Source organism: Niastella yeongjuensis (assembly GCF_900110245.1).
Classification (GTDB): Bacteria; Bacteroidota; Bacteroidia; order Chitinophagales; family Chitinophagaceae; genus Niastella; species Niastella yeongjuensis.
This window is the reverse complement of sequence record NZ_FOCZ01000010.1, coordinates 1-57,671: the sequence shown is the minus strand read 5'-3', so window position 1 is coordinate 57,671 and position 57,671 is coordinate 1. Positions and strand designations below refer to the sequence as shown.

The window sequence follows — 57,671 nt, the reverse complement described above, 5'->3', positions numbered from 1 at the left end:
TTCACCTTTGCTTTAAAAGGAGGCAATACTACATTTCTTACTCTTTTATTCAACGCTTCTGAAATATTATTCAGGTCAGCGGTGTTTACAAAATCTTTGATATCAACCAGGCGGGAGGCGTCTCTGATCGCATTGCCATACACGTACTCCGTAATCACTTTTACAGTTAGCGGTTCATTGCTGTTGCCCGCCAGCACCGTGATATCATCATCACTTACCGACAACACCTTACCGGTTAATTTCACCAGGCCATAGCGAAGGTTACCTATGCTCATGGAATTGAAATAGGTATTGAAAGCAGCACCCCTATTTGACTTCAGTGCTGCCTGCAACGCATCGAGCGTAATGGCACTGTCGAGCCGGGCGGGTAATTTACCATCCCACAGTTTTTGTACAAAAGCGGGGGCATCGAAGGCTTTTGGCTCTACTGTCTGCAACTCGCTGAGTTTTACTATGAAGACAGATTTATAGGCAAGCAAACCTATAACAATCGTGATCAGCCCGTATTTTACTATTTTCCTGGCCATACTTTATTTTTTTCCGTAGGCAATATAATCGTTGATGTTTTTGGGTGTCACCAGCTCTACAGCTACCGGTATCTTCTGTGGGAAATCCCTTCTACCCTTTACGTATTCATCGGCAAACTGTGCGGCTGTTTCCGCCATTACTTTGGGAAACTGCATGCCCGTGCCGTATACTTTATTTTCTTTAATGGCAGTGATCACGTCTTCTGCGCCATCAAACCCAAACACTTTTACTTTTGTGGCTTTGCCTGCGGCTACCAGTGCCTGATAGGCGCCCATGGCCATGCCATCATTTCCGCAGAACACGGCATCGATATCAGGGTGTGCCTGCAGAATGCTTTCCATAACTTCCATCGCTTTGTTGCGATCGAAGTCGGCGCTTTGCTGGGCCACCATTTTCAAATCAGGGTAATTATCGGTAACGCTGTGAAAGCCTTTTGAACGGGCCCAGGTATTGTTATCGCCTACCAGGCCAAGCAACTCAACATAGTTGCCTTTCTTATGCAATTGCTGGGTAAAGTCTACTCCAATGGCTACAGCGCCGGAGTAACTGTCGGATAGTATTTGCGAGGTGGCCGCATTGGTGGCATTTATTTCGCGGTCCATACAAAAGACCGGAATGCGTGCTGCCTTTGCTTTCATTACATTGGCCACCGAGCCATTGGCATCGGTTGAGTTAAAGAGGATGGCATCGTAACCGGCTACAATGATGTTATCGAAGTTATCGCCTTCGGTAGCCGTGTTATTTTGAGAATCGAAGATCTTGGCATCATAGCCAAGGGCCGTGGCTTTGGCGGCAGCCGTTTCGGCCAGAAAAACAAACCAGGGATTGTTAAGCGTTGATACTACAACGGCCATTTTCTTTTTCCCGGTTTTAGCCTGCTTTTGTTTACACTGTGTAAACACCAACAGCAGACCAAGCAACGTTACTAATATCGGCAAGCTTCGCTTCATCTGTGGAAATTAATCGTTAATGAAATACAGGACCTCCCCCATATTATAATAAGCCTTTCACTACCTCAGCAATCCCTTCTTTCGTAATATGGTAGTGATTGAAAATATCCTGTTGTGAACCAGTGACGGTGTATTCATCGGGAATACCCACAATACGGAAAGGTTTGTGCAAACCATGTTGCATCAGGTATGAAGCACAGGCTTCTCCCAATCCGCCGTACACACTATGTTCTTCTACGGTAACGATGGCTTGGCAGGCGGCAGCCAGTTTCGCCAGCAGGTCAGTATCCAGCGGCTTAATGGTATGCATACTTACCACGGTAACGTTGATGCCCTGTTCGGCCAGCAGTTTCGCTGCCTGTACGGCAGGATACACCGTTTCACCGCAGGCAATGATGGCAGCATCGTTCCCTTCGGTGATTACGCGACCTTTACCAAAGGCAAAAGTATCGTCGTTCACTTCTTTCAGGCTGTTCATAACCCGTTTGCCAAAACGCAGGTACACCGGACTGTTGGTCGTTGCCGCCAGTGCAGTAGCCTGTGCCGTTTCAAAATTATCGGCGGGTACCACTACGGTAATATTGTTGATGCAGCGCAGTGCGGCAAAGTCGTGCAGACTATGGTGGGTAGAACCGAGGGCGCCATAACTTACGCCGGCGCTGATGCCTACTACCGTTACGGGATTGTCGCTATATGCCACATCGTTTTTGATCTGTTCCAACGCCCGCGCGGTTAAAAAGCAGGCGGGGGAAACCGCAAATACTTTTTTACCGGCAGCAGCCAAACCAGCGGCTACGCCTACCAGGTTTTGTTCGGCAATACCTACTTCAACAATCTGCTCAGGGAATTTTTTACCAAAAGGAACAAGTTTGCCCGATCCACGGGAGTCGCTGGTTACAGCAATAATATCCCTGTCTTTTGCTGCTAACGCCTGGAGGATCTCCGAGAAGATCTCCTGGTTGGGTTTGAATCCATTCGGATCTGTTGCTTCTATATGCGCCATTCTTTCTAGTTACAGGTTTCAAGTTTCAGGTTGCAGGTTTCACCTACTTCATACTTCCTGCATGCTGTTTCATTTAAATTGCAGCCTGCTGCAGGCTATTGTCCAGCTCACTCAGTGCCAATGCGTATTCATCCTTACTGGGCACGCCATGGTGCCACTTGAGGTTGTTTTCCATAAAGCTCACGCCTTTGCCTTTTACGGTATGGGCAATGATCACATTGGGTTTACCGGGTTCAAAAGGCAAACTGTCAAAAGCGGCTTTCAATGCATCCACATCGTGCCCGTCTACTTCCTTTACCGCCCAGCCAAATGCTTTCCATTTTTCATCCAACGGATCGGTATTACATACTTCAGCCGTAGGCGCGGTGATCTGCAGGGTATTTTTATCTACGATGGCACACAGGTTATCGAGCTTGTAATGAGCTGCGGTTAAAGCCGCTTCCCAGTTAGAACCTTCGGGCAATTCGCCATCACCCATCAGTGTGTATACTTTATAATCACGTTTATCGAGTTTGGCTGCAATGGCGTTCCCAACAGCAATGGGTAATCCATGACCCAGGGCGCCGGTATTCTGCTCCACCCCTTTTACTTTACGCGTAGGGTGACCAATGTAGTGCGATTTATACTGACAAAGGGTTTCCAGGTTTTCTTCCGGAAAGAATCCTTTATCTGCCAGCACTACAAACAAGGCTTCCACACAATGGCCCTTACTTTGAATATACCGGTCCCTGTCGGGTGAAGTAAAGGTCTGTGGCGATACGTTCAATGCGTGGTTGTACAGCACATTCAATATATCGGTACACGACAGGCTGCCGCCGGTATGACCGGCATTGGCCTTTACTATATACTTAAGTATCTTTTTGCGATACTCGACAGACTTCTTCTCCAGTTGTTGCTTATTCATATTAATACATTTTGGGCAGAAGGCAGAGGGCAGAAGGCAGAAAGAAATACACCGCGACGCGGTAACTCTATCAACTTTATCAACCCGATCAGGTTTATCAACTAAGCATGTTGATACACCTGCCAGCCTAAATAATTATCAAATGCTTCTTTCAGAATATCAGCCGTTTTGCTGGCATTCATTACCACATGGTGCTCAAAGCCATTTCTGCATACATATTGCATGAGGCCCTGCAGGTTGTTGATCTGGGCAACAGCGCGGTTACCAAAGGTGTTCAGCGCATCGTTGGTCAACTCACCTTCACCTATATAGGCTTTTATAATTCCCTGGCTGTCGTCGGTGCTGATCCGGCCATAAGTAAGCGGTGAGGCGGGGGTACGGCCATCAAGCGCACCATAGGTATTTTCAACCCCTACTGAGGTTCCCAGAATAGGTGCCGTGCTGATCTGAATATCGGGCAGGAATGATTTAGCCCAGTTACCGCAATGGAACAGTACGCACTTGGAATCGTCATCGGCGTAGTTGTTGTTCCAGTCAACCAGGGCGCTGGGGGTGCCGGAAGCTAACTGCATGGCATACATGCTCAGGGTTCCGGTTACATCTACCTCGCAGGCACTGGGTAGCATGTTCTCACTCATCATACTCATGTTGGTACACACATTGCAACCGTAGTTCTGCTGCAGGGAGGTCCAGCATTGAATAGCGGTGGCATCGAGTGCGTTCTCGGCCATAAAATCGGCCAGCACCACATCGAGCTTGGCAATTTGCACCAGCTTATCATTGGGTGTTTTACCGGTTGGGGTATACGCTTTAATGCCTTCCAGCTTTTCTTTAACGCGGGCATGGTCTGCCGTTAATTTGTTGGCGTTGCCTAAGATCTCAGACAGGTCAACAGTAGTTACAGAAATGCCATTGCGTTGCAGGATCTTTTCGCTGTAGCGCACGGTATTGAAGGCACCTGGTCGGGCGCCTACAGCACCAATACGAACATTGCGCATGCCTTTTACAACCCGGCATACAGCAATGAAGTTTTTCAAATCAGCAATAAACGAATCGTCAGAGGGACTTACCACGTGTTTGGTGGTAAGTGAGTATTTTATTCCAAATTGATAGAGGTTGTTACAAACAGAGATCTTTCCGCACCAGGCGTCTCTTCTGTTCACCACATCCATTTTGTTCAGGTCATCGGGATAACCCTGTACTAGTACAGGTACATTGAGGTTAGCCAGTTTGATGGTTTCTGCCACGCCTTTTTCGTCACCGAAGTTGGGCAACACCACCAGGATACCCTGGATGTCGGCAGCGTGTTTTTTAAACAGGTCGGCGCAACGTTGCGCTTCCTTAAAAGTTTCCACGCCACCCAGTTTGGTATCGGCATCAGTTAATAAGATGGGCGTGATATTCAGTTTTTCAAACAGGGCAACAATTTCGGTGCGTGCTTCGGCCACTAATTTATCAGGGAAAAAATCTCTGTTTCCAATGATAACACCGAGCGTTGTGTTGGCAGTCTTCATCTGTAATTATTAATACTGTTTCCCGATGGGCCTGGCCATCGTTGTAATGTGGTTTATTAACTGGCTATTATGAGTTCTATTTCCTGTTCTTCGAACAGTTTTCTGTCTTTATCTTCTATGCCATCATCGGTGATGATGTAATTGATGAGCGACAAGGCACCCAGGCTGGCAAAGGCATTCTTTCCTATTTTGGAAGAATCGGCAACCAGGTAAGTCGTTTCTGCCGCTTCTATCATGGCTTTCTTCACTATGATATCGCTTAAGCTGGGATATGTTAACCCCGATTTCAGCGAGATGCCCGCCGTTGCTAAAAAGAGCTTTGATACGTTGATACCTTTAAAAAAATCGGCTGCTTTTTGACCGGTCAACGACAAGGTGGGTGGTTTAAATTCACCACCTGTCATTACTACCTCGATGCCCGGTTCCGTACCCAGCATCATGGCAATGTTCAGGGCGTTGGTGATCACCGTCAGGTTTCTAAAGCCTTTCAGTTTTTTTGCGATCTCGGTTACGGTTGAACCGGAATCGAGAATAATGGTGTCGCCGCTTTCAATGAACTCCAGGCATTTGGTGGCGATCTTTTCTTTGGCCAGGTTATGCAATTCCTGGTGGGCCACATAGAAATCTTTTACCTGATCTTCGATATTTTTCAGATAGGCGCCGCCATGTTCGCGGATCACCATTTCTTCTTTTTCGAGCTTCTCAAGATCCTGACGTATAGTTACTTCGGTTACTTTAAAGATTCTTGCCAGGTCACCCACTTTTGCTGAACCATCCTCGCGGAGCATTTCCAGTATTTTTTCCCGCCTTAGATTTGGTAACATATAGTTTGTTTTGAGGGCTGTGAATCAAAAATAAGAAAACAATCGAAAAAATAGCAAAACAAACAAAAGAAAAAGAAAAAAATACGGATATAACACACCTTTCCATTTGCCCGTCATAATATTCATCTCACTGATTATCAATAAAAGCACTCCCACTACCTATTTTTGATTATTTACGATCGAAAGAAAAGCGAAAGAGGATCGTAAAAGTGCCGGTGCCCCGGCGTCAGTTTTGCCAGGTGGATGAAGCCGGTATTGTGCCGGGATTGCTGTTGATCTTGTTCGGGATTTGTTCGGATCTGCCCCGGGAATGTTGGGGTGTACCCGGGAGAAACCCGAACAAATCCCGAACAACCTCCACGGCCAAACCGGCTTCATCCCGGAGCAAGCGCGCAGCCATTCCAGACATGAAAACAAGGAAAAACGGACTATATCGTTATAGAAAATTTTAGCAAGCCATTTTGGATGAAAGCACCAGAACAGGGATTGTAATAGAATTTAGAGGATTCTAAATCGATATAGATTTTGAAGCAGGTCGGTTGATTCAATATACCAGAATAAGAAGATTGTTTTTATTGTTTTCTCCTTTCTTTTCAGGCAGAAGTGCCAAAATGAAAACACAAGAAAACGAAAATCCGAAGGTAGCTCCAAACAAAAATGACCCGCCGCGGCGAGCCATTTTGTTTCGATTACTTACTAACTAACTTATTTTATAAAGAAACTTTCTTTCTGCTTAATATCATTTGAAGAAGTACCTACCATTATACTGAACTCACCGGGTTCCAGCACAAACTTCATCTCGCGGTTATACAATTTCAACTCTTCGCGGGGAATGGTAAAGGAAACTGTTTTGGTTTCGCCGGCCTGCAAATGCACCCGTTCAAAACCTTTCAACAGTTTTTCGTACGTAGTTACTGAACTCAATACATCGCGCAGGTAACATTGCACTACCTCATCACCAGCTAACTTACCGGTATTGGTAACATCTACGGTTACGGCAATAGGATCGGTGGTTGTTTTGCCGGTGTTTATCTTCAGGTTGTTGTACCCAAAACTGGTATAGCTTAAGCCAAAACCAAATGGATACAAAAATCCTTTTATTCTTGCATGCTCACCTTCGTCTGATTGCGCACCGGGTTTGCTGGGGAAATTATAAGGTAATTGTCCAACCGATTTAGGCCAGGTTAGCGTGAGTTTACCACCCGGATTGTAATCACCAAACAACACATCGGCAATGGCGGTACCGCCTTTTACTCCGGGATAACCTGCGTAAATGATCCCATCTACGTTCTTATCGATCCAGTTAATGCTCATAGGCTGTGTACCGAGCAATACGACCACCACCGGTTTGCCTGTTGCTTTGATGGCTTTTACCAGTTCCAACTGGTGGCCAGGTAAATCAAGACTGGTGCGGCTTTTGTTCTCACCGGCAGTTTTGGTATTTCCGCCTACAACAACAACTGCCAAATGCGCCTGTTTGGCCATATTTACTGCCGAATCGAGCATAGCCTGTTCACTGGCATCCAGCGGCTCAGGCAGGATCTCACTTTCAGGCCAGCGTTTGTCAACCAGATCGGCGCCTTTTGCATACAACACGTTATCGGCACCCAGTTTTGCCTGAATGCCCTGCAGGATGTTTACGCTCGGAGAACCCAATGGACCGTAATGCGCATGCGCATAATCGTCATCGGTGGCGTTGGGACCAAGCACTGCTACTTTCGTTAATCCTTTTGATATGGGCAGCACATTGTTATTATTTTTCAGCAGTACCACACTTTCGCGGGATGCCTGTAATGCCACTTGCTGACTGGCATCACTATTCACCACGTTCCTGGTTTCTGCGGCACTTTCAACATAGGGATGATCGAATAATCCCAATTTGAATTTCACGCGCAATACATCAGCCACGCGGTGGTTGATGGTATCCATGGGAATGCGGCCTTCTTTTACCAGCTGACGCAGGTAGATAATAATACTATCAGGAGCGCGAAATGTGGTACGCACGTTCATACCGGCCATGAATGCCTGGTAAACGGCCTCTTTTAAATTGGCAGCTACATGGTGTTTGGTAGCCAGGTATTCGAGCGCATCGCTGTCGCTCACCACATAACCGGTAAAGCCCATTTCAACCCGCAGGCGCTGGATCAGCCAGTAATTGCTGCCCGAGACGGGAATGCCATCATAGTCATTGTACGAGCTCATTACACCCATGATGCCCGCTTCTTTTATAACTTTCTTAAAAGGATACAACAGGAGATTCTCCACTTCGCGTGGTGCTACCTGTGGGTCTGTGCGGGCCTGTCCTTCCCGGGCGCCTTTATTGGCACTGTATACCGCAAAATGTTTGGCAGTTGATGCAACCTTACCATCCTGCTGAATACCTTTGGCCATTGCAATACCCATACTGGCTACCAGGTACGGATCTTCCCCATACGTTTCTTCCAGCCTGCCCCAGCGCTGATCCCGCGCTACATCCAGGATAGGTGCATACACGTTGGTGTAACCCAGTGCGCGGGCTTCGCGACCGGTAATAATGCCTTCCTGGTGTACCAGTACCGGGTTCCAGGTCATGCCCATATTAAGTGCGGTAGGGAAACCAGTAGCTTCATAGGCTTCAACACCCCGGATGCCTTCATTGGTAAAATCAGCCGGAATGCCCAGGCGGGTTTGTTCTATAAAAAAACGCTGGGTCTCGTTCATGGCCCATACGTGTTTCTCCATATCTTTTACCAGATCTATCGGGGGTGTTTTGCCCCAACCGGCAAAACCATTCAGGTGTTCATCTATATTGGCAATTCCATCTTTCCAAATGGCATTCTTCCAATCGGCAGTAGGCAGCGAATCTTTCAACACGCGGTGCCAGCCATAGAGCGTTGCCATCTGGCAGGTCTTTTCTTCCAGTGTCATTTTCGACAACAGATCGGCCGTGCGGGTGTTTACCGGTTGTTTAGGATCTTCATAAATGTCTTTTTTACCGTTCTTGTTCAGATCTATCCAACCGTCCTTGTAAATAGCAGTAAGGGGTTTGAATGAGACAATGCCAACCAGGGCAAGCAGGGCAACGTACGGGTATTTTCTTCCTTTCATATTTTGGTAATGTGGAGGTGACAAATATAACCATAATGGCCCCCGAGGCTGGGAGAATGTTACGCTAACGTTTGCGTAAATAAAAAGCCTTGACGGTACCGTCAAGGCTCTTTAAAGTATATACTAACCTATTGCAGTTTAAAGATCCAGGTATCTCTCTTTCCATGATTGCCGCTCACATCACCATCATTTCCGTTTACTAAACTCGTAACCATGATCGATCCATCCGCGCCTGTAGTTACATCCTGAGTGTTATCAGAAAGCGTGCTACCGAATGCCTTTTGCCATACTATTTTACCCCAACTGTTTAGTACTGCCACCCAAACATCTCCTCCCCCATGACTACCGGTTACCACGCCATCAGTGCTCACGATGCTGCCTGCCAATGCTATATTGCCATTAGGCAAACGCTCCATATCAGTTGGCACTTCGACACCTGTACCTCCCAGAATAGATTGCCAGCCTATTTGACCATCTTTGGTGAACTTAACCACCCAGGTATCAATATCGCTTCCGGAACGCATGGCCAGATCACCATCTGTACTCATTGTAGACGCTGTCACGATACAGCCGCCGTCGGTATCGCCAATAACGGCTGCAGGTATCTCGGCCCGGGAACCGCCTAATGTTTTACTCCATATTTTATTCCCACTGGCATCGATCTTTATAACAAGCAGGTCATTAATGCCATGATTAGTCCCAACATCCCCACTATTATTACTTGCGGTCATACCATATACTATAAAGCTACCATCTGAGCACGCTCCTATGGTACCAATGTTTTCATCCTTATCACCACCAAAAGTTTTTTGCCACACAACACCGCCATTTGCATCGATTTTTATTATACAGATGTCTACGCCACCGTGATTGGTACTAAAATCACCATCATTACTATAAGTAGTTCCCGCAAGAACATACCCGCCATCTGCAGTGCTTATTATTTTAACTGGCGTTTCAGCTAATAATCCGCCATATTGTTTATTCCATACCAGATTTCCATTGGCGTCGAATTTAACCACAAAAAAATCGGTGTACCAATATGTCTGACTGGCAGCAGCATATCCTAAACTAACTGTACCACCATCAGGTGAAGTCGTGATCGATCTGTATTGTACACCAATCGGCTCCACTTTTTTTTGCCAAAGCCTGTTGCCATCGCTACCCGCTCCCATTACCCAGCCGGTAGGATAGTATGTAAGTCCCGCTAAGTCGCCATCAGTACTATACGCCATACCAGCAGTAACAAGCTGGCCATTGGGTAACAGGGCCGTTCCAAAACACAGATCATCTTCTGAACCACCATAACATTTTTGCCATACCAGGTTGTATGCTTTTCGTGTTATGTTTATCTGGCGGGGCTGCAGGTCTGAACCGGCAGGCGTAATCGTAATTGTTGCGGTTTGTGAGGAGGAGTTATTAGCGGCAATAACCTTTATTGTTACGATTGTACTATCACCTGCTGTTTTTTTTACCGGATCTACAGATAACCAGGCGCTGGCCTCGTCAGAGACACTTAAGGTCCAATCTATGTTCGACTGAATCACCACCGTATCGGTATAACCGGCATCGTTGCCCACCTGCAGGTCTGTACGGCTGATGTTTAAAGCAGGATCAGCACTATTGGCATCGTCCTTTTTACAGGAATAGCCTAGAATAAATAACAGGAAAATAACCAGGTAAGGATAAAATTTCGTTCTCATGGCAATGGATTCTTTGATTTGCGAACAAATGTAATATCCACCCCTAAAAATATCTGACAAACTTGATCAGTGTGTCATTTTCGCCAATAACCGTGCAGTTTTTGCGGATAACTGTGTAAGCGGCAGGGGCACTAAGGATACTCCACCCTCCAGTTATTGTCCTTTAATTGGTCCAGTGTATACAGATAGCTTTTGTACAAACCCCGGCTGATGATCTCGGCAGCTGGATAAGCCTTTATTGAATCGATATTAAAGATCACGAAGTGCAATTTACCAGAAGGAATACTTACCTCGAACACTGATTCCCAGCAGCTGTTTGTTCTAAATTTTTTTGTACCATTGGGACCTACATTATAAGCCGGGTTGCCATCTATTTGCGGAACGGTTCGAACAAATGTCTGCAAATAACTGGTATCATCGGGATATTCAAAACCGTAAGTAAAAGTTATCCTTTCTGAGGAATTATTTACAATGGTTAACCGGTCATCACCTTTATCTAAAAAAGTAGCCGGACACCCATCTTTATTTCTCCTGCAGGAAGATACCAGAATGAGGCACAATATAGAAAACAAATAAACTATTCGCAAACTGCAAGCATTTAGCGTGATCCTAATATTTGGAATTCCGAAAATAAATAAATTAATGATGCAATGAACCATTTGTATACCAAACTTGATAAACGTGCATTTTTGGGCAATGGCCGTGTTGTTTCGATCGATAGGCGTGTAAAAAATAAGGGCCTACCATATCGGGAAGCCCTTTATAACAACTATCAACGCACGGGTTTATTTTTTATAGCCTTCGTTCTGCTCAAATAATTTTGAAGCATCCCTTGTTGCCTGCGGGATCGGGAACACCCGGCGGAAAGGCTGTGATACGGGTTTGGTTGTATTGGCTGCTTCGAACTTACCAAAACGAATGGCCGCTTTTCTTCTGTACAATTCCCAATACATTTCATACCCGGTTTCATTGTAAAGCGATTGCAAATCAATAGCAGTAAGTGCTTTTCCGGGAGTACTGTTATACAGTTCTTCGCGCGTTCTGCTGGTACGCAGCATATTCACATCTGCCAGCGCCTCAGCACTCAGGCCTTTGCGTAAATAAGCTTCTGCACGCATACAATACATGGCTCCCAAGCGGTAAACCGGAATATCACAATTGCTTTTGCTGTTGGCACCCTCGGGGTCAAACTCATATTTAAATGGACGAACACCCTGATTGATCTGCGTTTGGGTAAATACACCCTGGCTGGGATTATCAAAAGTAAGCGTTGGGGTGAAATCCATAGGGGTTACGGTCGATTTATCGCAATACAACTTACTTACTTTAATACGTCCGTCAATGGTACGATCAAAGTCACCATTCACAATGACTGGTCCATACTGTTGACCAACCTGCATACCCCGGTTGAAGTGGAACCAGGGCGCCTGTATATTGGCAACAAAGTCGCTCGCAGGTACGCTCACATCTGTACCATCGTTATTGAACCAGGTACCATCTTTATATTTGTATTTACGTTGAAAGCGCGGGTCATCATGATTGTTATCCCAGGTATAATAAAACTCAGGGGTAGTACAGGAAGCATTGGTACCCCTGGTGCCGGGTGAACAGTGCTGACCTCTTTCCATAGGCATGTAAGCAAAATTATTACTGCTGGCGCGCAGGGTGGTCACATCCTGGCTTATAACAAAGATCAGCTCTTTTGCATCTCCATTCTCGATATCGAAATTGTGGAAGAAGTTGCTGTCCAGTTTAAAATTCCCATTAATAAGCTGGGTAGTATACGAGATCACCTTATCCATGTCGGTGCCGTTGTTATCAACCGCCGGTTCATCAAATTTAAAAGAGGAAGCATAACGGTCTTTGTACACCGAACGGTTCAGGTACATATCTGCCAACAGGGCATAAGCAGCCTGTTTAGAAAAACGACCGTTTAATTTACTCTTGCTTAAATCTGCCAGATCAGGTATTACTGATTCTACGCTTTTGATCAGGTCATCGATGCCGGTGGCAGCTTTCATTACACGCAGCGAATCACTGTCGTCCCGGTAAGGTGCCTGGCCATACAGGTCCAATGCCTGAAAAGTGTATAATGCAAGCAGGGCTTTGGCTTCTGCCAGCATTTGGGCCTTGTTGGGAAGATCCGATGCCTTGTTAATGCTGTTGATGGCTGCCAGCGATAATTGCATGCCACTGTTCAGGTTGTTCCAGGTGTTGGTGATCATAGAATGATCGGGCGCCCAGGTAAATTCGTGCAGGGCACGATAAATGCCACCGTCGCCCCAGTCGCTGCCGCGTGTTGGTAAGATCGCTTCATCGGTTGTATATTCCTGCAGGGCAAATAACTGGCTATGGTCTACAAAAGTACCATTGTCCAATTGTGAGTATACTGCGCCCAGCGCATTTTCGGGACTTCCACTGGTGCCCTGTACTTCGTCTATTACTTTTTCTTTAAGCTTGGTACAGCCTGTCATGGCCACTAACAGCAAACCGCAGGCTATGGTATGTAGTTTAAATGATTTCTTGTTCATATTCCAGATAATTTAAAATTTGATCGTTGCGCCTACCAGGAAAGTTTTTGTTGAAGGATAAGTGGTATAATCAACACCCAGCGACTGGTTACCGTCCACATTTTTGGTAGTATTCACCAATGGATCGTAACCTGAATATTTAGTGATGGTAAACAGGTTTCCTGCGCTTACATAAACGTTAAGCGATTGCATCCAGGGAATTTGTTTGAAAGTAAAGGTATTGCCCAAACGCAGGTTGCTACAGCGGAAGAAATCCGATTTCTCCAGGTACAGCGACGACATAGCTGGCAGGTTTTTAAGGCTGGCGTTCATATCAACATATTTTTTCAGCAGGTTGCGGTCTGTTGAAAGGTTGTTGATTCCCAGGTCAAGCGCGGTGTTGTTAAACAGGTATCCACCGGTTTGTCCAATGAAGGCAACTGCCAGATCGAGGGTCTTGTAACGTACCTGGCTATTGAGGCCGTAGCTGAATTTAGGAATAGCACCTGGTAAAACCTGTCTGTCACCGGCATCGATAATGCCATCTCCATTATAATCTTCGTATGTCTCTAATCCATTTTTATCATAACCCAGGAACTTGATCATATAGAACGAACCTGCGGCATAGCCATTTCTATAAATGTTGGCATTTACATTGGAAATACCCGTACCGGAAATGCTACCTGACAATAACTGGGAAACAGGCAGGTCTTTCACCGTGTTTTTCACGGTAGCTCCGTTTACATCAACATTCCAGCTCAGGTCTTTTGTGTTGATGAGCTGTGATCCCAGGGTAAATTCAAACCCTTTGTTAACGATTTCGGCATCTACATTCTTCCAGATGCTGGCAGTAGGACTCAACGGTTCAGAAGGCAGGTTCAGGATAGGATCTTTGGTAGTTTTGTTATAGTATTCAATTGAACCGTACAATTTGTTTTTGAACAATTCGAAGTCAGTACCTATGTTGTACTGTTCAACCATCTCCCATTTAAGATTGGGGTTAGCGGTACGGTTTACTGTTACTCCATTTACCAGGGCAGTACCATCCAGGTAATATCCTGTAGTGGCTGAATTGGAGTAGCTGGCCTGGGTAATTTTGTTAGGCACTTCCTGGTTACCGGTTTGTCCCCAGCTGGCACGCAGTTTCAGGCTTTTGATCGCTGAAACATTTTCCAAAAACGATTCGCGGGTAAGGTTCCAACCTCCTGCAAAAGAGGGGAAGTAACCATATTTATTGTTTTCACCAAAACGGGTAGAACCGTCTGCACGAACTGAAGCAGTAAACAGGAACCGGTTGTCGTAATTATAGTTCACACGACCGAAGTAAGATTGTAACTCGTTCTCCTGTGCAAAACCGGTAGGGCTTGCAGGTGTTCCTGAATAACCCGGATTATACATGGGCGGTACACCTGTTCCCATTGCAGCCAGGTTCTCCATTTTATAAGTAGTGCCTGAGAACTGGAACTTTTGATAAGAAAAACCACCCAATACTTCCACCTGGTGCTTTTGAATAGCCAGGTTATAGGTAAGGTAATGCTCCAGCAAAGTAGTCAATGACTTCAGGTTGTTTTGTGCATATACACCATTTTTAGAACGGTCGGTATTGTTCGGGTACATGGTAGTATTGCGCTCTGAAGTTGATTTGTCAACACCCAGATTAAAACGGTAATTCAAACCTGGCAACAAACGCAGGTTGGCTTCCACATTGCCTAACACGCGGAAGGTATTGGTTCTGTCGTCATAAACGCTCAGTACATACAGGGGGTTGAACTCCTGGATCATTTTGAAATTGGTAAAATTGCCTGCTGAGTCACGGACAGGTCTGGTAGGGTTGGCCATCAGGGCATACATAAGCACCTGGCCATCAGACCCTGCAGTATTACCGTTGGGGATACCTGTTTCATCAATGTTACTGGCAGTAAGGTTCATTTTAACTGTTAACCGTTTGTTGTCGAAGAAAGACTCTTCGGCATTCAACCGGCCGGTAGTTCTTTTGAAGCTGCTTTTTTCTACAATACCATTCTGGTCAAGATGAGAAAGCGATGCTGCATAGCTGCCGGTAGAAGTAACTTTTGAAAATGAAACGTTGTGGTTCTGAACAAAACCATTGCGCAGAATGGCATCCTGCCAATCGGTATTGCCGCCATAATCTTTGGTTTTATCTACCAACGCATTCCGGTACTCGTCTGCAGAGAGGATGTCCATTTTTTTGATAACCTTTGACGTACCTACATACATATCATAAGTTAATGAAGGATCTCCTTTTTTACCGTGTTTGGTAGTGATGAGCACCACCCCATTAGAACCTCTGGCACCATAGATGGCGGCAGCAGAAGCGTCTTTTAATACGGTGATGGTTTCAATATCGCTTGTATTCAAAAAGTTCAGCGGATTTTTGGCGTCAGAGCTACCCATACCGAAATCGGCACCGGCGGCGCTCACATTATCATTGGCCAGGGGCACCCCATCTACCACAAAAAGCGGGGTGCTACCACTGCGGATAGAACCCACCCCGCGAATGAATACATCCACACCGGCACCAGGTTCACCGCTCGATTGCGCGATGCGTACACCTGCTACTTTACCTTGCAGCATGTTATCTACAGAGATGTTCACACCCTGTCTTATGTTCTCGGCTTTTAACTGCGTTAATGAACCGGTAACATCGGCCTTGGTACGGCTGCCATACCCTACTACCACCACTTCACTTAACCGGCTATTGTTTACTGTCATCGTTATTTGCAGCGATGTACCGCTAACAGTTAATTCCTGATCGTTGAAACCAACATAAGAGATCAACAGTTTCTCCCCTTCTGCAACCTGCAGGGAAAATTCTCCCTTTTCATTGGTTGTTGTAGTGTGTTTGGATGAAAGTGATCTTACTGTGGCGCCGGCTATCGGGGTACCGTCTGCGCCCACGACTGTTCCTTTAACAGGCTCCCGTGAAACAACCTGGTCGTACTTGTCAGGGGTTGGTATATTAGCCCGGGAATAGCTAATGCACGATAACCATACTCCTACCATAAATAGTAATCGAATGTTCATACGTAAACTCGTATTAAGTGTTGGTTAAAAAAAGATGCGCTTTGGACAAAAGAACCCTCACATCACAAAAACTGCTTTTTTGTAATGCATGAAATCTTTGTAATGACTATCTTTTGAAAATCGGGTTTCTATAGGCGCATACACAGAATAACTTCCCAACCCCTAGTGAGTAACAATTTGGTAATATGGGGGTGCTTTAAAACAAAAAGCCCCCGATGTACCGGGGGCCTTCCTATTACTTTATATGATAATTTATAGATTAAGGATATACTACCTGCCAGCCATTGGCTTTTAATTCATCCAGTGTGTATAGATAGCTTTTATATAAACCCCGGTTGATAATTTCAGCTGCCGGGTAAACTTTTAAGGAATCAATATTAAATATCAATATGCGTAATTTACCAGATGGTATTTGGCTCAGGAATGTCGATTCCCAACAACCGGTTATGGTGTATTTTTTATTACTATTAGGGTCTACGTTTTTTGCAGGGTTTACGCTTGTTATCTGTTCGTTGGGAACATAGCTATCAAGCACCAGAGAGTCGTTGGGGTATTCATGGCTGAGTCGAAATGTTATTCTATCAGAAGAATTATTCACTATGGTTAACCGGTCGTCGCTTTTATTAAAAAAGGTGGCCGGGCATTCCTCTTTATTTCTTTTGCAGGAAGATGCCACCAAAAGGCAAACTATAGAAACTAGAAATAATATTCGCATCCAATATGGCTTTATTGATTCCGATTGAAAATAAATAAAAATGGGGATACATCATAAACGAATAGATAAACGTGCAGTTTTGGGCAATAGCCGTGTAGATTTGGCCGATAACTGTATATTTTGAAAACAATAAAGTATCAGACCCTTTTCTATATTAAGAAAGCTTTGTTTAATCAATTCCCTTCAACAACTCTTCCAACACTGTAGGGTCCATTTTTACTTTTACCATGCCCATGGGATGAAAGCGTTTGTTCGGTTGGTTATAAGCTGCATATACAATGGTGTATACATTGTCGCCTTCAGGGATCAGGCAGAGCGGTGTGCGCATGGTGCTCCACCAGCGTTTTACTTTGGTATGCAGGGGAAGATAGCGGGCTTCACTCCAGTGCAATCCATCTTTTGAAAGCGTGTACCCGATCATGTTGGGAAAATGATGTGCACCGCCATCAGGGCCACCATCGAACACAGTTATATAAGCGCCGTTTTGTAATTTATAAACAAGGGGATTTTCAACAAACTCAGGATTAATACTTTTAACCGGGTTCACCGTAGTGTCCAGGCGTTTCCATGGACCATCCATAGACGCTGATTTTGCCAGTCCGATAAACCAGCCGGTACCAGTATTCTTTGGATAATCGGCCCAGGTTTTAAAAGGATAGGCGCCTGCATAAAAACCCAGCCAGCCATCTTTTACCGGGAAAGGATAAAATGAAGCAACGCCTTGTCTTCCTTCCCAGGGCTGCGCATCCAGACCTGGCTCCATGATCAGCTGCCCCTCATCGTAAGGACCACCAATGCCTTCCATCCCTTTGGTTTTGGATTTTGTGCACCAGATACGGCCAAAGGAATGGTTGGGTTGTATGTTGCGATCGACCGTATACGTAAGGTAATAACCATACCACCGGTCTTCCTTTTCATTAAACACGGCATTGTACGACCAGATAGCCCCCCGGCGATCGTTCATCGGGTTGTCTTCTTCTGCAATGGCATATTTACCACTTGCCTGATATATAGTGCCCACCCGTTTCCAGTGAATGGCATCAGGGCTTTCCCAATGGCCAATGCGGGTTTTCACCCGGTCGTAATAAGCTGCTACGCCCATTTCACCGGCACGTTCGGTTGGAAACATATGATAGGTATTGCCCACCTTCACACAGGTACCGCCTTCAAAACCACCCTGGATCCCTTCCGTACCGGGCATTCCTTCATCGATAACCGGTTGATCGGGTCCACCGATGATCTCAAAAAGCGGGTGGCCATCTGTAAACCCATCGGTAATATAAGGACGCCAGAGCCGGCCATCTGGCTGGTGGCCGCCTTGCGTTAATAATGGTTGATTAACGCCAATAACACCGGCAACAAATCCGTCTTTACTTTGACAGGTCACGGTTTGCCAGCCTTTTTTATAAGCTACCTTGTATATATTATAGGGAGGAAGTCCGGTAATGGTCAATGCACTATCGATTACCAGTTGCGCATTGTTCAATTGCTGGCCTTGTGGAAGGGCAATGAGCACATTTACCGCTGAAGCAAATTTCAGTTGAACGGTATTGGTGCCATCCATACTGCTGGCTCCGGTTAATTCGATAAGCGCCGGCGCTATACGAACGACCGAATTTTTATTGCCGGTAAAAGGATAGCAAGGGTTCGTTAACCGGAAGGTATGGCCTTGTGAAGGCTTAACAGAGAAGACGGCAGGTTTCAGGGCTACCTGCTTTTCCTGGGCAACAACACCAACTGCAGCGAAAACAACAAGAATAGTAAAAAAGAGAGATCTGTAATTCATCATACGGCAATAGATTAGCTATCGCTGTAAAGCTAACCCCTACCTATGAAAAATTGTCCTGTACTATCTGGTAATTTTAACAAAAAGCCCACCTACTCCGCCAACAGGCGGACTCGGCGGGCTAAGGGTAAACACCATTCTCATGTGACCCTCCTTTCTATCGCACTGAACTCAACTCACTTCTCCTGTAACCTTACTGTAAATGCGCTCTTAAGAACCAGGCCATCTTCTCATGTCTTTGCATTAACCCGGTAATGAAATCACTGGTGCCTTCATTGTGGTACTGACTGGCAAAAGAATCGATGAGTTTACGCAGCTTGAAAATAATGTGGTCATGATCTTCGAGCAACTCCTTAATGAAACCTATGCCATCATTCCGTTGCCGGAACACTTCTGTTAATTCTGTCAGCTCCAGGTAGGCGCCCAGTGTAGCCGGTGCATAATGTCCCAGTTGTCGTATCCGTTCCGCTACCTCATCTACCATATCTGCCAACTCATTGTACTGGGTTTCAAAGAACAAATGTTTATTGATAAAATCGGGGCCTTCTACATTCCAGTGGGCATTCCTTGCTTTTGTGTAGAGTACAAATTCATCGGCCAGTAACTTGCTTAACTCGTGGGCAACTTCTGCAGTATTGGCTTCACTGATACCTATATTCGCTTTCATGATTCATTATTTTATTTCGTCGTTGTTGTTGTAAAGCAGGTGCAACTTACTACAGCCTGAAAACCTGCTCAAGAGCCAGTCGTTGAACAAGCCAAATGGATCGTTAATCGGGTCATTTGGCAAGTCGGCCATATTCTTTATCTTTAGAATATGAATGTCCTGATAGTAGACGATAATGAAATAGCCAGAACTACACTGCTCCAGCTTGCCGGCCGGGTAAAGGACATTACCGTTGTTGGGGAATGCGCCGACGCCATGCAGGCATACAATCTACTGCTGGAGGAAGCAGTAGATGTCATTTTGCTTGATATTGAAATGCCGGGCATGACTGGTCTGGAATTGATCCAGCACCTCGGCGCCAAACGACCCCTGATCATTTTCACCACCTCTAAAAAAGAATATGCGGTAGATGCATTTGAATTGAATGTGGCCGATTACATTGTAAAGCCCATCACTACCAGCCGATTTATACAGGCCATCGATAAAGCCCGGGACTTACTGGAAAGCAAGGATGACCAGTTCAATATCAATACGAACGAATTTATATTCATCCGCGATTCGAATGTGGTGCGAAGACTGGAACTGAATGATATTCTTTTTGCGGAAGCCATGGGCGATTATGTAAAACTGCACACCAGCCAGCGGTTCTATGCCATTCACAATTCCCTGAAAGCAGTGGAACATCACCTGCCCGCACAAAAGTTCCTTCGCGTGCACCGATCGTTTATTGTAGCTATCGACAAAATTGACACCATAAAGGACGGAGTGCTCATTGTACATGAGAAAACGGTACCGGTCGCCGATGCCTACAGGGCTACTTTGAACAAGAGAATGAATGTGTTATAGGCCATCGCCCCATATTCCTTTTTTACCGATCGATTTTCCTTTTTTACAGAGTACCCGCATTCCAATTGGCACTGCACAATTAATTTAGCACCATGTCAGGAAAAAGGATCATATTCTATATTCTCGGCGCATTTATTACCGGAACAATTATACTCATCTATGTGGAGTATAATTCAACCAAACACCTGAACTCGCTCATCAAGGCCAATAAAGAGCTCATGGGCGAATTCCAGATCACTGAGAACATGTTGAATGCGGCCAAAAGCAAAGTAGTGATTGAAAGAAAGATCCGGGGATTTCTTGAATCAGGCGATACCACTTATTTAACCGGATTGAATATTGAATTTGATGAGATCCAGCGCTCGCAGCAATTTCTGATGGCCATTCCCGGCGATTCCCACACCGTTGCCCTCATTCACAAACTAGACACCAACATTCAAAAAAAGATCAATCTCTTTCATAGTGTGTTGTACGCCTACCACCGGCACAGCGTAACAGCTGCTGAAGACACCATTAAAGCCAATCTGCCCGAATGGGTTTCCTATAGCATTGAAAGCACTGTACGGGACATTACCGATGCCAGAAGGGACGAACTGTCGTTAATAACCAACTCTGTTCAACGGAGCGGACGAAAAGCCCTTGAATTCAGTTATATTCTTATTGCCATGGTACTACTGGCTGCAGGGGTACTGTTATGGTACATCCTTCATATCATGCAGAAGCTGATCAGGTCTGAAAGAAAAGTACGCGAAACAGCACGCATCAAAGAAAACTTTCTGGCCAACATGAGCCATGAGATTCGCACGCCTATGAACGCCATCCTGGGTTTTACTCAATTGCTTTCGCAGAAAAGAATGGATGGGGACGCCAAACACTTTGTTAATACCATTCAGCGTTCAGGCGAAAACCTGCTGACGATCGTGAACGATATCCTCGATATTTCAAAAATTGAAGCAGGCATGATGCGGATAGAAAAGCTGCCCTTCAGCCTGAGAGGACTGGTAAACTCCATAGAACTGATGGTACAACAAAAAGTGATGTCAAAAAGTATCAGCTTAACAATTGCTATCGATAATTCTTTACCCGATATCCTGGAAGGCGACCCGGTCCGGCTAACACAAATAATCAATAACCTGTTAAGCAATGCAATCAAGTTCACCGATAAGGGGGCTATCGATCTACGAATCACCAAAAAAGAGATCATCAATAATGTTGCGACACTCTCTATCGTGATCAGTGACACCGGTATAGGTATAGAACCGCAAAAACTCAAACAGATCTTTGGCCGTTTTCAACAGGCTGATGACACCATTACCCGTGAATACGGGGGTACAGGCTTGGGACTATCCATTGTAAAAGACCTGGTTGACTTGCTGAAAGGGACCATCCAGGTAGAAAGTGCACCAGGCACAGGCACGGCTTTTTATATTACCCTCCCCTACATTATCTCTACCCAACAGATCTCCAATAACCTCGGCATTTCAGAAGTGCCGTTTGCCAATAACACCAATAATAACCTACACATCCTGATCACGGAGGACAATGAGGCCAATCAAAGCCTGCTCAGCCATATTTTCAAAAACTGGAACATTCCATTCGATATCGCCAACAACGGACAGGAAGCCATCGAGAAGCTAAAGACCAACGACTACAATATGGTACTAATGGATATTCAAATGCCCTTGATGGACGGATACACTGCTGCCAGGAAAATACGCAACGAATTAAAATCAGCGATCCCCATTGTGGCCATGACGGCACACGCCCTGCCCGGTGAAAAAGAAAAGTGTTTGAGTTATGGCATGAACGATTATATTACCAAACCGGTAAAACAGGAACAACTGCGCGAATTGATCAATCGCTTCATCTCCTTTGTACAACCCATATCAAACGATGTAATTATAAAACCCGTAGCGGAATCCAACAATTACAAATACATTCAACTCGATTACCTGAAAGATGTTAGTGCGGGTAATAAGAACTATGAGAAAGATGTAACCCAAAAATTTCTGCAGGCAGTGCCTGTAGCCCTGCAACAACTGGAACAGGCTTTTCAGGAGAACAATGCAGAAGCCATGATGTGGATTGCCCACAATTTAAAAACAACCGTGTCGGTAATGGGGCTGAATGATTCGCTCAATCCGCTGCTCGATGAAATTGAGTTGGGCAACTCCGATCAACAACCGATCAGGAATACCATTAATAAGCTAAAAGATTTTTGTCATAGTGCGATGATAGAAGCAAAGGCGTTTATGACATCGCTCGACTGATCATTCCACCAATTGGCAGCTTACCACCCATCGTCCTTCCAGTTGACCTTGCCATTGCTCACATCGTACATGGCCCCAACCAAAAGCAGATCGTGGTCATCATATTTTCTTTTTACCGTACTGCTGTGTTGTAAAATATCATCCATGGTAAGCTTCACATTATTTTTGGCTGTAGCAGCGTAAGGCGGTTTATCATGAGGCACTATGGCTCTTTTAACATGTGTAACCAATTCATACAATTCCCGGGCCGATGTATCAACGTTGCCAAATGCGGCAGCGATAGCTCCGCAGTTGGTATGTCCCATCACAACTATTAAATTCACTCCCTTTTCAGCCACTGCGTATTCTATACTTCCCAGAATATCATCGTCCTGAATGTTACCGGCAACCCGTAAAACAAACAGGTTCCCGATGCCCTGGTCGAAAATAATTTCAGGAGGGACCCGCGAATCCATGCAGGTAAGCACAGCAGCTATGGGATGCTGTTCATCCCCTGAATGCATAATCTGATCGTAGTAGTTATAGGAACTGTCTGAATGAACGTTGACGAAAGAAAACCTGCTTACAAAGTTGGCATTCCCCGCTTTTAGTTTTGCCAGGATGGCATCTGCTCCCTGGGGATGTGCAGCATAAGTTATCACATGAATGGAATCACTGGAAAGGCCAATGGGTTTTTGCGGTCCGCTTTGGCAAGCCATGCCACACCACATGGAGATAATGACGATACTATTACGCATACAACCTGGTTTTATTCATTCTTTTTAAGCTGTGCCCTGAACTCTCCATACGTTGGTATCTTTTGCATAATTTGAGCCCGCATGTATGTCAACAGGTAAACTTCGGCCTGGTAAAACTCGAATGCAGTAGTAGCATCTGTGGCAGTCTTTATCTTTTTGTAATATTCTTCCAGGCTTTTTTCCATGGCCATCCGGTTTTCAAAGTATTTTTTTGCCAGGGAGTCAGCCATCCCGTCTGTCATTTTGCTGTATGAGTTGGCGGTTGCTTCATATAACTGTAACCTGTTTTTGGCAACCGGTGAATTTTTTTGCTGATACTCGTCATAGATTTTCCAGAAAGCAGCAGAATCTTTTGCAGAAACAGAAACAAGCCGGGCAATTGCCTCCTTTTTTTGAACGCCCAGTAAATTGATGATCGCTTCAGCTTCAACATCGGAAGTCTGGGCATAGCCACTCAATATAAAAGCGGCAAAAAACGCGGTAAGAAAGAGCGGTTTCATCATAACAACTGTTTGATTAAAATAACTCAATTATTACCGGATTAAAATGCGCGGAACGTGTTTCACCGTAAAACACGTTTTTTCGTTACCCGCTGGCTTTAAGCTAAAAACATATTTTAAGTAAAATACTTTACGGTTAAATCAGCTGTCTACCAGAAAAAGAAATCGAAAATGGCCAAATTTGTTGATAGCTGTTTTAATGAAATAGAGATGAGAAGAATATACAGAGTTATCCGCCGTCATATCATTACCGGTTTTATTTTTTTGATGCCGGTGCTTGTTGCGGTGGCATTGATCAATAAATTCTGGGACAAGATAATCACCGTAGCCGCAAAGGTATCAAAGCTGTTATTTATAAATGCATTGATTGGCCCCGGAGGAAATGTGCTGGTGGCACTGGTGTTATTATTGCTGCTCTGTTTGGTTGCCGGCTTTTTGGTGAGGCTTACTTTTTTCAAAAAAATGAGTGACCGGATCGATCAAAAACTGACCATTTTTATTCCGGGCTATACAGACCTGAAAAAAGAAGCGCAGAAAAAGATCGGCGAAGTACCAGTAGAAAAAGCAGCTGTTTTTGAAACCTGCCTGGTTCAAGACCAGGAATGCTGGAAACCAGCCTACCTGATAGACATAGCCGACAACGGTGATACCATTGTATTTTTTCCTGCCGCTCCCACCTTTGAAACCGGACAGGTAGCCATTATTCCCAAAGATTGTTACCGCAAACTGAGCATGGATTCGCAAACACTTAATGCCTGTTTAAAGCAATTTGGTAAAGGGATCGTCATTGTATAACCCGTTTGACAAACTTAACGGCAACAAAAAAGCCCACCCCGAAGAATCGGGAAAGGCCTTTTTGTCTGTTGGGGTGGACTGACTAGTTCTTACTTTCATCTGCTACGGCATCTTCCCAATTGTCCCATTTAGGGGTACCGGGATCGAAGCCATCATAGCCATAATTTTGACTCAACTGGCCTTTGTTATTTGCGGTAATGGCCACATAGGGAATCGGCCAGTACATATTCTTTTTATCCATGGTATAGTTGGGGTTGCTGATACCGGTGCTGTTGATCTGTATAGTCCCTTTGTTATACAGGCTATAATGATTGATACGCTGGTACCAATAGCTGCCACCTGTAGGGCCTGTGCCGGCTTGTTTGTCATAATCTTCCAGGTTATACACATTGCCCCATTCATCTGGTTTGCCACTACGGGCCAAACACAGTGATACGCGTTTCAGTTCTACATTACGCCATTCTTCCCAATACAATTCACGGGCGCGTTCATTCATAATATCGCCAATAGTAACAGTGCCCTGATAAAGCTCCGTGCATTTGGCTCTTTGTCTTATGGCATTCAGATCATCTTTAATAGTTGCATCGGCCGGATTTATATAATATTTAGCTTCGGCCCGCAACAGGTAGGCTTCTGCCAGCCGATAGAGATACCAGTCTGCAATACCGCCATTGGTAGCGCCTCTAAGTCCATCTGAACCGGAGATATTGGCTTCGTTTACGGGATCATCCAAAAAGAATTTATAATGGGGCACATCAAACCAGCGGCGAATGGTATCACTGCACAACAGGGCGCCATTGGTATTGTATAAGGTGATCGGGTTACCAAATTCTTTGGACGCTTTGTTGTTAACCTTGTAATCTTCCATGCGGATCCAATTGCCTACCTGGGAATTATGACGCAGGTCGCCCGCATCCATATTGCCGTTAACACTCCACAATGCATTGGTAGAAAAGTTAGTGGGGCGGAAAGTAGCAATACCCCGGCCGAACGCGCGCATATAATCATACTTCGGATTATAGGCCGCATCATTACGTCTTATATTCAACAAGGCCTGTTTGCCATCCTTTGTCTGGATCCGGGTGTCAAAAACAAAAGGATACAGAATGCGCATAGTAAGCATTTGAACAAATGACTCCTGGTCTGAACCCCTGTTTGGCATACCCATAATCACTTCGCGGTTGGCGGCAATGAGTTTATTTTCCGGGCGGTGCAGGTCCCAGATCACATTCCGGGTAATAGGCCAGGTTTGCGGTTCGCCCCCATCGTTAAAAGTGCCAAAGGTGTTTTGCATCAATGAATAACCCGACTGGTTGATCAGGATATCAGTTTGTTCCTTTGCTTTGGCATACTCGCCTATGGCCAGGTAACATTTGGCCAGCAACATCCGGCAGGCGCCTTTGTTTATCAATCCGGTGGTGGCCATATCTTTTTGCTCGGGCACCCATTGAACCGCCAGTTCCATATCCTTCGTGATCATTTGCAGAATGGCATCCTTCTTTGTGCAACGGTAATTTTGTTTAGGTCCTTCCACAATCGTTGTCACAAGCGGTACATCACCGTATTCGAAAACCAGGGCCATATAACGAAAGGCCCGATGAAAATAGGCCCGGCCCTTGTACATGTTTTTAGTTGGCTGGTCAAGCGTTTCAACACCATCCACATACTTTATAATAGTATTGGCGTACATGATCGCCTTATAGGTCTCGGTCCACAAATACCAGATGCTGTTTGTTCTGTCGAGATTCTGAAGCGTGGAATTATCGCTGGTAGGAGTGAGCGTATTGGCTACATCGCACAACATGCTGCGTTTATCGGTAGCACTGGCTACCATCAGTTCTGAAAAAATATATTCCGTACCCAGCGTAAGCATTTCGTTATTATCGGTAGCCCAGTACGCTTTCAGGTGCCGGTCGCACAAAGCCATAGCCGACATTAGTCCATTTTCAGTATTGAACGTAGTGGCAGGTTCGTAAAAGGACAGGGGATCAGGTTTTAAAAACTCCTTGGAGCAACTGCTTACACATATTGTAGCGGCAATAAATAAGGTCACACAACAAAATACCCGATTTATCTTTTTATTTTTTGGTTGCATATCTTTCTCGCTAATAGGTTAGAAAATTAAATTCAGTCCCAGGTTATATACCCGTGTTGCCCAATTGTTATCTGTTTCAGGATCCCCGTATGTCCAGTCTTTCGCGTGCCACGCACGCACATTGCGCACCGTGCCAAATACTTTTACCTTGTTTAAGGTAATCCTAGAAGTCCATGCTTTTGGCAGGGTATAGCCTACTGAAAAATTGTCGAGGCGAACAAAAGAACGATTATACAACATCTGCGCACCTTGTGCGCCTGTAGGACCTTTAGCTTCTATACGCCCGTACTTGTTGGTGGGATGTTCAGGTGTCCAGTATTCTTTTGCCGGAACGTTCTGCAAAGCATAAGTCATGCGTCCACCGTCATCATCCGTATTTAAATACTCGTCGAGCAAACTTTTATGCCCCAGGTAGGAGTAAACGTTGAAAGAGACACTCAGGTTATTCCATAAGGTAAACTCATTGCGTAACGACCAATGCCAGGGCGGAGAAGTTTCACCCAGGAACTCCTTGTCTTTGTCATTATAGACATGGGTTACGGTTCCATCTGCATTTTTCACATCATCGCCAGTGTAGTTATTCGCCACTTTTGGATCGCCGGGTGCCTGGCCATATTCTTTCGCTTCCGCAGCTTCATTAGCCTGCCAGATGCCGGTAACCCGGTAATCCCAGATGGCGCCGATGGATTTTCCTATAAACCACCTGTTGTTGATATCGTCTCTTTCTTTAGATCCTATCACATTCCCGTTTGCATCCATTACATTTTCCTGGTCATAGTATAAATGCACGATCCTGTTTCTATTATACGATAACCCGAAGGTGGTATTCCATTGAAAGTTTTTATTGCGAATATTAACGGTATTCAAAGCCAGTTCTACCCCATTGTTGTTAACCTGTCCCAGGTTAGTGGTAATGGACGGGAATCCGGTAAAATCCGGGATCTTCTGCACCATGATCATGTCATGCGTTTGCATGGTGTAATATTCTATAGAACCGGTTATGCGATCGTTGAGGAAACCAAAATCGAGCCCTACGTTCCAGGCTGTAGTTTTCTCCCATTGCAAATGTGGATTGGCCAACCGGTCTGCATATAAATACCGGTATAAAAGCAACTGGCCGGCCGAATTCAAATACCCCTGCATTCTACCTGCTCCTTCAGAAAGATTCGACAACGCCACATAAGGGTCTTCCAGCGACCGGTTCCCGTTTTTACCGTAGGAAAGACGCAGCTTACCATTACTCATCACATCATTCCATCTGAAGAATTTTTCATTGGTAAACGTCCAGGCCAATGCCAGCGAGGGAAATACCGCATACGGATTGGAACTTCCGAATGCGGAGTACCCATCCCTGCGGATAGAGGTGGTGATCATATACCGGTTGTCATAAGAATAGAACAGGCGTCCCAGCAGGGCGTCTGCCGACTGGTGCGAATCAGAGCTTGAATAAGTGCTGTTCTCCTTACTTCCATTCTTTGTATTATGGAACCCTAATGCATCTGAGGGCAGAATATTACGCGCCTGGATCTTATCCTGCCAGTATTTACGGTCCTCCGCTTCCTGTACCAGTGTCACTATGAAGTGATGGTCTTTACCGAACTTCTGGTCCCAGGTAATGGTATTGTTAAGCGACCAGTCGAAGCGTTTGTTCTGTTCGCGATTGGTTCCCCGGGTTTTGGGATCGGAGCCCGGCAATTCTGCAGACATAAAATAGCGGTCCTCAAAAAACTGGTAGCGGGGCGCAGCATTGAAAGAGTAAGTAATATTGAAAGGCAGTTTTATTTTTCCATTCAAAATTGTATTCAGCACCGTATACCCTTTTTCGAGTTCAAGGTATTTTTTCTGAAAATCGTAATTGTACCCTCGCTGGCTGTATTCGGAACTCAACGGATACTGCACAGGATTTCCAGCCCCATCATCATAATCTGCAAACGGACTGTTCCGCATCATCTGGCTCGTATCAATATCCAGATTACCATCAGAGCGGTCCTGAAAATTTATATTAGCACCCAATTCAAACCATTTGGTCACCCTGGCATCTACTTTCAAATTGGAACGTACAGCCCGGTAATTATCGCTGGCTATGCCACCCTGGTTCTTCAAATATCCCATGGAGAAATAATAGTTCATCCTGTCGCCTGCACCGCTTACGCTGGCATTAAAGTCAGTATTATAACCAGTTCGCAACGTGTGATCGGCCCAGTCCACTGTTTTTCCATCCAGTAAATTCTGCAGGGCATTACCGGTGAAACCTAATCGCTTGGCCCAAATGCTTCTATCAGATTCGTTTGCCTGGTTGGTGGTATAACCCCGCCATTGGTCAATGGAAACGTTGTCGGGCAGCTGATCTGGTTGCATAAAATAGCCGGGCTTACTGGCAAACACTCCTGTCTGATACGCTTCATATGCACCGGTTTGCGCATTTACGCCATAAGTGTTCTTTGTATACCAGTCCTGCCGGTGTTGCAGGTAAGCTTCGGGCGTGAATCTTTTCCGGTAGGTGGATACTTCTGTAGCGCCCACATTCATAGTGGTGTTAATAACAGGTTTGCCTGGTTTGCCTTTCTTCGTAGCAATAAGAATTACGCCGCTGGCGGCTTTTGCTCCGTACACTGCCGCAGCCGAGGCATCCTTCAGGATATCGATCTGTTCTATATCATCAGGATTGATCTCAGACAATTCTCCATAAAAGATCATCCCGTCTAATACGATCAACGGGTTGTTGTGCCCGCCGGCATCATACACGGAACGACGGCCACGCACCTCCAGGTTACCGCCGCCTTTTGCAGAAGGGTCATATCCCACTCGCAAACCAGGCGTACCACGCAGGATATCCTGAACCGTCTTTGGATTTTCGTTGGCTAATCTGTCAGGACGCACCTGAACAATGGACCCCGTAAGGTCCTTCTTCTTCATGGTACCGTAACCCACCACCACTACGTCGTCGTAAGTGGAAGCGGCAGGTTCTAAAGTAATGCTTAGGGAGGCGTTGCCAGTTACTTTCACTTCCTGGCCAACATAACTGATGTGAGTGATCTTTAAAATGGTGCCCTTACCCATCGGTATACTAAAGGCACCTTTCGCATCGGTCTTTACACTCGTACCTGTGCCCTTTACGGCAACAGTAACATCCGGCAATCCGTTACCCAGTGAGTCGGTAATTGTTCCAGTTACAGTTTTATCCTGCGTAAAGCCATTGAAAGAAAGCAGCAGAAAAAAGGGCAGAAGGCAGAGGGCAGAAGGCAGAAAGAATACACCTCTGCGCGGCAATAAAAAGGCATAACTCCGCCTGATTATTTTTAAATGTTTTTCCATGATGGTCAATCGTTTTGGTTTGAATGCAATCGTTTGAACGCTTCCAATTTCGTTACTGTAAAAAAAAAGAACATCCATCGGATGTTCTGTTCAATTTCTTGTCGATTCATTCCAAAATGTTCCTTATTCGTTCAAAAGCCGGAAAGTTTGAGGCAGCGCAACCAATTCTGCTGCTTTCTTTTTATCTTTTTTAAATTGAAGTTCTACAATGGCCGTTCTTCTTGGCGCCACCTGGGTATCAGATGAATGCACATGAAACACATAGAAGAGCTGACCGTTTTTATCCATCAGCACATCGCCATGCCCCGTACCATTTATGCCGATATTCTTGCGGGAAATGATAGGACTGGTGCTGCTTTTGGTCCAGGGACCTGCAGCACTGGCAGCCGTTGCAAAACCTATGGCATAGTCGGGATTGCGAAAATCATTGGCAGAATAGATCATATAATACAATCCATCGTGCCGTAAAACGGTAGGACCTTCGGTCACTTTCCACCGCACGTTTTGTGTGTCTTCCCAGGGCTGCGAGGCGCTGATACATTCCTGCACCGTAGTGGTATCGATAGCTGACAGGTCTTTTGACAGTTCCGCTACAAAAATGCGATTGCCCTCCTGTAATCGTACATGGTATAAATAGATCTTTCCCGATGTATCAAAATACACATAGGGATCTATCATTCGTACCGGCGCTGCCAACGGCTTTTGTTCTTTTTGCGTAAACGGTCCCAGTGGACTGTTGGCGCTGGCTATTCCAATGTGCTCATTGGCAGTGTAGGCCATGTAAAATTTTCCCTGATAAGTAAAGAGCTGCGGCGCCCAAAAACCTTTGCTTCCATAACTTTCGCCTTTGCGCAATACATACCCTTCATCTTTCCAGGTAATTTTATCAATAGAACTATAGGCTTTAAAACCGCTGTCCGAATTCTTTCCCACTGTTCCGTATAAATAGTATTTGCCCTCATTAAAAAACAGGGTGGGGTCTGCCAGCAACGGATTGTTTGTGGCGGCCAGCTGTTGTTTTCCGGTGGTTGGTCCTTCTACAGATAATACCCCATCCTTTACTTTCATTTTATCTATAAACACTACCCGTTCATCGCCGGTTTTACTGGTGCGGCCATGGTATACGCACAACATGGTTTTGCCATCCGGGGCATAAGTAACACTGTTATGGCCGGTGCCGGTAACAATGCCACCTGTGGCTGTATTCTTTTGCAGTACCGGGTTATTGGCCGCTTTTGTAAATGGCCCCAGCGGACTCTTTGACGTAGCATAGCCGACCGCATAATTTTTCCCACCGAAATAATTGGCCGAGTACATGATGTAATAAGTATCGTCTTTTTTGAAGATGCAGGAACCTTCCGTCCAGCGGCGGTTTACCTCTTTCGATAGAACCGACTGGCTTTCCCAGGCAGCCTGGGGATCGTTCATTTTTACCGGCGGGCGCAATAACAAAACCGGTTCGCCGATAACCCCGCTAAAGTCTGGTTTCATTTCCACGCCATACACCCAGCTTTCTTCCACTTCATTAAACCAGCCTTTATCCCGGGCCCAGGTGGCCACTTCGCTTGCAACAGCATGTTTGTAGCAACACCTGGAATAATACAAATAAGTTTTTCCATTATCTGCAAAGAGCACATTGGCATCTATGATCGGATAACCGGGATCAAAAACCGGTTTATCCTGCAGATCAACAAATGGCCCGGTTGGATTATCAGCCACGGCCACACCGATTTTAAAATTCTCCAGTTCTTTGCCGGGATTCACTTTCCACTGTGCGCTGTAAAACAGGTAATACTTTCCGTTTCGTTCATACACTTCGGGCGCCCAGTAAGAATTTTCACCCCAGCCGTTTTTATTATTCCCATAATATACCTGGCCTTCCCGCTTCCAGTTTATTAAATCGGTTGATGAATAAGCCACAAAACCATTGTCGGCGCCGTTGCCGGTTCCATACATATAATAGTTGCCGGAAGTTGTGCGTAAGATATAAGGATCGCCAAACTGCACATTCAACGGGTTGCTGTAAGTGCCGGCGTCCTGGGCATACACATGCCCAAGCAGGGTACAAAAAATAAATAGTAATACAATCTTGTGCATGGGTTGATTTTACTTTTCAAGAAGTGCCGCTACACACCACAGATAGGGCGCCTGTCCGTGATAATCGCCTTTGCTGCGCGGGCGGTCATAATAATATTGCTTATCGTTCTTTTTATTGGTGCCTACACATACTTCAGATACTGCGCCTTTTTCATCGATGTACGGAACCATCGCCAGCCACGCCTTCCGGGCTACAGGTGCATACTCTTTTGCATCGAGCCATTTTTTCTTTACACCGGTAATCATAGCGTAGGTAAACATGGCCGATCCGGAGGTTTCTACCCAGCAGTCTTTCTCATCAATCAACTGGTTCCACATGCCACCCGGAGATTGAAAGTCTTTTAAACTCTTCATCATCGTTTGGTAGCCCTGCATAATCCGTGCGCGGTATTGATTGTTTTCAGGCAAATTGCGCAACAGTTCTGTCATGCCCGCCGCCATCCAGCCATTGCCCCGTCCCCAATAAAACGGCACATCAGGTGCATGGTAAAAAAGCCCGTTCGGCCGTTGCAACTCCTCTAAATATAACACCATTTCTTTAGCCGCCCGGTCAATATATTTTACATCACCGGTTACTTTAAATGCCTGGGTTTGTACAATAGTGATCATATACATGTCATCTATCCACAGCCGTGTTTCCCAGGAGTACCCTTTGCTGGCCCATTCCTTTTGTTCCGGGTTGCTGTTTTCAGGAACCTCCCATTGCGTGTCTGCATAAGGCATTCCCAGTTCCAGGTACTTTTTGTCCTTTGTAATCTGGTACAGTCCCAGCGGCAGGCTGCCAAACATATTCAGGTCCACATGGTTTTTAATAGGCAGCAAGGCTGATTCCGTTGAGAACAATGGCTGGAATTTTAACTCCAAAGAATCAAGTAGTTTTTTATCGCTGGTCAGTGAAGCATACTTAAGCGATCCATTCCAATAAAATGTTTCGGGATAGCTGATCCATTTGCCTGCATGCAAGGCATGTTTGGCATTTATAAAACGGTAGGCGATCAATTTACCTACCTCCTGCGGCGTTGATCCTTTGGGAAATTTAGTAAGGCTGCTTTCCTGGGCAAGCATTAATTGAAAGGGAAGCAACAACAACATGGTAAATATCTTCTTATACATGCGCATTAATTTTTAAACCGGAAGGCCGATACTTCTGCCAACCCGGGTTGTTTTTGGGTGTCATAACCCGATACGGGAACCAGTTTAAAATACCGGCATTGCATCCGTTGCGGCAAAGCCACGTACTGTTTTAACAGATCGATATTATTGAGCGTAAACATCCCCACACTATCCCAGCTGGTGTTATCATTACTGGTTTGGATTGTCAGTTCCTTTATTTTACGGTCACCCGATTTTTGCGAAATGATAAAGCCATCCACTTTAGCCGTTGCACCCATATCTACAGCAATCCAATGATCGGGATAGTTGGTCGGATTGGTTGAATACCGGGTGATCCAGTAGGTAGTGAGTGTATCATCGATCAACCGGATGGCAAGCCGGCTGTTGTTATTCTCTTCAGAACTAAATCCGGCAATTGACCAGTTGGTTTTAGGATAGATCAACCGCACCGTTTCTCCGGCCGGGCGTTTCAACGGTTGGTTGATGGATACCGGTTCACCGAAATTGGGCGTTCCATCTGTATTCCAGGTAAATTTCTGAATGCGTGGGTTCCGGCTGTTGCCATCTCCCCCATTGGGCAAACTGCGTGCATGATAAATGATCCAGTCTTCGTTGCCATTGGGCGATTTAAAGAACCCGTTGTGCCCCGTGCCGTAAGCACTGCTTGCTGCTTTCATGGAAAAAACCGGTGTGGTGTTTTTCGTCCAGTCAGCTGCATTCATGGGGTCGCCGTTTTCTTTTAGCGACAGCATACCCAAACAGTATCCATCTACCCAATAGCCACTGCCCGAGTAAACAACAAATACCCGGCCCTGCGGATTGATCAGCACTTGCGGTCCTTCGTTGATGGGGTTTCCTTTTTTCTCCCAATCATAGGTTGGGGTGGAGATCATTACCTTTTCACTGGATATTGTCCAGGGGTTACTCATTTTGGCAATGTAAATACTCTGTGGCGGGGCGCCGGCATTTCCTCCAGACCATAACATATACAGCTGACCGTTGTGATTCAGAATGGTGCCGTCTATAGCCCATTGGTTGGTAACATCGGCTACTTTCCCTTTAAACTCCCAGGTACCTTCTACGGGTGTAGGCGAAGTATTTTCCACTACGTACATGCGGTGGTTGGCATTTGATCCATCATCGGCCGCAAAATAAAAATACCATTTACCGTTTATCTCATGTAGTTCGGGTGCCCATACATTTTTTGAATACGCTGTACCAGCAAGTGGTGTCCACACTTCATACCGGCGTGCAGAAGCCAGCTCCGACATATTTTTTGTTTCCAGGATCACCAATTTGCTGCCCTGCGTATAGGTATAATAGTAGGTGCCGTTTTTTTGTACCACCCAGGGATCGGGACCACTGGTTAAAACAGGATTTGTAAAGGTGCTGTCAACGATCAGTCCGGACAGATCATCCCCCGGTCCATCGGGAGCACCGGGAAACCCTATTCTATGGCAGGCGTTCAACAAAAAAACACCACCCAGCAAAAATGCATTAATGATTAACTGTTTCATATATTGGTTTGATTAGTTGCGCTTCTGAACTATATTCTCCCCTGATGAACTTCCCTCATTAACCAGTACAAAGTTTTTGAAAAACGCCGCTTTCTCCAGCGGGCCTTTTGACACCAACCCTATCCGAACGGCCCTGTCCCACGGTGGCAGGTAAGAGATATCGGCGGCGGTATTATTCAGCACATTAAACTGTGCACCATCGGCACTGTACATAAAGGTGACCTGTGTATTATTTTTTACCTGCGCTTTGAGGCTGATATTTGAAGGTTGTTTAATTTTTTCTTCAGCAAGTACCTGTGTTTCTCCCTTCCTTACCTGTACCAATCGGATAGTATTGCTGTCGACTATTGCAGATAAAATATTCTTATCATCCCCTATCAGGGCAAGACCGGCCTGCGAGGTGGTGTTTTTTTGTACCGTAACTTCAGCCGTATAATCGCTGGCGATCACAGACTGGCCAATATAAGCGCCGGCAATGGAAGGAAGTGCCTGTAGTTGTAATGTGTTGTTGGCGATCTTGTATTGCACCTGTTGAAAAATGCTCCAATGCCAGTTGCCGGTGAGGGTTTGATTGGAAAAATCATCCTCATTTTTTTCAGTAGCTTTTACTTTACCATAATTACTTCCATTTAGGAACCGCACCCAACCATCGGCTGTAAACTCGAACTCATTCAGCAGTCCCTGTCTTCCGCCGTATGCACCGGAATTGGTACTGTAAGCATGGTATAGAAAATAATACCTGCCATTCTTTTTCACCGGAGTGCCATGGCCCGGACATTTCCACTCGGCATTGGCCGACAACACCGGGTTCCCCGGATATTTTTCCCAGGGGCCCAACAGGCTTTTAGCTCTTGCAATACCGGTTCCATAAGTGCATGATTTACCACAGCAGGCAGCTGCAGCATAAAAGGCAAAAAAATAATCGTTCTGTTTTATTATCGAAACCCCTTCCACCAGGCCTCTTTCCCAGGGCACATCGCCACGGAAAAGTTCCTTCTTCTCTCCTACCAGGGCCGTTCTGTCTTCCTTTATTTCTGCCGCCCAAATGGGGGTAGGTTTGCCAATACTATTCCCATCCTCTTTCCAGATCAGGTATAACTTTCCATGCTCATCCCGCATAGGAAAAGCATCTATAGAACCATCATCCTGGCACATAAGCGGGCCAAGGTCAGTATAAGGACCTTCGGGTTTATCGGCTACGGCAACTGCCACACAAAGATTTCCTCCCTTTTTGTGCCCAGTATAATACAGGTATACCTTACCATTTTCGTAGGTGATTTCGGGCGCCCACAGGTAATAGTCGGCCCAGGTGGGCATTTTTGTAAACACATGACCAGCTCCTTTCCAGTTTACAAGATCAGTAGAGTGGTATAAGGGAAAAGCGGGAAACCAGTTGGAGGTAGTACCAACCCCCCAGTATTCATTACCGATTTTAACAACTGACGGGTCGGGATGATCACCAGGCAAAACCAATTGCTGGGAATAACTATTGAAAATAAACAGGCATGATAGCAATGACAAAAACAATCGCATGATCGAAATAAATAAACCCCGTCCAAATTCTTTGTTCAACCTTTTGTCGAATTGTACCAAACCGGCAATTTATAACCACCATTTTTTATATATTTGAACGAGGGAATATGCGCTTGCTGTACAACTTCATTACGTCGATACTATCATTGCTGTTGGCCGTATCCTCATCCTTTGGTCAATATTACTTTAAACATTACCAGGTGGATGACGGGCTGGCTCACAATGCCGTCACTTCTATCATACAAGACAATAAGGGACTTATCTGGATTGGTACACGCGATGGGATCAATCGCTTCGACGGCTATACCTTCAAAACCTGTGAATACAAAAAGAATAAGTTTGGCAGGATAGGCAATAACGTAATAAATGCCATTGCAGAAGATAAGAACGGAATGATCTGGGCCGGAACCGGTAAAGGCCTTTTTAAATACGATCCGGGTAAAGAACTCTTTTTTGAATTGGAAGCAGCTCCCAAAGAATATACCAGCAATCTTATTATAGATAAAAATAACGACCTGTGGTGCCTTGTTAATTTCACCCTGTGCAAATACACGGCCGCCGAAAACAAGTTCGAAGACTTAAAAACAACAGCCTCCTATATTGCCCTGGATGCTGACATGAATTTGTGGATGGGCGATAATGATGGAAACATCAGTATATATGATCCGAAAAAAACAACAGCCACCAGGATCAGGATTGTTGACAAAAACCTCCCGGATAATGCCCGCTCTGTAAGCAAAATATACCCCATCAACAGGAACGAACTTTTGATAGGCTGTTTTAAACAGGGATTAAAAAGATACAACACACAAACCGGTACCGTTACAACTGTGCCCCTGCGTACAGACAATAGCGACATTTATATTCGGGACATTGCCATTGACAATGACGGGTTATACTGGATCGCTACGGAATCGGGGATCTATATTTATGACCCCGTACTCCAGGTAAGCAGGAACCTGGTAAAACAGCCCGGATCGCCTTATGCGATCAATGACAATGCTGTTTACACGCTTTGCCGGGATAACCGCGGCGGCATGTGGGCCGGCACTTATTTTGGTGGAGTAAACTATTGTTCCAAAGACAACGCCAGATTTGAAAAGTTCTATCCCATACCAGGTATCAACTCCATATCGGGTGAGGCCGTGCGGGAAATATCTGCAGACAACGATAATAATTTATGGATTGGAACCGAAGATGCTGGCATCAATAAACTGGATTTAAAAACCGGTGCCTTTACAAAATACCGGGCAACGGAAAAAAAAGACTCCATTCCTTATCCTAATATCCATGGCTTACTGGCATGGGACAACCAGTTATTTATTGGTCCGTTCTTTCAGGGCATGGAAGTAATGGATATCCGCACAGGCGCCATTACAGACCGGTTTAAATTTGTAGGCAGTAAAAACGACCTGTTAAGTGATTTTGTAATTTCCATTTACCGAACAAGAGATAACAGTTTGTTGGTAGGAACCGCGTATCATGGCTCCGGTTTATTTGAGTACAACATTCAACATAAAACATTTACCCGCATTCCCCAGATACCCTATAACTCTTATGTGTTTGATATTTTTGAAGATTCCAAGGGGAATATCTGGACAGGAAGCGTAAACCAGGGCGCTTTCTACTATAATCCTAAAACAGGCCAGCATGGCAATTTCCGTTTTGGGGATACCGTGAATGCACAATACACCAATGAATTTGCTGTATATAATATTTTTGAAGACAGCCATCACGCCCTATGGTTCGCCACTACCGGCAGCGGGCTGATAAAATTAAGTGCCGATTGGAAAAGCACCACGCGGTACAATACGGAAAACGGACTGCCCACCAATGTACTGTATGGTATTCTGGAAGATGGGACAGGGCATTTGTGGATCAGTTCTCTCAAAGGCCTTATCCGTTTTAATATCGCCAACGGGGAAGTAAAGGTATATACACAGGCAAACGGACTGATCACCGATCAGTTCAATTATAACTCGGCCTACAAACACACCAATGGGAAGATGTATTTTGGTTCCGTAAAAGGAATGATCGCTTTTGATCCTGCATCTTTCGATCAGAAAGAACCTAGTCCGCCCACGTATATAACCGGTTTTCAACTCAACAATACAGAAGTAATACCCAATGCGGAGAACAGCCCGTTGAATAAATCCATTCTGTACACAGATACGCTGGTGCTTGCATACGATCAGAATAATTTCAGCATTGAATTTGCCGCATTGAATTACTCTGCCCCCGAAGTAACCAGGTATAAATATTTAATGAAAGGGCTCGACAAATCCTGGACCTATCTAAGCACCAACCGCAAAGCTTACTTTACCGATCTCTCGCATGGCAACTATGAATTTATTGTTCAGGCCGAAAGTAATGTCGGAAGCTGGATGGGAAAAGAACGCAAGCTGTTTATCAAAATATTGCCACCCTTTTGGAAAAGCACCACGGCCTATATTTTATATACGCTGTTATTATTTACAGCCATCTATGTAGCCACTCGCTTATACCGGCAATACCTCGATAAAAAGAACCTTCGCAAACTGCAATTGTTCGAACACGAAAAAGAAAAGGAAATCTACCAGGCAAAAATTGAATTCTTCACCAACATTACCCACGAAATACAAACCCCGCTTACATTGATTGCGGGGCCAATAGAATGGTTGAAGAAAAAATTTGGCAAGGACCCTGAAATAAATAAAAGCCTGACGATAGCAGAAAAAAATACCAAACGCCTGGTGGAATTAACCAGCCAGCTGTTGGATTTCAGAAAGACTGAAGCCAGCCAGTTCAGTTTAAACTTTGTAAAAACAGATATTGTAGCAGTGATCACCGACCTGGTAACCGGCTTTAAGGAACAGGCGGCTTCTAAAAATATTCATCTGACTATAGACTTGCCGGCCAGCCATTTTATGGCCTTTGTAGACCGGGAAGCATTTATTAAAATAAGTTCGAACCTGGTATCGAATGCCGTTAAATATGCAGCAACGAGTGCCATTATACGCATCACAACGGTAGAAAGTACAGATGAACATTTTACCATCCGTTTCATCAACGATGGCAAATCTATTCCTGACGAATTCAAAGACCAGATCTTTGAACCATTTGTAAGAGTACGCGGAAATAGTAAACCGGGCACCGGCATTGGCCTGTCGATTGCCAAATCACTCACGGAGCTGCACAATGGATCACTGCAGTTAACCTCAGGCGGAACCGATTCAATTATTTTTGAATTGCGGATGCCTGTACACCAAAAATTTGAATTTCAATTAAGCAGCTGGAAAAAGATCGAGTAATATGACAGACAGTATTCTTATTATTGATGACAACGAAGACATGCTGGAGTTTTTATCAGTAGTTTTAGGCGACACCTACAAACTGCATCTTGCATTGAACGGAGAAATTGCCCAGACCATTTTAGACAGTGAAGTGATCAACCTGATCATTTCTGACATCATGATGCCGGGTATTGACGGGTTTGAATTATGCCGCAAGATCAAATCAAATGTGGAATACTGTCATATTCCTATCATTCTGCTTACCTCCAAAAACACCTATAAAGCGCACATAGAGGGGTTGGAAGTGGGCGCAGATGCTTACATACAAAAACCGTTCTCCTCAGAGTTATTGCAGGTGCAAATTGCCAACCTGTTAAAAAACCGCCGGAAAATAAAAGACCATTTTGCCAGCTCGCCATTTGACGATGTGGGCGTAATGGCGCATTCAAAAACCGATGAAGCCTGGTTAAAAAAACTCGACGACTATATAAGAGCCAATATTAAAGACCCGAACATCGACATAGACACCCTGGCCGAACATATGTTCATGAGCCGGACCTCCTTTTACCGGAAAATAAAATCGCTTTCTTCCTTATCACCAAAAGAACTGATTGATATAACCCGGCTGAAGAAAGCAGCCAGCCTTATTGCCGAAAATGAATTTTCATTATTCGAGATCTCTAAAAAGGTAGGTTATAGTTCACAGAGTCTTTTCAGCCGCAACTTTCAAAAGTATTTCAACATGTCGCCGGGCGAGTATTTTAATTCATTGACCAGGAAGTAAGTATTCTACAGCAAGATTTTTTTAGCTACGCATTTGGGAATACCCGTTCTTAAAGGAGAGGGAATAAAGGTACCAGGATATTTTGGTGTTATCTATAAAATATCTTGTTTGACAGCCTACTCAATTAAACCTTTCCTATATGCGCATAAATGACGGCGATATTCAAATAATTATCCGGGCGGCAGCCATTCTGGAAAAGGAATACAAATACCATTATACGCACCGCGAGCTCGCTTTGAAAGCAGGCACTAATGAATCTAAACTTAGAGTTGGATTTAAGCAGATCTATAAATGTACTATTCATGAATATCTTACAAGGCTCCGCATCACAAAAGTGAAGGAAATGCTTCTCGCCACTGACTGGCCTTTGCAGGCCATCGCAACTTCCTGTGGTTATAAAAATCCCAGCCTGCTGATAAGAAATTTCAAAAAAAGTACCGGTTTGACACCTTTGGAATGGAAAGCAGCCAATAATTCCATAGCAGGCAATTTAAAACGATAATGATCAGCTTATATATTCTATTGATTTTGTAGGGTTTTAAGGAAATACCCCAATAAAAAACCTAAAAAACGGATTAGACAATAGAATAAATGGAAGATACAATTATTAATCTTTACCTTGCAATAGAAGCAATCGTACCCCGTCTGAGTTAAACAATGCATATATTTTCTTTCTGGCCTCTCAGCTTTGTGAATGATATTGACAATACTAACTCCGCTCTACTCAACTGAATGAATTTGCCTTGCTTCTTTGGCTTACTATATCTTAATTGAATGAATGAGCTTGCACTGGTTTTCAATTTTTTTGAGGTCCTGACCTCCTATAATTGAATTAACAGCAGACAGGCAGCACAAGAAAGCTGCACATAAAAAATCTTATCACCATGCAAACACAAACATTTCAAACAAATCTTCTCTTAACGATACTTCTTTTCTATTACTACAGCTCCCGATGTTAATTAGTTATTGATGTTACAAAAAAGACTGGCTTTCCATTAGAACGTAATCGTTTTGAGCTTTCGTTCTTTCAGGAAGCTGGATACTATTTGCATGTCTATACTAAAAGGCAATGCAACGACATACTATTGCTTAACTGGAGAAGTATTAAACCTTATTAACATGAGCAAATCCTCAGAAACAAACTCCCGGAATGTAATACCGGAAGTAAAAAAGGAGCTGGATAAAAATTATGCTGCCGACAGCACCGAAACACTGGCAACAAATTATAACATTAGCCGAAATACATTGCAAGGCGCATTTAAACAGGAGTGCGGTGTGGGTATACGAAAATATAAATTGGATCAGCGAATGGAAGCTGCCCGAAACCTGTTGAATAATGGAATAGGAATTAAGGAGATCGCCTTTACGCTTAAGTATGGAACAATAAGTGCATTCAGTCGCGCATTTAAGAAATACTATCGTGTATCCCCAAAGGAATGGAACAGTGCTGTGCAAAATGTATACTGAAATATTTGGAATGGGGTATTGGGGAGTTGTATCTTGCTTGTAGAAATACAAACAATCCCCCTCGATTATCTGACCGTACACTGTTAAAAACTTCAAGAAAGTGACGATATAGAAACAATAGGTCTTATTGCTTATTCAGAATGGCTTGGTGTTGGCTTTAATCGGCTATTTGGTTTTTTATAGTATATAATTCATCAAATGCATTATTATGGAAGAGACAACTTTAAGCGGAAGATTACCAACTGAAGAACTAACAATTAAAAACAGTAACAAGAAAAATAATCTGTCAGGCTTCTTTCCTGTAAGTAGCAATAAAAACATGGATTCGCTTATTCTCAATACTATTACTATTTTTTTTGCCGGACTCTTTTTCTACCAGGCTATATATAAGTTAGTTGATCTTCAGAATTACGGCAGGTGGCTGTTTTTTTCTCCCTTTATCCACAATCACTGGTCAATATTAAGCGTATTAATACCAATTGTTCAAATTGTTACCACGCTTCTATTATTAATTCCAAGATTTCGAACAGTAATGCTTTACTTCCTTTTTGTTTGTTTTTTGGGATATTTAATTTACCTGGTAACCGGACAACAAAAAGGTTATCTGATCATGCAGCCATATGAAGTATTCTGGTTTCTTCCTAAATGGAATTTAATGATTTTGTTGAATGCATTTTATAGCTTCACTGCATATAAAGCAATCACGATAGATCAAAAATTAAAACTTAGTCTGAGATAGACAAAATAATTCATAGCGCGTGAATCCACTTAGAATATATAAAGTGGAAAGTGACCTCCGCCTTCACTTTAAAAAATTCGTGACGACGAAAGTTTAATGGTGGAAACAACCTGGTTTAACTGGGAAAAGGGGATGCCGAAAACCTTACAGAGTAGGCACAAATTTGACAAACACTCATTTTATGAAAAAAGCAAGATTGATTCTGGTTGCTACAGCTTTGCTGGCAACAGTAGGGGTTTTTGCTAAAGTTTCCAACCATGCTAAGGTTAGAGCAACCACTCCTTTCATTTTTGTTCATGGCGCGTGGACAACAATTGAAAACGCGCTCTCTACAACCGCAACCGGAAGTCAGGCAACCGTATCTGGAAGCGCCGGCAGCGGTATTTTAATTTATAACAGTGGTAGTCTCTCCAGCCCTCTGTATCTTCCTTAATTTATTTTCATTTGGAAGAGTAAAAATTATTAATGGGGGATGTTCCCCCATTAATATTCATAACGCCCGTTAATTAAATCGGCTTCTCATTAACATCACCTTCAATAATTAACGCTGGCTATACCTGCTTTGTTTCCAACTGTCCTATCCAAGTAATAGCACAGTTCGATTCTAGACAAATCCCATGCAATAATTTTTCCATTATCGTCCAACAGAACTACGGTTGTATTAGGCATTGCAGCAAATCCATATTCATGATACACCTTTTCGACAATGCCATTCGCCCCTTTCAAATCAGAAACATTATACCATGGTAAGTCAGCAGATGAAATTTTCCATTTTTTCTCACTCGTATCTGATGAAATGCCAATAATATCTAAGCCTCTGGAATGATATTTTTTATACAAATCCAGAAGTTGCTGTTGGGTATCATCAATTTTATATGAATTATTGGCCCAAAATAAAACTATAACGGCTTTACTTTTTGCTACAATCTCTTTCAATTGAATCGAATTACCTTGAGTTGATTGTAACTTAAAGTCAGGAAACATCTGATTTATTGCTAACGCGGCATCCTCTTTAAGCAGTTTACCGAATTTCGTATTTTTATCATATTCTGTTAACCCTTCGTAAATTTTAGGAAGAATACTCAAATGTTCACTTCTTACATAATCATGTTCCTGCGAAAGCAGACAAGGGAAATTATCAAAATAAGTATAAGGGTCTATTAGCAAAGATTCCCATGCTTTTGTCACTAATTTTTTTGCCTGTATATACCCATCAACGAGATCAGCATTTTTATCATAATCAGTAACAGAATTAATTGCTTTGTCTATCCTTATTTTGCATTGATTGTGAAATTTAAGAGCCGAAAACAGCCTGAAAAAACCATTATTAACCTTACTACCTGTCACCGTAATAAATCCATTGATTCCACCAATTGGCATTTTATCAATACTAGTGTCGCCTTCAATGTTTATTTGATCATCATTGTCTATCACAAGCGCTATAAGTCTGTTTGAATAGGGCCCATCTAAGATATCGATCCAGTGAAAGTGAGGGCCACCAGGTACATTTCCGGTGAAGCTAAACTTCCCATCCGTCACTACACAAGAGTCAACTCTATAAGTATCCCACCCCATTTCGAAACGCCTTATAAGTAATTTAGTGCCATTTGGCAAACCCGCTATATGTCCAGAGACTGTAAACGCAGAAACAAACTGCATGCAGAATATAGTAACAACTATCAACAGGATACTCTTTTTACCACATACTAATTTCATTGTTGTAATTTTTGTTTTTTAAATCAATTAATATCCGGCGTTTTGACCCAAAGCTGGATTGGCTAAAATTTCCGGTAATGGAATTGGATAAAGCCTGGCTGTAGAACTCCACGTTGGTTTTGCAGAAGCAAGGACAGCATCCACCGCTCCTGTTCTTTTCAAATCTAACCAACGATGTCCCCATTCTGCGAATAGCTCAACCTGTCTTTCATGGACAATTGCTTTTAATATTGAATCTTTTTCATTGGGGCCATTGTAAGCGGGAAGACCCGCACGACTGCGAATTTCGTTAACATCAGAAATAGCTCCGCTTAAACCTGTCCCTGCACCATTTGCTCTTGCTTCAGCCCGAATCAGATATTGTTCTGCCAGTCTTAACACCATGTAATATTCATCTGGTTTCACATTGTAATTACCAAACTGTGTTTTATATTTATAAGGATAATAATAGAATGTACCTTGATAATTGGTACTATCCACCCAATTTTTTCTGCGTAAATCACCAGGCTCAAAAGCATTTAATAAACCAGGGGCAATATAATAATTGGGGTTACCTGAACCAGGTGGAAATGGAATAAAATTAAACGCTTCGATAATGGCAAAAGGGAACTGGGTACTGTCTATTTGAAACTGAAGAATTGCTTCCTGGCTACCTTGAAGAAAAACATTATTTAAGTTATCAAGAATGAAATCTGAATTATTGATTACGTTCGTTGCGTAAGACTCAGCATTTGCCCAATCTTTCTTAAATAAATATACTCTGGCAAGTAAGGCCGATACTGCTGCTGAAGTAGCTCGAATTCTTCTTCCTCCATAACTTGAAAAACCAGCAGAAACAAGCCCCTGTGCATCTTTCAGATCGCTTTCTATCTGATTAATGATCGAATTTTGACTTGTGCGATTAAGATTATCTGTAGCATTAAATTGTGTGGTGTTAACCAATGGAATATCACCATAAAGCTGCGTTAGATAAAAGTTCGCAAATGCGCGTAAAAATTTAACCTCTCCTGTCAATTGTTTTTTTGTGTTAACAGGAATTCGATTTGAGGCATTTAACCCCTCCAAAACCGAATTACATTGATATATGCAGAAGTATGCCCCTTTCCAAATGCTGTTTAGAAGATAGTAGTTGTCTGAAGTGAGTTTATTATTCTGAAACTTCAATATATTTTGATCGGTTCCAAAGTATTGCAACTCATCAGCAGATAAACCTACAAAAGTTGTGACAGCTCCATTTCCAAAGCTAAATGTGCTATTCGCGGTGAACGCATTATAAATTGAGGCAACAGACTGTATAGCGGTGCCCTCGGATGAAAACACTTCATTAGTAGTTATCGTAGTAGAAGGTTCCGCAATTTGAACCATTTTCTTACACCCTAAACATAACACTATTAGTAGTAGAATGGATAATGAAGCTTTTATTCTGGTTGAATTTAAATCAATCATAATTTTCGATTTAAAGATTAAGCGAGATGCCTGCGACAATTACTTTCAGAGTAGGTAAAGTACTTGGTGATCTTGTTTCAGGATCTAATCCTTTATACTTTGTAATTGTGAAAAGATTTTGTGCATTTATAAAGAAACCAACGCTTTTAAAGCCGGTGTTCTTAATCATGCCAACTGGAAGGCTATAGGAAAGACTACAGTTAGCTAACCGGATATAAGAAGCATCAGAGTACACTCCGTCAGACCTTGAGTAGTAATTTGCATAACTCTCGTCAATTCCCTGCGCAGAAAATCTGGCTATACCTGAAATATCATCGCTTTTTTTCCAACGACCTAAAAATTCAACAGGCAGATTAGAAAATGCCGCCGAAAATGCTCCCTGGGCATTCGTCAGTGTTAATCCATTGAGTCCGATTTGTTTTATGTAGTTAAAATTGAACCCAAGCTGCCATTGTTTATATTTTAAAGTTGTACCAAAACCACCTGAATATTTTGGGTTTAACTCTAAGGGGTATGCGTCGTTTTCCGGAAGGCTTGCAAAGGGAGTAATTACTCCATCCTGATTTCTGTCATTAAACGTATACAGGCCCGTTTGAGGGTCGACTCCTGTATAATGAAGAATATTTCGTAAATTCAAAGACTTGCCTATAATTAAATCATGCGCGTAAGCAGTTTGCTCAAGATTCGGAAAATCTAATAATTTGTTTCGATTCAGTGCAATATTAAAAAAGAGAGACCACGAAAGATTTTTAGTTTCAAGCACTTTGCCAGAAGTGGTAATTTCTAAGCCAGAATTTTGGACCTTTGCAGGCCAATTTGCTATTACATGATCAAAACCCGTATAAACAGGCAATACTGTGTTTACCAGCTGATTACTGCATCTATTGTCATAATATGCTATTGACAAAGTAATTCGATCTCTAAAAAAACCAAAATCGGATCCTATCTCAAGTTTTCTATTTGCCTGCCATTTAAAATTTGGATTTGCATGTTGGGTTGGAGCCAAGGATGCGTACCCGTTGTATATGGTACTCGAATTATTCCCCCATCTGGTTATATACTGATAATCACCAACAGCGTCGCTTCCAGTTGTGCCGTAACTACCTCTAAGTTTTCCAAAACTCAAAAAACCGATCTTATTCCTGACAAAGTTTTCCTGAGAAAATACCCATCCTAAGCCAACTGAGCCAAAGTTTCCAAATTGATTACCCTCCCCAAATCGGGAAGAGCCATCTCTTCTTCCATTTATATTAATAAAGTATTTATTATCCCAATTGTAACTGATTCTGGAGAACAAGGCAGCATATTTATATTCCCCAAAGTTTTCCGATGCGTATTTGACCGGAGCATTAGAAACACTCTTCAAAAGAGCATCGCTAGTATATCCTGTACCACCAGCATAGTTAGCTTCCGTATTTGAATATTGGTAAGACCCTCCAATTAAGACAGAAAGCCGCCCCCGCCCCATATACAAATTGTAAGCAATTTGCGGTTCAATTATCCACCCTCTATTAAAGTTATTTCCAAATTGAGCCGAACCTGTTTGTGGATAAGATGGGTCCAAAGATGATATTGGTGTCAACTTACTTTGACTATTGGTCGCACTATTGAACCCTGCACTAATTTTGAAATTTAGGCCTTTCAGAATATTATAATTCGCAACAAAATTGCTATTTAAGAAATGGGTTTTTGAGGAATACGGTTGTAATAAAAATGCAAAAGGGAAATAAGGTCTTACAGGCTCCCAGGCAGAATAATTGAGCTTACCACTACTATCATATATAGACGGCGTATTTGGTGCAAGCGCAGCAATATTACTGGGTAAGTTAATCATGTCAGACCGGGTAAAAGAGTAATTCGCTCCAAAAGCAATATGAAAACGAGCACTTGGGCTATGGTTAAAATTAAAGCCGATTGATTCCCTTTGATCTTTACCACTTGCCGTTAGTACGTTTGTAATACCTGTATAATCGAATGACAAACGAAAATTTGTCTGTTGATTCCCCCCTGAAATTGCTGCTTGTGCGCTTGTATTGCTGCCCGTTTTACCCCAAATTTGTTTCTGCCAATCAGTATGTTTTGTTGTATCCCATACTAATAGATCAGGGGCACTTCCAGCATCGGGAATTGTCCCATCGTTCATAAACCCTTCTCTTCGCATTTGCAGATACTGGGGAGTGTTCATGTAATTCCAAAACCTGGCGACTTTGCTTATCCCCTGTGAAAGTCTAATATCTATCGATGTTTTTCCAGCCGCCCCTCGTTTTGTGGTAATTAATATTACGCCATTTGCTCCGCGCGAACCATAGATTGAGGTGGCATCAGCATCTTTCAGCACTTCTATTGATTCAATTTCGTTTGGATTTAAACTGAACAATGGACTTTGACCACCAGCAGGTCCAAGAAGTAATGGATTTTGAATAAATCCAGTTGAACCATTATAATAGTTTGACGCACCGCCAGTTTCGAGAACAGTTAATGGTACTCCATCAATAATGTAAAGCGGTTCACCAGTAAATAGACCACTTATACTATTTCTACCTCTTATTTCAACTTTAAATGGCGCACTGCTAAAACCACTTGTTTGTGATACTGATAACCCGGCGACACGTCCCTGCAAAGCCTGTAATGCATTTGCCACAGGTTGTTGTTGTATTTCTTCGGATGTAACTTTAGAAATATTGCCTGTAGAAAGCCGTTTTGTGGTCGTTCCATAAGCTTGCATAATAACCCTGTCCAATTCATTGCTTGCCTCTTTTAAAATAATAGATAAGGAAACGTTTTCACCGACTTTTATAGTTAGGATTTGATAGCCTATAAAACTTATAATTATTATATCGTCGCTATTAATTGCGGACAAAGTGAAATTCCCATTTGCATCTGTTATTGTTCCTTTGCCTGAACGTTTAACAGTAATATTGGCCCCCTCCAAAGACTCGCCTTTGTCATTTCCTACATGCCCTTTAAGTTCCCCCTGACTTTGCAGTACCATTCTTTGTTGTTCAGCTTTTACCAATTCCCTCCTTTTAACAAAAACCGTATTCTTCACCACTTTATACTCAAATGGCTGCTCTTTAAAGCAAACTTCAAGCACCTGCTCCAACGTGATATTACTCACCGATACCGTTATGGGTTTCGCATTATGAAACAAACCTTCTTCATAAAAGAAATTATACTTCGATTGTTTTTCAATCTCCTTTAACACCTTTTCAAGCGGTGCGTTTTGCACATTGAGCGTTACTGTTTGCGAGTAAATGTTGGCGCTTACCTGTAAGCAGGTAATGAATAATAGAACAGCAGTCAGTTTCATTTTCAGAATAGTAGTTTTATTGCCGCACAACTGTGTTTTGGTTACACCCCAATATTTATGGGATTTGTAATCTCTGCAAATGCAGGATTTACAAAGAGCACTTAAATACATACCTTTGAAATGTTTGGGTTAAGAAATAGCAGTCTCCAGATTGTTTATATTAACCTAATACTCACCGCTTCGGCTCCAACCCGGAGCGGTTTTCTTTTTGGCAAATCCATTTATTGATATCTTACTGGTTTAATATTCTTACGGTTAATCAGGAACATGGTTATACCCGGGCAATAGCCCCTGTTCGTAGTAGTTACTGGTGGGAAAAAGGCATAATGATCAATCAATCACAGGAAGCCATTGATAGCTGCCAATGACCATGGGGATCATCAGCTAAGGTGTTTATGATTTACTAGCTTATGTGTCAGGTTGGGAATGCTCAGGATCGCAAAAGAATTCAGGGCTGAACCACAATCTTTTTTCCGTCAATTTTAAAATGTACCCCTATAAACTCAATACCCGATAGTACTTCTGATGCTCTTAAGTTACGAGATATGGTGCCGGTAAAATGTTTTTCAGGCAATTGACCGTCGTAACTTATATCAACGTCATACCAGCGGGCTATCTGCCTCATAATTGTCCTCACATCGGCATTATTGAAGCTGAAGGTCCCGTTTTTCCAGGCGACCGCTTCCTCAATATCAGCATCCTTATTGACTCGTACATCGGTACCTGTGTTGCCGGTTTCAGACAGTGCCTGCTGTCCCGGATGTAACACGGTCTCAAAAGCCCCATTGGAAACTCGTATCGATCCATCTATCAGGGTAGCTTTAGTATCCCGCTCCTCGTTGTAAGCCATGATATTAAAACGAGTGCCCAGTACCTGAACAGCCATACCGTTTTTTGTCTTTACAACAAACGGCATATGAACGTTTTTGGCCACTTCAAAATAGGCCTCTCCATCAAGTTCAACGAGGCGTTCATTGCCGGTAAATGAAGTAGGAAAATGAAGTGTGGAAGCGGCATTCATCCAAATTTTTGTACCATCGGGGAGCGTTAACTGGTACTGTCCGCCTTTTGGTGTAGATACAGTATTATAATAAACCCCGGTTGCAGCGCCAGCTGTTGTATAAGCCAGTTGCCCATCCGCGGTTTTAACGATGTCTGTTTTTCCTTCTTTGGCAAGGCGGCCATTTGCCGCATCATCCAGGGTAATTTTTCGACCACTTGCCAGTGTAAGTGTAGCCTTGTTGCCTCCAGGGAGAATATCGTTTTGGGTGTGACTAACTTCAGAGATAACCTTGGTCTCCTCAGTTTTTGAATGCCTTCCAATAAACCAATATGCCGTTATTGCAATAACGATGATAATAGCCACTGCATATTTTAAAGAAGAGCTTATGGCTATTACCTGTCCTTTCTTTTGCCATTTTGGAGAGGCTACTACTATATTATGCCACATCCTTTTTTTATCGGCTGAATAAACTGCCTGCACACCCTCGATAAGGCTGTCATGATTGGTTAGTTTTTCAAACCGCACACGGTTTTCTGGTGACTCATTCAGGTAGTATTCTAACTCCTTTGATTCATCCTCACTCAATTCACCTGACAGGTGTTTGAATGCCAGTTCCAGCAATCTATTCAATCCATTCATTCAATGTAATTAAAAGACATGGCAATTCTTATAACGCCATTACCTATAAGACACCGGGGCCGTTTCTTTTGTCTAAAATGCTAACAAAAAAATAATAAGATTTTTTGAACTTGGTTGTCTACGTGGGAATTTTGGCTGAAACGGAACCTATAACTGATTCTCTTTCAACATCAAACTAATTAGAACTGAAATAACAACAGCCGTTTTTGAAAATTGGCCTTCTTTAAAAAGGGCAATACGCAATAACTTTAATCCCCGGGCTTTTTGGTTGCGAACCGTGCTTTCAGAAATGTTTAGTTGTGCAGCAATTTCTTCATAACTGAAGCCAATGAGTGTGAGTTTAAAAACCTTGCGACACTTTTTGGGGAGTTTCTCTATAGATGCATATACCCAGGCTACCAATTCCGCCTGCAACTCCTGGTCTGAGATCTCCTGTTCATTCGCTATTATATACCCCAGTTCTTTATGCTTTGAGGTATGCCGCTCATTGTCTCTTAAGACATTGAGACAGGCATTTCGTGTGATCCTGAACAGGAAAGCCTTCAGGCTCTGAGCGTCCTTAAACCTTTCCCCGGTTTGAAACAGCTTTGTAAAGCTTTCTGAACACACATCTTCAGCTTCCTGGATGTTTGGAAGTAACCTATGAGCAAACGTAAATATGGACGGATACAACTCTTCATAAAGGCGATAATAAGCCCTCTCGCTACCTTCATTAAATAAGGCTACAAGATTATATCCGTGTTGTTGTTTCAAAAAATCGTTTCCGATATAATGAGTTAATTATTATGAATGAAGGATAAAGGCGGGAAATCCGATGGATGTAAGTCTTGAAAAGTTAAGGAGTAAGGTGGTATTTACCAGCCAAATTAATAAATTCATTCCAAATTTGCTATTTCAGGCGCTCATTTTCCGCCTTACAAAGCATACATGGTTAACCCATTAAAAAAAATTACAGATTTTATGATTTAGTAGTGGTTAGTTTTATTAAAAACATAACAAGCATAAAAATCAATACCCCGATTAAATACAGACCTAAAAAGAAACTAACCAGGTAGGTTATATTCTGGCGCAGGGAAAAAAATGAAATAACAAACACAGGGATTTTCCAAAAGGTCAAATACGCCGCAAATATGATTACTATAAAACTTACCAGTTTCGATAACTTGTTATCTTTCTTTTCATCGTAAGCGTATAAGGTCGAAAAAAGGTTAATAACAAGATACACGGTAATCATTATTACTAACGCGAATGATACTATGTTCTTATCTACCAACATGTTATTTGTCATCGTCACGAATTCACTCTTTAAGTGCGCATCAAACATCACTTTGATGGCAAATGCCATGTAATTATACATTTCTGATATAGCCTGAAACAGGTTTCCAGGTCCTTTCAGGGTAAACAGGCTTATTAATAAGACAAATAACAAAACCAGGATAGGTGCAAAACGGAAAAGCACTTTCAATGTTCTGGGTTTACCCGAAAAAGAAAATGGTAATTCTTCTGCGGGAATATCTTTCAATTCCTCCTCGGTCATACCTAGTGGTTTAATGTATGCCCCCATTGGTATCCAGCCTAATTTGTATACTACGCCATTAATATTCCTCTTGAGTAAAGAAAACCAGGGATTTAGGAAGATTGAAAATTCTAATATTCTTACCTTCCAGATCTTGCAGAGCCATACATAAATAAAATTACTAAGGGAAATGGCTAAAAAAATAATTGCGCCTAACAGAAACGCATTATAGTTCAGGAGAAGCATTAGATTAGAAGTCAATTTGTATATATTTCTTTTATAAAGGGTACGACCTATCTAATAACGGTAATATTTGGGTGATTATTTTCGAAAGCTTTCCTTTAAATTAGATTTTTCCAGAGCGAATTGCCTGCTCCATTCCAGTTAGTACAGCCATTTTGCCAGGTCCATATTGTAGTTGAAGTAATCAGGTTTGGGGACCTGCTTCGCATTGTAAACAATCAGGGGTATTGTCGCTTCATGTAGAGAGCCATGTGTTCTATATTCAGCCGGCAGATCTTCCCGCTCAACATCGAGGTTGCCAAAAACAGTATTTTTATCCCCCAACACAACCAGGTCACCAATACGGGCAGGCATGGTGTGAAAATGCGTTGCCGCCTCTGCCCTGTTCAATACTTTTTCTACACCTTGTAACTGTTTAATAAGGCCACGCACTTTTTCTTCATCCTGGGTATTGTTTAAATAAACATAGGAAGTGCCACCAAACCCTCTGTGGTGTTTCAGGTATTTATCTCTTTCGGCAGAGATCGCAATTTTTATGGGAGCGCCCCTTTTTTCCATTGCCTTTTCCAGGTCCCAGCATTGCGTTTTATGATTCATGCCATGATCGGCCGTAAGCAATATGGCTGCATCAGGAGCTGCATCCTGAAGCTGTTGAAATAAAGTATCGAGTGTTTGTAAATGGGCTTTTGACCGTTCGTCTTCCGGCGCCCACCTATGCATGGGATAGTCAGTAGTATGAATATATACACACTGATACCGGGACTCATTTTTCAGCAACCAGATCCCGGCTTTCAGCAACCAGTAATTGATATCAGGACTGTAAATATCAGGGGCAGTACCTAAGCGGTCAACCCATTCCTGCGAAGGGGCTTCTGCAGTTAAGGTCAGATCGGCGCCACTGGATAATAAAGCAATTGTTTTTTTCTTACTCGAAAGCAGTGCCGAAGACAAACCCTGTTTGGCTGCCCTGTTAAAGATGGTTGGCGCTAATACCAGACCGGTAGTTTCCATGTATTCCTCTTGCCCGGTTTGCAGATTAAGGAAAGAATTACCGGTAATACCATGTTCGGCGGGCCAGGTGCCACAGCATATAGAAGCATTGTTGGTATTGGTTACGGAAGGGAATACCGACTGTACGGTTTTATACATGCCTTGTTGTTTCCAGCGTTGCAGGGTGGGCATGGTGCTCCTGGAAATATAATCCAGTCCAAGACCATCGATCATGAGAATGATCACTCTTTGCAGTGGTGTGTAGCTGGAAGAAAGTTCTGGTACACCGGGAATAAACGCTAATGACGCTTTGCTTATATTCTTGATAAAATTCCTTCGATTATACATAAACCAGGTAATTAGGTTCCAAATGTATTAAGAGGAAACGTGCTTCGGTGATGATTTTGTATTAAATAGCTTTCCACATCAGGAAATGCCGCCAGCTTATGGATGGTAGTATCAAAAACATAGTCTGGCCAATTAACCGTGGTACCATTAACTTTATATTCTGTTGCATTAACAACTCCGCCCACTTGCAGTTTATAAGTGGTATCAGGGGCGAAGTTTCCTATACTTACATTACCATTGTTGCCAAGTGTCATTACTCTTCCCCAATTAGGATTTCTACCATATCCCCAGAATGAAAGGCAATTACCGTATATACCTGTCATATTATAAATAGCCCAATCGGTGTTCTGAATTGTATCAGTCTTACCCGGATGTCTTAACATCAGCGTGCCGCCGACATTAGTATTATCATAGCTGGACTGAATGTATACCCTGACACTATGCGCATTTAAGAAATAACGTTATGACACCAGCACCCGGCTGATGGCAATACAATACATTACAGCTCCATAATGGTCAAAACAAGAAGCTATACCATATTGTCAATTAAAAACGTTTACGCATATTTGAAGAATCGGAAAATCGAATCAAATTAGGGCGATAAAAGATGGCACGAAGAAAACCGTGTTGTTAGGAAATTATGACTGCAAACCTTATTTAGCCAGGGAAATAATAATTGCAATTACTGCCAGTAGTAAACTAAGCCACATCCCCCATTCGTTTCGAACAAATCTCTTTCTGTCTCTCAAATAATCCATATGTTGGTTTGTTAAGACTCCAACGTTTGTTCTTAGCTGCGTGCATTTTACAGGTGACCGGAACCCTTTCTGCCCCAAAGCATTTACGATGCTCACCATACACCCGTTGATCCTTCCGGCCTGTATCTGTCACAGTTAGCTGAAAGATTGGGAAAAACGGCGGTTAGGCATATTAAATATCAGGCATTTTTTATTTAATCTGATCAAGTCAAAGTTGCACGCTTACCGGCTAAAACTGCACGAATTTTAGTCAAAAGCGCGCACTTACAAACTCCCATGCAAACATATAGGTAAGATTACTAATTTAGCAGCCGAAAACCAGGTAACCCTAAATGTGCTATCCATGAAAACCGAAGTGATTTATCCGATCTTAACCTTGCACGCCGCTTCCTGTAAGCCAGGACCTGCCCGGCACTTACCCGGTTCCCGGTACCATTTACTGCCAGCGAACAGCGCTCCTGGTCAGCGACCAGGCTGATACCGCCTGACCTGCAGCGATGCTTCCATAATTAGATTATTTACCGTAACAATTATTGCTTTTCGGGTTCACCCACAATTACTATCTGTTGTTGAACGGACCTGGCAATCTATTGCATAAAAAGTTTTTAGTTAAAGAATAATATACAATAAAACCCAAGAAATGAAAACTATCAGAATTGCATCCGCATTGGCATTGGCGGCCTTGATTTTCGCCTGTAACAAAGATGACGATAAACATGAAGAGCCAAAGAAGAAACCTGCCGAGCTTATTGCCGGGCAATGGCATTATGTAAATCAGCGTGTGATCGAACGCATTAATGGGAAGATAGATTCCCTTAATTATAATTATGGCGAAAAAGATTCAGTTACCTATTTTGCCAATGGTACTGCGATTTCAGTGATTCCTTCCCGTAACTATTCTGATACAACCACCTATCGTTTTATTGACGATTCATCATTCGTACAATTTGACGGAGACACCAGTAAGATCCTCTCCATAACAGAACACGAGTTGAAATATTACACCAGATATTCTATTATTACAAACAGGGCTGGTGATTATGGCGAAGATTGGGAGATACTTAACAGATAAACGTGCTATATAGTGCAGGACCAACGGTCCTGTACGCCTTATCCTGTTTACCATTGAGGCGATCGATGCCAGTAACAACAACAGTACTCGCGGTGTTAGCTATCAATGGATGTTTAATCACTAAACTAAAAAGGGCCCCTGACTGCAACGTCGGAGGCCTTTTTAATAATTTACGTTGTTTGATTATTTTTCTTCTTCAACAGAAAGATTCCAGTTACCATTGGCGGTGTTAACGTACAGGTAATAGTTACCCGCATCTTTTGTAATAAACGTTTCAGTGGATTCTGATTCCTGGGTCATCACTTCAGGTATGCCGCCGTCTTTCATTACATCTTCCCCTTCCGAAACTCCATAAAAAGAAAACCACCACATATCTGCATTTTTATAGGTGTATTTTACTTTTTCCTTGCCACCGCTTAAATGAAAGGCGGCAGATTTCTTCATACCGGAACCTTTAAATGACAGCAATTCTGTCCATTTTTTTTCAGCTGGCTTTTCAGTCGCCGCAGCTTCCCTGGTTTCTGTTGCCTGCTCTGCAGCAGCACTGCCTTCACTACAACCAACGAGGGTGCTGGCGCCAAAGGCTAATAAAATACCTGTAATTAATAAGCGTTTTCTTGCGTGTAAATTGAATTTTCATGGTTTAAAAAAGTTTGGAGTTAAGATTAACACTCATTATGTTAGGCGGCCCTCAATATGTAATCAATTACACGATTGAGATTCTGGCCATCTACTCTGCATCTCGCCAGCAAGCAGGCAGCACCCAATGATCATTATACAACAAAAAAGGAACACATAAGAGGTGTCTGATTGCTTTATTCATAATATATTTGGAGCTTAGTTGGATATTACCAACTCAATTTCCTCCTGAAAGCCATTTTTAACTTCCACAGAAAGTAAATCCCTATTTATATTCTCAACCAACAATCAGTTCCTTCTCTCCCACAATGGGACCCATAGGGTCTACCGTTGTTATAAAGGGAATTAATTTTAATCCCATCGCTGCAAATAACATTGTTTATTTTGGGGCTGTAAAGGCAACAATAACATCGGCCACGTCTAATGCACTTTCGGTAGTTGTTCCTAACGGAGCAACATATGAGCCAGTCACTGTCAATACTAACGGGCTTGCAACTCGTTCTGTACCCCCCTTTATAGTTACTTTTCCTGATGGAGGAGATATTACCCCTTATTCATTTGAAGCCAGGATCAATTTGGCGGCGGGAGAAAGCCCTTATGATATTGCATCAGGTGATCTTGATAACGAGGGGAAGCCTGATATAATAGCTGTCAACGGTGGCTATCCTTACTCCATATCAATTTACAGAAATACAAGTACAGGCGGTACCATTTCTTTTGCCACTAAAATCGATTATCCAATCGGCAATGTTCCTTTCAGTGAAGCCATAAGTGATATCGATGGAGATGGAAAACTGGACATCGTGGTAACAAACGAGTATTCTTTTACTGTTTCAGTATTTAGAAACATAAGTACACCTTGAAACATTTCTTTCGCTGTTAGAATAGATCTTCCCGCGCAAAACCCAGACGGAATTGCTATTGGTGATCTCAACAAAGACGGCAAACCAGATTTAGCAGTAACTAACTTTGCGGCAAATAGTGTTTCTATATTTCGCAACATCAGTGTGCCCGGTAGTATTTCATTTGCGGCAAGAACCGATTATCCAACCGGACAATATCCCTCAGGTATTTCCATAGGTGATTTGGATGGGGATACGTGGCAGGACATAATTATTAGTAACGATAATTCCAATTACCTTTCCATATTTAAAAACAATGCGATAGCTGGAAACATTTCTTTGACTTCAATTAATAATCTAATCACCGGAATTGATGCAAAAGATGTGATCCTTACTGACATTGATGGATGAGGGGTTAGAGATATTAATTTCTTCTTATTCAGGCTCCAGAAAATCTATGCGTAAAAACCTAATCCCCCAACTATTTGACTTGATCCAGGATCAGATTGAAAAGTTGGGGGAATTAGGAGAAAGTCGTTGTTTTGCAGCCAATAAAACGGACGAGAAACATTGGAAAAGGATCAGGAAAAAGAATTACTAGGCTATTTTTTACCAGCAGGTACACTTGAGTATTTTGATATAACCCATTTTGTAAAAGATAAAGTAGGATTAGTCTTATTTTTAGAAGAAAAGAACATTGCTCCGGCCGAATATGCAGGCCAAACGCTTCACTCCAAAGGATTTTACCCCGAAGTTCGAGTACAGGATTTTCCGATTCGTGAAAACAAAGTAGAACTGAGTATAAAGCGCCGCCGCTGGGAAGTTCAGTCTAC

The 57,671-nt window shown here is 43.2% G+C and carries 44 protein-coding genes (1 of these 44 running past the window's edge); 13 read left to right on the top strand and 31 right to left on the bottom strand.

Translation table 11 applies throughout. From position 1 onward, the window contains the following. The 14 genes from BMX95_RS24150 to BMX95_RS24085 form a co-directional block, all read right to left on the bottom strand. Positions 1–527, bottom strand: partial view of a DUF2291 domain-containing protein gene (locus BMX95_RS24150; RefSeq protein ID WP_081197252.1) — the 5' portion only. The gene continues 109 nt to the left of window position 1, outside the view; only the first 527 of its 636 coding nucleotides appear in the window; its start codon is at positions 525–527; its stop codon lies off the left edge, out of view. A 3-nt stretch (positions 528–530) separates the two neighbouring features. Next, positions 531–1,478, bottom strand: a complete 948-nt coding sequence (locus BMX95_RS24145; protein WP_081197253.1) for a D-ribose ABC transporter substrate-binding protein — start codon at positions 1,476–1,478, stop codon at positions 531–533. A 43-nt stretch (positions 1,479–1,521) separates the two neighbouring features. Further along, complete coding sequence (locus BMX95_RS24140; protein WP_081197254.1) at positions 1,522–2,481, bottom strand: transketolase family protein; 960 nt, start codon at positions 2,479–2,481, stop codon at positions 1,522–1,524. A gap of 73 nt (positions 2,482–2,554) precedes the next feature. After that, complete coding sequence (locus BMX95_RS24135; protein ID WP_081197255.1) at positions 2,555–3,385, bottom strand: transketolase; 831 nt, start codon at positions 3,383–3,385, stop codon at positions 2,555–2,557. A 101-nt stretch (positions 3,386–3,486) separates the two neighbouring features. Beyond that, on the bottom strand, positions 3,487–4,899 hold the full coding sequence (locus BMX95_RS24130) for an L-fucose/L-arabinose isomerase family protein (RefSeq protein ID WP_081197256.1): 1,413 nt from the start codon (positions 4,897–4,899) through the stop codon (positions 3,487–3,489). A 56-nt stretch (positions 4,900–4,955) separates the two neighbouring features. Beyond that, complete coding sequence (locus BMX95_RS24125) at positions 4,956–5,723, bottom strand: DeoR/GlpR family DNA-binding transcription regulator (RefSeq protein ID WP_081197257.1); 768 nt, start codon at positions 5,721–5,723, stop codon at positions 4,956–4,958. A gap of 705 nt (positions 5,724–6,428) precedes the next feature. After that, positions 6,429–8,810 (bottom strand): glycoside hydrolase family 3 N-terminal domain-containing protein, encoded by a 2,382-nt coding sequence (locus BMX95_RS24120; RefSeq protein ID WP_081197259.1) that lies wholly within the window; start codon positions 8,808–8,810, stop codon positions 6,429–6,431. A gap of 128 nt (positions 8,811–8,938) precedes the next feature. After that, the gene (locus BMX95_RS24115; RefSeq protein ID WP_081197260.1) at positions 8,939–10,513 is read right to left on the bottom strand and encodes a BACON domain-containing protein; all 1,575 of its coding nucleotides are present in this window, start codon (positions 10,511–10,513) and stop codon (positions 8,939–8,941) included. A 131-nt stretch (positions 10,514–10,644) separates the two neighbouring features. After that, positions 10,645–11,100, bottom strand: a complete 456-nt coding sequence (locus tag BMX95_RS24110; protein WP_133053820.1) for a hypothetical protein — start codon at positions 11,098–11,100, stop codon at positions 10,645–10,647. A gap of 198 nt (positions 11,101–11,298) precedes the next feature. Further along, positions 11,299–13,044 carry a RagB/SusD family nutrient uptake outer membrane protein gene (locus tag BMX95_RS24105; protein ID WP_081197262.1) on the bottom strand — a complete coding sequence of 582 codons (1,746 nt, stop codon included), beginning with the start codon at positions 13,042–13,044 and terminating at the stop codon, positions 11,299–11,301. Between the two features lie 12 nt (positions 13,045–13,056). After that, complete coding sequence (locus BMX95_RS24100; protein WP_081197263.1) at positions 13,057–16,068, bottom strand: SusC/RagA family TonB-linked outer membrane protein; 3,012 nt, start codon at positions 16,066–16,068, stop codon at positions 13,057–13,059. Between the two features lie 259 nt (positions 16,069–16,327). Next, positions 16,328–16,783 carry a hypothetical protein gene (locus BMX95_RS24095; RefSeq protein ID WP_133053821.1) on the bottom strand — a complete coding sequence of 152 codons (456 nt, stop codon included), beginning with the start codon at positions 16,781–16,783 and terminating at the stop codon, positions 16,328–16,330. Positions 16,784–16,952: 169 nt separating this feature from the next. Continuing rightward, entirely contained in the window at positions 16,953–18,572 is a 1,620-nt protein-coding gene (locus BMX95_RS24090) for a glycoside hydrolase family protein (protein ID WP_081197265.1), read from the bottom strand. Between the two features lie 190 nt (positions 18,573–18,762). Continuing rightward, a complete protein-coding gene (locus BMX95_RS24085) occupies positions 18,763–19,236 on the bottom strand; it encodes a Dps family protein (protein WP_081197266.1) in 474 nt (157 codons plus the stop codon). Positions 19,237–19,386: 150 nt separating this feature from the next. Here BMX95_RS24085 and BMX95_RS24080 point away from each other — a divergent pair, with 150 nt between their 5' ends. Together BMX95_RS24080 and BMX95_RS24075 are read left to right on the top strand one after the other, a co-directional pair. Continuing rightward, a complete protein-coding gene (locus BMX95_RS24080) occupies positions 19,387–20,082 on the top strand; it encodes a LytR/AlgR family response regulator transcription factor (protein ID WP_081197267.1) in 696 nt (231 codons plus the stop codon). A 92-nt stretch (positions 20,083–20,174) separates the two neighbouring features. Further along, positions 20,175–22,352 carry an ATP-binding protein gene (locus BMX95_RS24075; RefSeq protein ID WP_081197268.1) on the top strand — a complete coding sequence of 726 codons (2,178 nt, stop codon included), beginning with the start codon at positions 20,175–20,177 and terminating at the stop codon, positions 22,350–22,352. 20 nt (positions 22,353–22,372) lie between these two features. Here the strand turns inward: BMX95_RS24075 and BMX95_RS24070 are convergent, their stop codons facing one another. Both BMX95_RS24070 and BMX95_RS24065 read right to left on the bottom strand, forming a co-directional pair. Further along, positions 22,373–23,089: a carbonic anhydrase gene (locus BMX95_RS24070; protein ID WP_081197269.1), complete on the bottom strand. Its 717-nt coding sequence runs from the start codon at positions 23,087–23,089 to the stop codon at positions 22,373–22,375. 11 nt (positions 23,090–23,100) lie between these two features. Next, the gene (locus BMX95_RS24065) at positions 23,101–23,592 is read right to left on the bottom strand and encodes a hypothetical protein (protein ID WP_133053822.1); all 492 of its coding nucleotides are present in this window, start codon (positions 23,590–23,592) and stop codon (positions 23,101–23,103) included. 168 nt (positions 23,593–23,760) lie between these two features. Between BMX95_RS24065 and BMX95_RS24060 the strand changes: the two genes are divergently transcribed. After that, on the top strand, positions 23,761–24,384 hold the full coding sequence (locus BMX95_RS24060) for a hypothetical protein (protein ID WP_081197271.1): 624 nt from the start codon (positions 23,761–23,763) through the stop codon (positions 24,382–24,384). Between the two features lie 82 nt (positions 24,385–24,466). Here BMX95_RS24060 and BMX95_RS24055 read toward each other — a convergent pair whose 3' ends face one another. The 6 genes from BMX95_RS24055 to BMX95_RS24030 form a co-directional block, all read right to left on the bottom strand. Beyond that, complete coding sequence (locus tag BMX95_RS24055; RefSeq protein ID WP_242672971.1) at positions 24,467–26,437, bottom strand: RagB/SusD family nutrient uptake outer membrane protein; 1,971 nt, start codon at positions 26,435–26,437, stop codon at positions 24,467–24,469. A gap of 60 nt (positions 26,438–26,497) precedes the next feature. Beyond that, positions 26,498–29,794, bottom strand: a complete 3,297-nt coding sequence (locus BMX95_RS24050) for a SusC/RagA family TonB-linked outer membrane protein (RefSeq protein WP_081197311.1) — start codon at positions 29,792–29,794, stop codon at positions 26,498–26,500. 123 nt (positions 29,795–29,917) lie between these two features. After that, entirely contained in the window at positions 29,918–31,891 is a 1,974-nt protein-coding gene (locus BMX95_RS35540; protein WP_081197273.1) for a glycoside hydrolase family 43 protein, read from the bottom strand. Between the two features lie 9 nt (positions 31,892–31,900). Then, a complete protein-coding gene (locus BMX95_RS24040) occupies positions 31,901–33,004 on the bottom strand; it encodes a glycoside hydrolase family 88/105 protein (protein WP_081197312.1) in 1,104 nt (367 codons plus the stop codon). 5 nt (positions 33,005–33,009) lie between these two features. Then, entirely contained in the window at positions 33,010–34,521 is a 1,512-nt protein-coding gene (locus tag BMX95_RS24035; RefSeq protein WP_081197274.1) for a family 43 glycosylhydrolase, read from the bottom strand. A 12-nt stretch (positions 34,522–34,533) separates the two neighbouring features. Then, complete coding sequence (locus BMX95_RS24030; protein ID WP_081197275.1) at positions 34,534–36,114, bottom strand: family 43 glycosylhydrolase; 1,581 nt, start codon at positions 36,112–36,114, stop codon at positions 34,534–34,536. A gap of 47 nt (positions 36,115–36,161) precedes the next feature. Here BMX95_RS24030 and BMX95_RS24025 point away from each other — a divergent pair, with 47 nt between their 5' ends. The 6 genes from BMX95_RS24025 to BMX95_RS34610 all read left to right on the top strand — a co-directional run bounded on the left by BMX95_RS24025 (position 36,162) and on the right by BMX95_RS34610 (position 42,749). Continuing rightward, entirely contained in the window at positions 36,162–39,344 is a 3,183-nt protein-coding gene (locus BMX95_RS24025; RefSeq protein ID WP_081197276.1) for a ligand-binding sensor domain-containing protein, read from the top strand. Between the two features lies 1 nt (position 39,345). Then, the gene (locus tag BMX95_RS24020) at positions 39,346–40,110 is read left to right on the top strand and encodes a response regulator transcription factor (RefSeq protein WP_081197277.1); all 765 of its coding nucleotides are present in this window, start codon (positions 39,346–39,348) and stop codon (positions 40,108–40,110) included. A 139-nt stretch (positions 40,111–40,249) separates the two neighbouring features. Then, complete coding sequence (locus tag BMX95_RS24015) at positions 40,250–40,612, top strand: helix-turn-helix domain-containing protein (RefSeq protein WP_081197278.1); 363 nt, start codon at positions 40,250–40,252, stop codon at positions 40,610–40,612. Positions 40,613–41,229: 617 nt separating this feature from the next. Beyond that, positions 41,230–41,577 carry a helix-turn-helix domain-containing protein gene (locus BMX95_RS24010; RefSeq protein WP_165758790.1) on the top strand — a complete coding sequence of 116 codons (348 nt, stop codon included), beginning with the start codon at positions 41,230–41,232 and terminating at the stop codon, positions 41,575–41,577. Between the two features lie 208 nt (positions 41,578–41,785). After that, positions 41,786–42,316 carry a MauE/DoxX family redox-associated membrane protein gene (locus BMX95_RS24005; RefSeq protein ID WP_081197280.1) on the top strand — a complete coding sequence of 177 codons (531 nt, stop codon included), beginning with the start codon at positions 41,786–41,788 and terminating at the stop codon, positions 42,314–42,316. 181 nt (positions 42,317–42,497) lie between these two features. After that, the gene (locus BMX95_RS34610; RefSeq protein ID WP_133053823.1) at positions 42,498–42,749 is read left to right on the top strand and encodes a hypothetical protein; all 252 of its coding nucleotides are present in this window, start codon (positions 42,498–42,500) and stop codon (positions 42,747–42,749) included. 101 nt (positions 42,750–42,850) lie between these two features. Here the strand turns inward: BMX95_RS34610 and BMX95_RS24000 are convergent, their stop codons facing one another. The 8 genes from BMX95_RS24000 to BMX95_RS23965 form a co-directional block, all read right to left on the bottom strand. Beyond that, on the bottom strand, positions 42,851–44,032 hold the full coding sequence (locus BMX95_RS24000; RefSeq protein ID WP_081197281.1) for a redoxin domain-containing protein: 1,182 nt from the start codon (positions 44,030–44,032) through the stop codon (positions 42,851–42,853). Positions 44,033–44,059: 27 nt separating this feature from the next. Then, the gene (locus tag BMX95_RS23995) at positions 44,060–45,478 is read right to left on the bottom strand and encodes a RagB/SusD family nutrient uptake outer membrane protein (RefSeq protein WP_081197282.1); all 1,419 of its coding nucleotides are present in this window, start codon (positions 45,476–45,478) and stop codon (positions 44,060–44,062) included. Between the two features lie 10 nt (positions 45,479–45,488). Then, a complete protein-coding gene (locus BMX95_RS23990; protein ID WP_165758791.1) occupies positions 45,489–48,788 on the bottom strand; it encodes a SusC/RagA family TonB-linked outer membrane protein in 3,300 nt (1,099 codons plus the stop codon). Positions 48,789–49,236: 448 nt separating this feature from the next. Continuing rightward, positions 49,237–50,430 carry a FecR family protein gene (locus BMX95_RS23985; protein ID WP_081197284.1) on the bottom strand — a complete coding sequence of 398 codons (1,194 nt, stop codon included), beginning with the start codon at positions 50,428–50,430 and terminating at the stop codon, positions 49,237–49,239. A 147-nt stretch (positions 50,431–50,577) separates the two neighbouring features. Next, on the bottom strand, positions 50,578–51,183 hold the full coding sequence (locus BMX95_RS23980; RefSeq protein ID WP_165758792.1) for an RNA polymerase sigma factor: 606 nt from the start codon (positions 51,181–51,183) through the stop codon (positions 50,578–50,580). Between the two features lie 205 nt (positions 51,184–51,388). Beyond that, positions 51,389–51,967 (bottom strand): hypothetical protein, encoded by a 579-nt coding sequence (locus BMX95_RS23975; RefSeq protein ID WP_177193716.1) that lies wholly within the window; start codon positions 51,965–51,967, stop codon positions 51,389–51,391. 363 nt (positions 51,968–52,330) lie between these two features. After that, positions 52,331–53,527, bottom strand: coding sequence for an alkaline phosphatase family protein (locus BMX95_RS23970; protein ID WP_081197287.1), 1,197 nt, complete (start codon positions 53,525–53,527; stop codon positions 52,331–52,333). Between the two features lie 11 nt (positions 53,528–53,538). Next, complete coding sequence (locus tag BMX95_RS23965) at positions 53,539–53,910, bottom strand: hypothetical protein (RefSeq protein WP_133053825.1); 372 nt, start codon at positions 53,908–53,910, stop codon at positions 53,539–53,541. A gap of 1,015 nt (positions 53,911–54,925) precedes the next feature. Between BMX95_RS23965 and BMX95_RS23960 the strand changes: the two genes are divergently transcribed. Next, entirely contained in the window at positions 54,926–55,357 is a 432-nt protein-coding gene (locus tag BMX95_RS23960; RefSeq protein ID WP_081197289.1) for a hypothetical protein, read from the top strand. 183 nt (positions 55,358–55,540) lie between these two features. Here the strand turns inward: BMX95_RS23960 and BMX95_RS23955 are convergent, their stop codons facing one another. Further along, positions 55,541–55,801 (bottom strand): hypothetical protein, encoded by a 261-nt coding sequence (locus BMX95_RS23955; RefSeq protein WP_081197290.1) that lies wholly within the window; start codon positions 55,799–55,801, stop codon positions 55,541–55,543. A 482-nt stretch (positions 55,802–56,283) separates the two neighbouring features. Here BMX95_RS23955 and BMX95_RS23950 point away from each other — a divergent pair, with 482 nt between their 5' ends. From BMX95_RS23950 to BMX95_RS23935, 3 genes are all read left to right on the top strand, one after another. Beyond that, on the top strand, positions 56,284–56,859 hold the full coding sequence (locus BMX95_RS23950; protein WP_262493523.1) for an FG-GAP-like repeat-containing protein: 576 nt from the start codon (positions 56,284–56,286) through the stop codon (positions 56,857–56,859). 3 nt (positions 56,860–56,862) lie between these two features. After that, on the top strand, positions 56,863–57,249 hold the full coding sequence (locus BMX95_RS35880; protein ID WP_081197292.1) for an FG-GAP repeat domain-containing protein: 387 nt from the start codon (positions 56,863–56,865) through the stop codon (positions 57,247–57,249). 159 nt (positions 57,250–57,408) lie between these two features. Beyond that, positions 57,409–57,671: ISAon1 family transposase N-terminal region protein (locus BMX95_RS23935; protein WP_090519593.1), on the top strand; the 263-nt coding region annotated here is incomplete at its 3' end.

Bases quoted from the DNA above. Each gene is read 5' to 3' on its own strand.
- BMX95_RS24145 (WP_081197253.1), bottom strand. From the start codon at position 1,478: ATGAAGCGAAGCTTGCCGATATTAGTAACGTTGCTTGGTCTGCTGTTG.
- BMX95_RS24140 (WP_081197254.1), bottom strand. From the start codon at position 2,481: ATGGCGCATATAGAAGCAACAGATCCGAATGGATTCAAACCCAACCAG.
- BMX95_RS24135 (WP_081197255.1), bottom strand. From the start codon at position 3,385: ATGAATAAGCAACAACTGGAGAAGAAGTCTGTCGAGTATCGCAAAAAG.
- BMX95_RS24130 (WP_081197256.1), bottom strand. From the start codon at position 4,899: ATGAAGACTGCCAACACAACGCTCGGTGTTATCATTGGAAACAGAGAT.
- BMX95_RS24125 (WP_081197257.1), bottom strand. From the start codon at position 5,723: ATGTTACCAAATCTAAGGCGGGAAAAAATACTGGAAATGCTCCGCGAG.
- BMX95_RS24120 (WP_081197259.1), bottom strand. From the start codon at position 8,810: ATGAAAGGAAGAAAATACCCGTACGTTGCCCTGCTTGCCCTGGTTGGC.
- BMX95_RS24115 (WP_081197260.1), bottom strand. From the start codon at position 10,513: ATGAGAACGAAATTTTATCCTTACCTGGTTATTTTCCTGTTATTTATT.
- BMX95_RS24105 (WP_081197262.1), bottom strand. From the start codon at position 13,044: ATGAACAAGAAATCATTTAAACTACATACCATAGCCTGCGGTTTGCTG.
- BMX95_RS24100 (WP_081197263.1), bottom strand. From the start codon at position 16,068: ATGAACATTCGATTACTATTTATGGTAGGAGTATGGTTATCGTGCATT.
- BMX95_RS24095 (WP_133053821.1), bottom strand. From the start codon at position 16,783: ATGCGAATATTATTTCTAGTTTCTATAGTTTGCCTTTTGGTGGCATCT.
- BMX95_RS24090 (WP_081197265.1), bottom strand. From the start codon at position 18,572: ATGATGAATTACAGATCTCTCTTTTTTACTATTCTTGTTGTTTTCGCT.
- BMX95_RS24085 (WP_081197266.1), bottom strand. From the start codon at position 19,236: ATGAAAGCGAATATAGGTATCAGTGAAGCCAATACTGCAGAAGTTGCC.
- BMX95_RS24080 (WP_081197267.1), top strand. From the start codon at position 19,387: ATGAATGTCCTGATAGTAGACGATAATGAAATAGCCAGAACTACACTG.
- BMX95_RS24075 (WP_081197268.1), top strand. From the start codon at position 20,175: ATGTCAGGAAAAAGGATCATATTCTATATTCTCGGCGCATTTATTACC.
- BMX95_RS24070 (WP_081197269.1), bottom strand. From the start codon at position 23,089: ATGCGTAATAGTATCGTCATTATCTCCATGTGGTGTGGCATGGCTTGC.
- BMX95_RS24065 (WP_133053822.1), bottom strand. From the start codon at position 23,592: ATGATGAAACCGCTCTTTCTTACCGCGTTTTTTGCCGCTTTTATATTG.
- BMX95_RS24060 (WP_081197271.1), top strand. From the start codon at position 23,761: ATGGCCAAATTTGTTGATAGCTGTTTTAATGAAATAGAGATGAGAAGA.
- BMX95_RS24050 (WP_081197311.1), bottom strand. From the start codon at position 29,794: ATGGAAAAACATTTAAAAATAATCAGGCGGAGTTATGCCTTTTTATTG.
- BMX95_RS35540 (WP_081197273.1), bottom strand. From the start codon at position 31,891: ATGCACAAGATTGTATTACTATTTATTTTTTGTACCCTGCTTGGGCAT.
- BMX95_RS24040 (WP_081197312.1), bottom strand. From the start codon at position 33,004: ATGTATAAGAAGATATTTACCATGTTGTTGTTGCTTCCCTTTCAATTA.
- BMX95_RS24035 (WP_081197274.1), bottom strand. From the start codon at position 34,521: ATGAAACAGTTAATCATTAATGCATTTTTGCTGGGTGGTGTTTTTTTG.
- BMX95_RS24025 (WP_081197276.1), top strand. From the start codon at position 36,162: ATGCGCTTGCTGTACAACTTCATTACGTCGATACTATCATTGCTGTTG.
- BMX95_RS24020 (WP_081197277.1), top strand. From the start codon at position 39,346: ATGACAGACAGTATTCTTATTATTGATGACAACGAAGACATGCTGGAG.
- BMX95_RS24015 (WP_081197278.1), top strand. From the start codon at position 40,250: ATGCGCATAAATGACGGCGATATTCAAATAATTATCCGGGCGGCAGCC.
- BMX95_RS24010 (WP_165758790.1), top strand. From the start codon at position 41,230: ATGAGCAAATCCTCAGAAACAAACTCCCGGAATGTAATACCGGAAGTA.
- BMX95_RS24005 (WP_081197280.1), top strand. From the start codon at position 41,786: ATGGAAGAGACAACTTTAAGCGGAAGATTACCAACTGAAGAACTAACA.
- BMX95_RS34610 (WP_133053823.1), top strand. From the start codon at position 42,498: ATGAAAAAAGCAAGATTGATTCTGGTTGCTACAGCTTTGCTGGCAACA.
- BMX95_RS24000 (WP_081197281.1), bottom strand. From the start codon at position 44,032: ATGAAATTAGTATGTGGTAAAAAGAGTATCCTGTTGATAGTTGTTACT.
- BMX95_RS23995 (WP_081197282.1), bottom strand. From the start codon at position 45,478: ATGATTGATTTAAATTCAACCAGAATAAAAGCTTCATTATCCATTCTA.
- BMX95_RS23990 (WP_165758791.1), bottom strand. From the start codon at position 48,788: ATGAAACTGACTGCTGTTCTATTATTCATTACCTGCTTACAGGTAAGC.
- BMX95_RS23985 (WP_081197284.1), bottom strand. From the start codon at position 50,430: ATGAATGGATTGAATAGATTGCTGGAACTGGCATTCAAACACCTGTCA.
- BMX95_RS23975 (WP_177193716.1), bottom strand. From the start codon at position 51,967: ATGACCGAGGAGGAATTGAAAGATATTCCCGCAGAAGAATTACCATTT.
- BMX95_RS23970 (WP_081197287.1), bottom strand. From the start codon at position 53,527: ATGTATAATCGAAGGAATTTTATCAAGAATATAAGCAAAGCGTCATTA.
- BMX95_RS23965 (WP_133053825.1), bottom strand. From the start codon at position 53,910: ATGTTAAGACATCCGGGTAAGACTGATACAATTCAGAACACCGATTGG.
- BMX95_RS23960 (WP_081197289.1), top strand. From the start codon at position 54,926: ATGAAAACTATCAGAATTGCATCCGCATTGGCATTGGCGGCCTTGATT.
- BMX95_RS23955 (WP_081197290.1), bottom strand. From the start codon at position 55,801: ATGAAGAAATCTGCCGCCTTTCATTTAAGCGGTGGCAAGGAAAAAGTA.